53 protein-coding genes and 1 pseudogene (2 of these 54 cut by a window edge) are annotated in these 55908 nt (G+C 59.5%); 28 read left to right on the top strand and 26 right to left on the bottom strand.

Features of this window, described 5'->3' with window-relative positions:
• Window positions 1-363, top strand: partial view of a LysR substrate-binding domain-containing protein gene (locus ACZCWR_RS33070; protein ID WP_487306294.1) — the 3' portion only. 525 nt of this gene lie to the left of the window's left edge; the window shows 363 of its 888 coding nt (coding positions 526-888); its start codon lies beyond the left edge, outside the window; it ends in the stop codon at window positions 361-363.
• Window positions 364-1311: 948 nt separating this feature from the next.
• Here ACZCWR_RS33070 and ACZCWR_RS33075 read toward each other — a convergent pair.
• Complete coding sequence (locus ACZCWR_RS33075) at window positions 1312-1536, bottom strand: hypothetical protein (RefSeq protein WP_487306295.1); 225 nt, start codon at window positions 1534-1536, stop codon at window positions 1312-1314.
• A gap of 198 nt (window positions 1537-1734) precedes the next feature.
• Between ACZCWR_RS33075 and ACZCWR_RS33080 the strand changes: the two genes are divergently transcribed.
• The gene (locus ACZCWR_RS33080) at window positions 1735-2295 is read left to right on the top strand and encodes a DUF4337 domain-containing protein (protein WP_487306296.1); all 561 of its coding nucleotides are present in this window, start codon (window positions 1735-1737) and stop codon (window positions 2293-2295) included.
• 11 nt (window positions 2296-2306) lie between these two features.
• Here the strand turns inward: ACZCWR_RS33080 and ACZCWR_RS33085 are convergent, their stop codons facing one another.
• The 3 genes from ACZCWR_RS33085 to ACZCWR_RS33095 all read right to left on the bottom strand — a co-directional run bounded on the left by ACZCWR_RS33085 (window position 2307) and on the right by ACZCWR_RS33095 (window position 6074).
• Window positions 2307-2924: a histidine phosphatase family protein gene (locus ACZCWR_RS33085; RefSeq protein WP_487306297.1), complete on the bottom strand. Its 618-nt coding sequence runs from the start codon at window positions 2922-2924 to the stop codon at window positions 2307-2309.
• 51 nt (window positions 2925-2975) lie between these two features.
• Entirely contained in the window at window positions 2976-4718 is a 1743-nt protein-coding gene (locus ACZCWR_RS33090) for an NPCBM/NEW2 domain-containing protein (RefSeq protein WP_487306298.1), read from the bottom strand.
• Window positions 4719-4874: 156 nt separating this feature from the next.
• Window positions 4875-6074, bottom strand: a complete 1200-nt coding sequence (locus ACZCWR_RS33095; protein WP_487306299.1) for a mechanosensitive ion channel family protein — start codon at window positions 6072-6074, stop codon at window positions 4875-4877.
• A 234-nt stretch (window positions 6075-6308) separates the two neighbouring features.
• On the opposite strand from ACZCWR_RS33095, the gene ACZCWR_RS33100 reads away from it, so the two are divergent.
• Window positions 6309-7115: a transglutaminase-like domain-containing protein gene (locus ACZCWR_RS33100; RefSeq protein WP_487306300.1), complete on the top strand. Its 807-nt coding sequence runs from the start codon at window positions 6309-6311 to the stop codon at window positions 7113-7115.
• A gap of 7 nt (window positions 7116-7122) precedes the next feature.
• Here ACZCWR_RS33100 and ACZCWR_RS33105 read toward each other — a convergent pair whose 3' ends face one another.
• Both ACZCWR_RS33105 and ACZCWR_RS33110 read right to left on the bottom strand, forming a co-directional pair.
• A complete protein-coding gene (locus ACZCWR_RS33105; protein WP_487306301.1) occupies window positions 7123-7395 on the bottom strand; it encodes a DUF3253 domain-containing protein in 273 nt (90 codons plus the stop codon).
• Window positions 7396-7436: 41 nt separating this feature from the next.
• Window positions 7437-7709, bottom strand: a complete 273-nt coding sequence (locus ACZCWR_RS33110; protein WP_487306302.1) for a hypothetical protein — start codon at window positions 7707-7709, stop codon at window positions 7437-7439.
• 1139 nt (window positions 7710-8848) lie between these two features.
• Between ACZCWR_RS33110 and ACZCWR_RS33115 the strand changes: the two genes are divergently transcribed.
• The 3 genes from ACZCWR_RS33115 to corA are packed head-to-tail and all read left to right on the top strand — an operon-like array spanning window position 8849 to window position 12407.
• Entirely contained in the window at window positions 8849-10333 is a 1485-nt protein-coding gene (locus ACZCWR_RS33115) for an MFS transporter (RefSeq protein WP_487306304.1), read from the top strand.
• A gap of 55 nt (window positions 10334-10388) precedes the next feature.
• Window positions 10389-11411: a phosphate ABC transporter substrate-binding protein PstS gene (pstS, locus tag ACZCWR_RS33120; protein WP_487306305.1), complete on the top strand. Its 1023-nt coding sequence runs from the start codon at window positions 10389-10391 to the stop codon at window positions 11409-11411.
• A gap of 18 nt (window positions 11412-11429) precedes the next feature.
• The gene (gene corA / locus ACZCWR_RS33125; RefSeq protein ID WP_487306306.1) at window positions 11430-12407 is read left to right on the top strand and encodes a magnesium/cobalt transporter CorA; all 978 of its coding nucleotides are present in this window, start codon (window positions 11430-11432) and stop codon (window positions 12405-12407) included.
• Window positions 12408-12420: 13 nt separating this feature from the next.
• Here the strand turns inward: corA and ACZCWR_RS33130 are convergent, their stop codons facing one another.
• Window positions 12421-13329 (bottom strand): CHAD domain-containing protein, encoded by a 909-nt coding sequence (locus ACZCWR_RS33130; RefSeq protein ID WP_487306307.1) that lies wholly within the window; start codon window positions 13327-13329, stop codon window positions 12421-12423.
• A gap of 280 nt (window positions 13330-13609) precedes the next feature.
• Between ACZCWR_RS33130 and ACZCWR_RS33135 the strand changes: the two genes are divergently transcribed.
• The gene (locus tag ACZCWR_RS33135; protein ID WP_487306308.1) at window positions 13610-13987 is read left to right on the top strand and encodes an NUDIX hydrolase; all 378 of its coding nucleotides are present in this window, start codon (window positions 13610-13612) and stop codon (window positions 13985-13987) included.
• Window positions 13988-13999: 12 nt separating this feature from the next.
• Here the strand turns inward: ACZCWR_RS33135 and ACZCWR_RS33140 are convergent, their stop codons facing one another.
• A complete protein-coding gene (locus ACZCWR_RS33140; RefSeq protein ID WP_487306309.1) occupies window positions 14000-14275 on the bottom strand; it encodes a hypothetical protein in 276 nt (91 codons plus the stop codon).
• Between the two features lie 161 nt (window positions 14276-14436).
• On the opposite strand from ACZCWR_RS33140, the gene ACZCWR_RS33145 reads away from it, so the two are divergent.
• From ACZCWR_RS33145 to ACZCWR_RS33160, 4 genes are all read left to right on the top strand, one after another.
• A complete protein-coding gene (locus ACZCWR_RS33145) occupies window positions 14437-16218 on the top strand; it encodes a phospholipase D-like domain-containing protein (protein ID WP_487306310.1) in 1782 nt (593 codons plus the stop codon).
• An 84-nt stretch (window positions 16219-16302) separates the two neighbouring features.
• Window positions 16303-16875 (top strand): RNA polymerase sigma factor, encoded by a 573-nt coding sequence (locus ACZCWR_RS33150; RefSeq protein ID WP_487306311.1) that lies wholly within the window; start codon window positions 16303-16305, stop codon window positions 16873-16875.
• A gap of 1 nt (window position 16876) precedes the next feature.
• Window positions 16877-17182, top strand: a complete 306-nt coding sequence (locus ACZCWR_RS33155) for a hypothetical protein (RefSeq protein WP_487306312.1) — start codon at window positions 16877-16879, stop codon at window positions 17180-17182.
• Between the two features lie 16 nt (window positions 17183-17198).
• Complete coding sequence (locus ACZCWR_RS33160) at window positions 17199-17420, top strand: hypothetical protein (protein ID WP_487306313.1); 222 nt, start codon at window positions 17199-17201, stop codon at window positions 17418-17420.
• Here the strand turns inward: ACZCWR_RS33160 and ACZCWR_RS33165 are convergent.
• Window positions 17374-19083 carry a dihydroxyacetone kinase family protein gene (locus ACZCWR_RS33165; protein WP_487306314.1) on the bottom strand — a complete coding sequence of 570 codons (1710 nt, stop codon included), beginning with the start codon at window positions 19081-19083 and terminating at the stop codon, window positions 17374-17376. The genes ACZCWR_RS33160 and ACZCWR_RS33165 overlap by 47 nt on opposite strands.
• 853 nt (window positions 19084-19936) lie before the next feature.
• On the bottom strand, window positions 19937-20887 hold the full coding sequence (locus ACZCWR_RS33170; protein WP_487306315.1) for a LysR family transcriptional regulator: 951 nt from the start codon (window positions 20885-20887) through the stop codon (window positions 19937-19939).
• A gap of 141 nt (window positions 20888-21028) precedes the next feature.
• Between ACZCWR_RS33170 and ACZCWR_RS33175 the strand changes: the two genes are divergently transcribed.
• Window positions 21029-21442 carry a VOC family protein gene (locus ACZCWR_RS33175; protein ID WP_487306316.1) on the top strand — a complete coding sequence of 138 codons (414 nt, stop codon included), beginning with the start codon at window positions 21029-21031 and terminating at the stop codon, window positions 21440-21442.
• A gap of 53 nt (window positions 21443-21495) precedes the next feature.
• Here the strand turns inward: ACZCWR_RS33175 and ACZCWR_RS33180 are convergent, their stop codons facing one another.
• Window positions 21496-21744, bottom strand: coding sequence for a hypothetical protein (locus tag ACZCWR_RS33180; protein WP_487306317.1), 249 nt, complete (start codon window positions 21742-21744; stop codon window positions 21496-21498).
• A 401-nt stretch (window positions 21745-22145) separates the two neighbouring features.
• Here ACZCWR_RS33180 and ACZCWR_RS33185 point away from each other — a divergent pair, with 401 nt between their 5' ends.
• The 3 genes and pseudogenes from ACZCWR_RS33185 to ACZCWR_RS33195 all read left to right on the top strand — a co-directional run.
• Complete coding sequence (locus tag ACZCWR_RS33185; protein ID WP_487306318.1) at window positions 22146-22910, top strand: bestrophin-like domain; 765 nt, start codon at window positions 22146-22148, stop codon at window positions 22908-22910.
• Between the two features lie 8 nt (window positions 22911-22918).
• The gene (locus ACZCWR_RS33190; protein WP_487306319.1) at window positions 22919-23956 is read left to right on the top strand and encodes an HAD family hydrolase; all 1038 of its coding nucleotides are present in this window, start codon (window positions 22919-22921) and stop codon (window positions 23954-23956) included.
• 67 nt (window positions 23957-24023) lie between these two features.
• A pseudogene (locus tag ACZCWR_RS33195) lies at window positions 24024-24167 on the top strand (DUF1254 domain-containing protein); the annotation flags it as partial.
• A 69-nt stretch (window positions 24168-24236) separates the two neighbouring features.
• On the opposite strand, the gene ilvD reads toward ACZCWR_RS33195, so the two are convergent.
• Entirely contained in the window at window positions 24237-26096 is a 1860-nt protein-coding gene (gene ilvD, locus ACZCWR_RS33200; RefSeq protein WP_487306320.1) for a dihydroxy-acid dehydratase, read from the bottom strand.
• Between the two features lie 258 nt (window positions 26097-26354).
• Between ilvD and ACZCWR_RS33205 the strand changes: the two genes are divergently transcribed.
• The gene (locus ACZCWR_RS33205) at window positions 26355-27482 is read left to right on the top strand and encodes an alkene reductase (protein WP_487306321.1); all 1128 of its coding nucleotides are present in this window, start codon (window positions 26355-26357) and stop codon (window positions 27480-27482) included.
• Window positions 27483-27493: 11 nt separating this feature from the next.
• On the opposite strand, the gene ACZCWR_RS33210 is transcribed toward ACZCWR_RS33205, so the two are convergent.
• Both ACZCWR_RS33210 and ACZCWR_RS33215 read right to left on the bottom strand, forming a co-directional pair.
• Complete coding sequence (locus ACZCWR_RS33210) at window positions 27494-28402, bottom strand: LysR family transcriptional regulator (RefSeq protein ID WP_487306322.1); 909 nt, start codon at window positions 28400-28402, stop codon at window positions 27494-27496.
• 36 nt (window positions 28403-28438) lie between these two features.
• Complete coding sequence (locus ACZCWR_RS33215; RefSeq protein ID WP_487306323.1) at window positions 28439-29329, bottom strand: LysR family transcriptional regulator; 891 nt, start codon at window positions 29327-29329, stop codon at window positions 28439-28441.
• Between the two features lie 160 nt (window positions 29330-29489).
• On the opposite strand from ACZCWR_RS33215, the gene ACZCWR_RS33220 reads away from it, so the two are divergent.
• Complete coding sequence (locus ACZCWR_RS33220; protein ID WP_487306324.1) at window positions 29490-30236, top strand: SDR family NAD(P)-dependent oxidoreductase; 747 nt, start codon at window positions 29490-29492, stop codon at window positions 30234-30236.
• 929 nt (window positions 30237-31165) lie between these two features.
• On the top strand, window positions 31166-32233 hold the full coding sequence (locus tag ACZCWR_RS33225; protein ID WP_487306325.1) for an SDR family oxidoreductase: 1068 nt from the start codon (window positions 31166-31168) through the stop codon (window positions 32231-32233).
• An 11-nt stretch (window positions 32234-32244) separates the two neighbouring features.
• Here the strand turns inward: ACZCWR_RS33225 and ACZCWR_RS33230 are convergent, their stop codons facing one another.
• Window positions 32245-32493 carry an adhesin gene (locus tag ACZCWR_RS33230; protein WP_487306326.1) on the bottom strand — a complete coding sequence of 83 codons (249 nt, stop codon included), beginning with the start codon at window positions 32491-32493 and terminating at the stop codon, window positions 32245-32247.
• A gap of 364 nt (window positions 32494-32857) precedes the next feature.
• Between ACZCWR_RS33230 and ACZCWR_RS33235 the strand changes: the two genes are divergently transcribed.
• The gene (locus ACZCWR_RS33235; protein WP_487306327.1) at window positions 32858-34390 is read left to right on the top strand and encodes a complex I subunit 4 family protein; all 1533 of its coding nucleotides are present in this window, start codon (window positions 32858-32860) and stop codon (window positions 34388-34390) included.
• Window positions 34391-34396: 6 nt separating this feature from the next.
• Here ACZCWR_RS33235 and ACZCWR_RS33240 read toward each other — a convergent pair whose 3' ends face one another.
• Window positions 34397-34909 (bottom strand): septal ring lytic transglycosylase RlpA family protein, encoded by a 513-nt coding sequence (locus ACZCWR_RS33240; protein WP_487306328.1) that lies wholly within the window; start codon window positions 34907-34909, stop codon window positions 34397-34399.
• Between the two features lie 215 nt (window positions 34910-35124).
• Between ACZCWR_RS33240 and ACZCWR_RS33245 the strand changes: the two genes are divergently transcribed.
• Together ACZCWR_RS33245 and hpxZ are read left to right on the top strand one after the other, a co-directional pair.
• Window positions 35125-35721: a BPSL1445 family SYLF domain-containing lipoprotein gene (locus tag ACZCWR_RS33245; RefSeq protein WP_487306329.1), complete on the top strand. Its 597-nt coding sequence runs from the start codon at window positions 35125-35127 to the stop codon at window positions 35719-35721.
• An 89-nt stretch (window positions 35722-35810) separates the two neighbouring features.
• Window positions 35811-36191 (top strand): oxalurate catabolism protein HpxZ, encoded by a 381-nt coding sequence (gene hpxZ, locus ACZCWR_RS33250; protein WP_487306330.1) that lies wholly within the window; start codon window positions 35811-35813, stop codon window positions 36189-36191.
• 137 nt (window positions 36192-36328) lie between these two features.
• Here the strand turns inward: hpxZ and ACZCWR_RS33255 are convergent, their stop codons facing one another.
• Complete coding sequence (locus tag ACZCWR_RS33255) at window positions 36329-37459, bottom strand: IS481 family transposase (RefSeq protein ID WP_487300626.1); 1131 nt, start codon at window positions 37457-37459, stop codon at window positions 36329-36331.
• Between the two features lie 1006 nt (window positions 37460-38465).
• On the opposite strand from ACZCWR_RS33255, the gene flhD reads away from it, so the two are divergent.
• The 4 genes from flhD to ACZCWR_RS33275 all read left to right on the top strand — a co-directional run bounded on the left by flhD (window position 38466) and on the right by ACZCWR_RS33275 (window position 41942).
• Window positions 38466-38783: a flagellar transcriptional regulator FlhD gene (gene flhD / locus ACZCWR_RS33260; RefSeq protein ID WP_487306331.1), complete on the top strand. Its 318-nt coding sequence runs from the start codon at window positions 38466-38468 to the stop codon at window positions 38781-38783.
• A 14-nt stretch (window positions 38784-38797) separates the two neighbouring features.
• Complete coding sequence (gene flhC, locus ACZCWR_RS33265) at window positions 38798-39412, top strand: flagellar transcriptional regulator FlhC (RefSeq protein WP_487306332.1); 615 nt, start codon at window positions 38798-38800, stop codon at window positions 39410-39412.
• Between the two features lie 185 nt (window positions 39413-39597).
• Window positions 39598-41001 (top strand): HdeD family acid-resistance protein, encoded by a 1404-nt coding sequence (locus ACZCWR_RS33270; RefSeq protein ID WP_487306333.1) that lies wholly within the window; start codon window positions 39598-39600, stop codon window positions 40999-41001.
• A gap of 2 nt (window positions 41002-41003) precedes the next feature.
• Window positions 41004-41942, top strand: coding sequence for an alpha/beta hydrolase family protein (locus ACZCWR_RS33275; RefSeq protein ID WP_487306334.1), 939 nt, complete (start codon window positions 41004-41006; stop codon window positions 41940-41942).
• A 2-nt stretch (window positions 41943-41944) separates the two neighbouring features.
• Here ACZCWR_RS33275 and ACZCWR_RS33280 read toward each other — a convergent pair whose 3' ends face one another.
• The gene (locus tag ACZCWR_RS33280; RefSeq protein ID WP_487306335.1) at window positions 41945-42334 is read right to left on the bottom strand and encodes an ester cyclase; all 390 of its coding nucleotides are present in this window, start codon (window positions 42332-42334) and stop codon (window positions 41945-41947) included.
• A gap of 108 nt (window positions 42335-42442) precedes the next feature.
• Between ACZCWR_RS33280 and zwf the strand changes: the two genes are divergently transcribed.
• Window positions 42443-43906: a glucose-6-phosphate dehydrogenase gene (gene zwf / locus ACZCWR_RS33285; RefSeq protein ID WP_487306336.1), complete on the top strand. Its 1464-nt coding sequence runs from the start codon at window positions 42443-42445 to the stop codon at window positions 43904-43906.
• Between the two features lie 11 nt (window positions 43907-43917).
• On the opposite strand, the gene ACZCWR_RS33290 is transcribed toward zwf, so the two are convergent.
• Genes ACZCWR_RS33290 through ACZCWR_RS33310 form a run of 5 tightly spaced genes read right to left on the bottom strand, consistent with a single transcriptional unit; the run spans window position 43918 to window position 49394 of the window.
• Window positions 43918-44838, bottom strand: a complete 921-nt coding sequence (locus ACZCWR_RS33290) for a dihydrodipicolinate synthase family protein (protein WP_487306337.1) — start codon at window positions 44836-44838, stop codon at window positions 43918-43920.
• Window positions 44839-44868: 30 nt separating this feature from the next.
• Entirely contained in the window at window positions 44869-45825 is a 957-nt protein-coding gene (locus tag ACZCWR_RS33295) for an amidohydrolase family protein (RefSeq protein WP_487306338.1), read from the bottom strand.
• Between the two features lie 5 nt (window positions 45826-45830).
• Window positions 45831-46832: a 4-hydroxythreonine-4-phosphate dehydrogenase PdxA gene (locus tag ACZCWR_RS33300; RefSeq protein WP_487306339.1), complete on the bottom strand. Its 1002-nt coding sequence runs from the start codon at window positions 46830-46832 to the stop codon at window positions 45831-45833.
• Window positions 46833-46854: 22 nt separating this feature from the next.
• Window positions 46855-48165 carry an MFS transporter gene (locus tag ACZCWR_RS33305; protein ID WP_487306340.1) on the bottom strand — a complete coding sequence of 437 codons (1311 nt, stop codon included), beginning with the start codon at window positions 48163-48165 and terminating at the stop codon, window positions 46855-46857.
• A 53-nt stretch (window positions 48166-48218) separates the two neighbouring features.
• Window positions 48219-49394 carry an L-rhamnonate dehydratase gene (locus ACZCWR_RS33310; protein ID WP_487306341.1) on the bottom strand — a complete coding sequence of 392 codons (1176 nt, stop codon included), beginning with the start codon at window positions 49392-49394 and terminating at the stop codon, window positions 48219-48221.
• A 161-nt stretch (window positions 49395-49555) separates the two neighbouring features.
• Here ACZCWR_RS33310 and ACZCWR_RS33315 point away from each other — a divergent pair, with 161 nt between their 5' ends.
• Window positions 49556-50479, top strand: coding sequence for a LysR family transcriptional regulator (locus tag ACZCWR_RS33315; protein ID WP_487306342.1), 924 nt, complete (start codon window positions 49556-49558; stop codon window positions 50477-50479).
• A gap of 860 nt (window positions 50480-51339) precedes the next feature.
• Here ACZCWR_RS33315 and ACZCWR_RS33320 read toward each other — a convergent pair.
• Window positions 51340-52644, bottom strand: a complete 1305-nt coding sequence (locus tag ACZCWR_RS33320) for an MFS transporter (RefSeq protein ID WP_487306343.1) — start codon at window positions 52642-52644, stop codon at window positions 51340-51342.
• A gap of 272 nt (window positions 52645-52916) precedes the next feature.
• Here ACZCWR_RS33320 and ACZCWR_RS33325 point away from each other — a divergent pair, with 272 nt between their 5' ends.
• The gene (locus ACZCWR_RS33325; protein ID WP_487306344.1) at window positions 52917-54332 is read left to right on the top strand and encodes an MFS transporter; all 1416 of its coding nucleotides are present in this window, start codon (window positions 52917-52919) and stop codon (window positions 54330-54332) included.
• Here ACZCWR_RS33325 and ACZCWR_RS33330 read toward each other — a convergent pair.
• Window positions 54324-55631, bottom strand: coding sequence for an MFS transporter (locus ACZCWR_RS33330; RefSeq protein ID WP_487306345.1), 1308 nt, complete (start codon window positions 55629-55631; stop codon window positions 54324-54326). The two genes, ACZCWR_RS33325 and ACZCWR_RS33330, sit on opposite strands and share 9 nt — an antisense overlap.
• Window positions 55632-55652: 21 nt before the next feature.
• Window positions 55653-55908 carry the 3' portion of a sugar phosphate isomerase/epimerase family protein gene (locus tag ACZCWR_RS33335; RefSeq protein ID WP_487306346.1) on the bottom strand. Its footprint extends 584 nt past the window's final position, so 256 of the gene's 840 nt are visible here — the last part of the coding sequence; the start codon falls outside the window, past its right edge; it ends in the stop codon at window positions 55653-55655.

Genomic DNA, 55908 nt, shown 5'->3' on the forward strand with positions numbered 1-55908 from the left:
AAGAAGCGCCCGTTGCCTTTGTCGATGGTGGACGAGCGTTGCGCGTTCCGCCCGGTCGTGCTCGATGCGCTCGCGGACAAAGGCATCGCGTGGCGCACGGTGTTCGAGAGCGGCAACATCGAGGCGACTGCCGCGACGGTGCGGGCGGGGCTTGCCGTTACCACATGGCTCGTGTCCACCGTGCCGCCGGATCTTGAAACGCTTGTGCCTCAAACGGTTGGGTTGCCTGCGTTGCCGCCGTTTGCTATTTGTCTGCGATTGCCTGCGGCTGTGCAGCCTGCTGCACTGGAATTCGCGCGATGCGTTAGGGAGTTGATGTCGAGTAATGTGGCTGTGATTGGGAAGTTTGAGAAGACTGCTTAGGTTTGTTGGCGGGTTGCTTTTGTTGTTCTTTTGTTGTTCTTTCGTGCAAGGGGCTGCTGTTGGTTGTGTTGTTTATTCAGTAGCCGCCTCCCCGGCGGGGGGGTAACTTTCTTTGCTGCTGCAAAGAAAGTCACCAAAGAAAGCAGCTTTTACCCCCATGCACGATGGCGGGAGAGGGTGGTCTGGATTAACGATGCAGTGGCCGCAATAGGACCTTCCACGTATAGAGCCGCTTAGGCAACCTAGCGATTACGCGCTCTAACTCTCTAGTCTAAGTGGACCGCAGTCATTCTTTCGGCCATGCGCTGCGCGCGCCGAGAGCTTTAGAACGGAATCCCGCAGCCTATAAGCGCCCAGCCACCTCACACTTCCCCGCAAAATTGCTATTTGGCCCTACCTTGGTTAGTGCTCCGACTAAAGATGACTTGCGTTGGTGTGCGCGCTTTGCCCAGAAGCGCTTACCAAGGTAGGGCCCAATGGGAGAGGTGCGATGTGGCGTGATGTGGCTGGGCGCTGATACGCTGCGGGGTTCCGTTCTTACGTTCTCGGCGCGCGTAGCGCATGGCCGAATGAATGAATGCGGACCACTGAGCGTTGATGATTCGAGCGCGCAATCGCAGGTTGCCTAAGCGGCTCGTTATGCGTGGAAAGTCCTATTGCGGCCACTGCACCAGTTAATCCAGACCAACCCTTTCCAGCCATCGTGCATGGTGTAAAAAGCTGCTTTCTTTGGTGACTTTCTTTGCAGCAGCAAAGAAAGTTACCCCCCCCGCCGGGGAGGCGGCTACTGCAAATAAAGCACAAACAAGAGAAGCCCCTTGCACGACATAGAGACAGCAGCACTCCCCCGCCGCCGCATCATTCCCGATCAATGCGATTGCGTGGATTTTCGACTTCGGCCTGCGCGCACTCGAACGCCGGTTCGTGCCGTGGAAGGGCCGTTAGCGTTTAGCGTTTCCGCGACACGTCATCAATCCAAAGCCGCGCCCAGCGCGATGCATACGCAATGGCATGATCGGCCTCGAAGAAGTAATCCAACGCATCGAACGTGAACGACGAGCCAACCGTCGATGCGCGACGTTCGATAGTCAGATTCGCGGCATACAGCCCGCTTGGCAATGCATACGCGGACGGTGCCACGTCGTATCCCTTGTATAGCATGAAGATTTCCATGAAAGCGCCTGCGCACGGAACCGTGCCAGGCCTTTCATGTTATTACGCGTGCGACGTCATCCAAACGAATGCTTTGGGCTTTGCTAATGATCGCGTCATTCAATAAGTCATGACAGCGCTAAAGCTTATTTTCGCTAAGACTCAATATTCAATACAATGTGCGGACTCTATCGCCTAAGCAAAATAAAGACTATTTCAATGTCCCACGAACACGCACCTCACGATCATCTCGTCGAACATGCCGCGCATGCGGGCGATCCGCTTTCTCGCTGGGTGGCAGTCTTCACGGCGATTCTCGCGGCCTTGTCCGGCTTGCTTCACTACGAAGAAGGCGTGCTGCAAACGCAAGCGCTCGTTTATAAGAATGACGCCGTGCTGCTGCAAAGCAAGGCGAGCGACCAATGGAGCTACTATCAGGCACAATCGAGCAAGGGGCATTTGATGGAGCTTGCCGCCGAACTCGCGCCTGCCGCGCGGCAAGGCTTCTATCGCGATGAAATCAAGAAGTACGAGGACCGCAAGAAGCAGATCGCGGACAAGGCCCACGAGCTTGAACATCAGGTGGAAGAAGCGAATGCGCATTCGGAATCGAGAGAGCATCCGCAGCATTTGTTCGGTCAGGCGCTGGCGTGGTTGAGCGTGGCGATATCGCTTGCGGCCATCACGTCGCTGACGAGCAATCGCAAGCTGTTCGTGCTTGCGGGGTTGATGGGCGTGGCGGGCATCGGCGTATCGATCTTCGCGTTCTTGCAGCTCTAGAGAGTGCGGCGTTAGCTTCCCGGACATTTCAAAGGCTGACCGTTAAGCCCTTCCTGTTCGCGCGTAAAGGACGCAACAGACTTTCCGCCACGTTGCGTCATGCGCACGATATAGATGCTGTCGAAGTCCGCGCTTTCCCAGCGCGGCACGGTGGAGGGATCGCCGCCGTGGTCGCCCACCATCTTGCGCGCGACCTCTTCGATGATCGAATGCTCCCACGCCACGAGCACCGTGCTATTTTCATATTGCGGCGCGAGCAGCGCATCGATGAGCTTGTCTTGCTGCTTGAATCCGATGGACGAATCGATTGGCATGCCGAAGTACACGGCTGTCGGTTCGATGGTCGCAAGCGGACGCACATAATCGTATTTCGCGCCACGGTCGCTTTTCTGCTTGGCTGGATCGGGCGCGAAGATCGCATCGGGACGACCGTACTTCGTTTCGATCACACGCGGCAATGCGAGCGCGCGATTGAGTCCCTGGCAATCGAGTTGCCCCAAACCTTGCTCGGGCTTCTCGCCATGACGAACCATGACGATGGTTTCATCGGCCATGAGCGGCGGCGAGACGACACAGCCCGCAAAGGCAAGGATGGCGATAACGCGGACAGGAGCGCAGCGTGTGGTCATGATGAGGCCTGCAAAAAGACAGGCCTCGATTCTAACAACGCGTGAGAGACCTCACGAAGAACACACCAGCGACGGATTCGCCCAGTCGGCGATATCGCCTACTACGCCGTCTGCGGCATCGGTCACGACGAGGCGCAACGTCTGCTTTCCCGCGAGCTTCACGCGTATCGTTTTGGCCGGCGTCGCAGCGGTGACCGCACCGCTGTCGTACAGCATCATGTTGTCGGCCCACACTTGATAATCGACGGAGCCGGTGGCCGGTGCGGTTGCATCGAGTCCAATATCAGACTGGAAGCTCGTGCAATTCCCATTGAGCCGATAGACGAGTTGCGCGGGCGCATTCACGGTGATGCCATCGACATAGAGCTTGCCATGCAGATCGATGGACGCCGCCGACGCCGCGCCCGTCGGAGTCCGTGCCAGCGATGGATTGGGATTGGACTCGACCATGACCGCGCCGGACTGCGTCGTCGCCCAGATCCAGTCCTGCTCGGCGAGCGCGCCGTCCTTCGCCACCGGATCGATGCCGGTGAGCTTGACGAGGACCGCGCCCGTCGCGGGCACCGTCTGCGTGAGGCTGCCGTTGACCGTGCCAAGGCTCGCGCCCGTCATGAGATCGACCGCTTGCGCCGGACCGCTCAGACCCAGCGCGGCAAGATTCACCGTGATCGGCGCCGCCGATGCGCCGCGATTCAACATCGCCACCGCACGCGTGCCATTGGTCGCGAGCGGCTTGGTCCAGACCTGCAGGTTTCCGTTGGTGTCGGCACTGTCGAGCACCGCCTGCAACGCGAGCTTGTCCTGATTCACGGAGATGATGCCCGCGTTCGTCAAGAGCGCGAGCGTGGCCTGACTTTGCGTGCGCACATCGTTGCCAGCGTTCAGGCCGCTCGACATCATCGCCCACATGATGAAGTGCGCCGTGTCCTGATCCTGCGTCATGCCGTTGCCGACTTCGAGCATGTCCATGTCGTTGAAATAGCCGGGCACGGACCACGCGGCATCCGCTGCGCTGATATCGATGATCGACGTGACCGAGGTGAACTTCGCCGAGATGTCCTGCGAGATGCGCGACATATCGGACCACGCCGGCACGTAGAGCGTGCCATCGGAAGCGAAGTTGGTGACGAGCGTTTGATTCGCGCTATACGGGTTGATGCTCAGGAACATCTGCCTTCCGGTAGCGTCGATGCCTGCGCGCATCGCGGGGAAGGCGCTCAGGTTGCCGCCGCAGAAGTCGAACTTCATGTAGTCCACGCCCCAGTTCGCGAAGGTCTGGGCATCGACGGCTTCATGTCCGAGGCTGCCTGCGCCAACACCTTGCGGATAACTCGCGGGACGTGTGCCGTGCGAAAGTCCCGCACAGGTATTCGTTCCCGCCGATGTATAGAGGCCGAACTTGAGGCCCTTGCTGTGCACGTAGGCCGCAAGTGCCTGCATGCCATCGGGGAACGTCGTGGCGTTCGAATAGAGCTGGCCAGTCACCGGATCGCGGCCGCCGACCCAGCAATCGTCGACCGTCACGGTCGTGTAGCCTGCTGCCGCCATGCCGTTCGATGCCATCGCATCCGCGACTGATTTGACGATTGCTTCGGTATCCTTGCAAGCGAACGTGTTCCACGAGTTCCAGCCCATCGGCGGCGTGGCGAAACGAACTTGCTTGACTGGAATGCCGGCATCGGTCAAGCCTTCGGAAACGCCATTCGCGGCGCCGGAACCGCTACTTCCACCACATGCGGCAATCAGCACGCACAGTACAACGGCCAGCGAAAAGGAAAGAGATTGCGGGCGCATGATGGTGTCTCCTCGTGCTCAGGCTTAGCAAGCCTAAGCTTCGCGAAGGGCAACTGCAATCTGCGGAGCAGCGAGTACACATACCGGGATACGGGCTTGCAGGAGGCTTGCATGGTGCGGCGCACGCTTAGCATTCGACGTGCCGCGTCATTGACCTTATTCCGGCTTCAGGCGTTCTCTCTGCCAGCAGCGCAAACCGAATAAGGGCACCACGCCATACGCGTGATCGAGCAAATCGGACAGCATGTTTTCGTATGCTTCCCAGCGTATTTCATCGAGGTAGAGATAGATTTCAAGCGCAACGAGCGGGGTCGCGGACTGCACGTGACGAATCACTACCGGCAAGTCGCTTCGCACCGCGGGATGCGTGCTGAAATACGCGCTCAGATAGCGGCGGTAAAGGCCCAGATTCGTGCGGCGTTCGTCGTCATCGGGCATCACGCGTCCGCTCATCAACGCAGTCACGCGCGCGAGCACGGCATCGTCGGGAAAGGCGATCGTCTCCACGTCGATATGAATCGAATGCTGCAAGCGACGCGCGCCCGATTCCGTCATGCCGCGCCAGTTCTTGACGCTGTTGGTCAGCAGAAGCTGGCTCGGCAGCATCACGATGGTGTTATCGAAATTGCGCACCTTGATCGTGTTGAGCGCGATGTCGATCACGGTGCCATCCGCGACGAAACCCGGCACTTCTATCCAATCGCCCACGCGCAGCATGTCGTACGCCGCGATCTGAATGCTGGCGACGAAGCCGAGCAATGCATCGCGGAATATGAAAATGAGCAACGCCGTGACCGCGCTTAATCCTGTGAGCAGATAAAGCGGTGATCGCTCCATCAGAAGCGAGATGACTGAGATGAGCGTGACGAGGTAAGCGAAGATGGTCGCGATCTGAAGGAAGCTCTTGATCGGTCTTTCATTCGCGGACGGAAAATGGCTATAGCGTTCCTCGATGCTGTCACGCAGCGCCAGCCCCGCGCGCAGCAGCGTGAAGCACATATAGCAGGCCGCGAGCACCGCGAGCGGCTCGCCCAGCGCCGCGATCAATGGAAACGTGAGGCCCGACAAGAGCGGCGCGGATGCATAGACGATGCCCATCGGCACCAGCGGCGCGAGCCGATGAAACACGCGATGCCGCACTGCCGCGCGCAGCCACACACGGTCCGGCTTGCGCGCGAAGCGCTCGACGATCAGGAGCGCGATCGAACGCGTCACGTAGTAGCACACGATGCTCGACAGCAGAATCAACAACAGCAGCGCGACGATGAGAAGCACCGCGACGTACCAGCTATCTGTGTAAATGCGCAGGTTGGGCCAGCCCGGCCCGCCTTCGATGCGCAACAGGTTGTCGAACATGCACGCTCCCAAGGGTCGCAAGTTACGCGAACCGATTCTTCAGGCGATTTAGTTGTGAAGCGCAGGGTCGAATCTATTGTAAGGGCGATGCCGTCATATGCACCGTTCGCGTTCGCTTCCGGGCATGCGCGCACCACTTCGCATCATCTGCACTAAGAATATTGGCTAAAGCCATGTGGCCTGTCTTTTGCATGAGTCCTTCTGTCGACCAAAAACAGCGGGAACACTCAGCTCATGAAGCTACGCGTCGGTTTCAACTTGAAGTACGTCTGCACGCAGCAAACGCCCGCCGTGCTGATGCTGAACACGCATCCTTCGATGGTGGATCACGTGGTCGAACCGGATCGCATTTCATTCGATCCGCCTTTGTATTCGACCCACTACTATGATTCGTTCGGCAATCTGTGCACGCGTGTTGTGACGCCGGGCTATGGCGCGCTGTCCGTCGCCACTCAAGGCGTGCTCGAAGTGCCGAACACACCGGAAACGTATCCTCAGGACGGCTATCAACATGCGGTCGAAGAACTGCCGGTGGAGTGCCTTCAGTTTCTTCTGGGCAGCCGCTATTGCGAAACAGACCTGCTTCTGAACGCCGCGTGGGGCCGCTTCGAAAGAACGATTCCCGGACGCGACCGGGTGCTTGCCATTTGCGATTACGTGCATAACCACATCAAGTTCGATTACAACGCGGCGCGGGCCACGCGAACGGCTGCGGAAGCGCATCAGGAAGGAATCGGCGTGTGTCGGGATTACGCGCATCTGGCGGTCGCGCTCTGTCGGGCGATGAACATTCCTGCTCGTTACTGCACTGGCTATATCAGCGATGTGAACCTTCCGCCGCCCTATGCGCCACAGGACTTTTGCGCGTGGTTCGAAGCCTATATCGGCGGCACATGGCAAACCTTCGATCCGCGCAACAACGCGCCGCGCACGGGGCGCGTGCTCATGGCGCGTGGCCGCGACGCAGCGGATGTGCCGATCAGCATGACGTTCGGAAACGCGCAACTGGTCGGGTTCGAGGTGATCTGCGAGCCTTATTGAACTCGGTCTAAGGCTGGAACTTCGGCCCGCGCCGCAAGCGTATTGGGCCATGATCGATATCGGCGGGGTCCAGTGTCGTGTCGCCCTGCGTGATCGAGATCGTTTCCTGCGATGCGAGCCGCGCCGCCACTTCTCTCACGCGCGGCATGAGCGCGCGCCATTCGTCTTCATCGGGCGCAAGACTGCGCGCCACGTCGGACGGACAAATCGAGGACGTGGCCGCGCGTTGAGCCAGCAAGCTCAATAAGCACTGTTCGATGTCGTTGTTCGTTACGCTCATTCGCCGGTCCGCAAAAGCATCAGGACTTTCATCCTAATCCCTTAGGGCCGAACCTCGCCCGCTTCGACCTTGCCCACTGCCACCACGGGATTCTCCGGTGCGCCGGGCGTTTGAATCGACCAGAGCGCGAATCCGACGAATGCCGCGACGCATGCCGTAGCCGCGCGGGTGCGCCTGCGCGATTTTATCGGCGCGAATTCGACGCTTGTCACTTTCTCGTTTATGGGCGCTTCGAGCGCCGAACCGCATCTCGGGCACTGCGCCACGAGCGTGCGCGCCTCCCCGCCGCATTCACTGCAAATAATGGAAACCATTGCTTGTCTTTCGCCGATGTCGATTGCCATTGCAATAACGGCATTTCGCGTGCGGTCTTTAGTTTTTATTAGCCGATGCTTGGGTTGTGGGTGGTGCTGTCGTTATGTCGTGCAAAGGGCTTGTGTTGTTTGGGCTCTTTATTCAGTAGCCGCCTCCCCGGCGGGGGGGTAACTTTCTTTGCTGCTGCAAAGAAAGTCACCAAAGAAAGCAGCTTTTACCCCCATGCACGATGGCGGGAGAGGGTGGTCTGGATTAACGATGCAGTGGCCGCAATAGGATGTCCCTCGTTCGGTTAAGCGTGTGGGCAACCTGGCGATTTCGCGCTCGAATCCTTTAGCTTTAGTGGACCGCATTCATTCCTTCGGCCATGCGCTGCGCGCGCCGAGAGCTTTAGAACGGAATCCCGCAGCCTATAAGCGCCCAGCCACATCTAACTTCTCCGCAAGATTGCTATCCGGTCCTACCTTGGTTAGTGCTCCGACTAAAAGGTACTTATGTTGGTGTGCACGCTTTGCCCAGAAGCGCTTACCAAGGTAGGGCCGAATGGGAGAGGTGCGATGCGGTGTGATATGACTGGGCGCTCATACGCTGCGGGGTTCCGTTCTAAAGCTCTCGGCGCGCGAAGCGCATGGCCGAATGAATGAATGCGGACCACGAAGGCTTAAGGATTCGAGCGCGAAATCGCTAGGTTGCCTAAACGGCTTGTTATGCGTGGCAAGTCCTATTGCGGCCACTGCATTGTTAATTCAGGCCGCACTTTCCAGCCAGCGTGCATGGGGTAAAAAGCTGCTTTCTTTGGTGACTTTCTTTGCAGCAGCAAAGAAAGTTACCCCCCGCCGGGGAGGCGGCTACTGCAATAAAGACACAAACAACAGCAGCCCCTTGCCCGACAAAACAACAAAACCCTCCCCCTACGCCATCCTAATTAATTAGCAGCCCTCGCACACGCAGAAGATTACAACACCCTTGCGCAAACCCCGACCACGCCCTCCTTCACGCCTGTCACGCCCCCGACACCCACAAGCGTCATCCTATCGTCACGAACGGGGACGCCGTAGCTGACGAAAATCATTCAACATTCCTTACAGTCTCGACGTAAGCCACCCGTCTATCCCCATATCAAACAAGGAGCTTTCGCATGTCCAACAGCGCAGCAACAGAGAACGTGCGAGCAGCGTCGATACGATCGGTTCAGGATTACATCGACGAACAACCGATGTGGCCGGACGGCACACGCATCCCTTCCATTCCGATGACGAAGATGCAGTGGCGCATCTGGTCGCTCGCCGCAGCAGGAAAGTTCTTCGAAGGGTTCGTCGTGTTCATGACGGGCGTGGCCTTGCCGCTTATCTCGCGGGAATTCGGCATCAGCGCGGCGCAGAACGGCTTTATTAGCGCCGCGAGTTTGTGCGGCATTCTGGTCGGCGCAGTGGGACTGGGCGGCATGTCGGATCATTTCGGACGCAAGCGCATGTTCATCGCGGAGATGATTATCTTCGTGGCGTTCCTCGTGCTGCTCGTGCTGTGCACGAACTTCATCTCGCTGGTGATCTGTCTGTTCGGTCTGGGCGTGGCGCTCGGCTGCGATTATCCGACCGCGCACATGATCATCTCCGAAAGTATTCCGAGCACGAGCCGGGGCAAACTCGTGCTCGCGGCGTTCGCGTTTCAGGCGGTCGGCGCATTGGCGGGCACGGGCGTGGGCTTTCTGGTGCTGTCGCTGTACCCGACGCTCGATGCATGGCGCTGGATGTACGGCACCGCGATCTTTCCCGCCTTGCTGGTCACCATCGGGCGCTTCTTCATCACCGAAAGCCCGAACTGGCTGCATGTGCGCGGCGCGACCGAACGCGCCGAACTGGCCGCGCGCCGTCTGCTCGTTCGCTCGCCGCAGTATCCCGCCGAGATCGTCCTCGCGCATGCCATGGCGGCAGCCGAAGGCGCACACGAGAAAGGCAGCTTCCTGGCGTTGTTCAAGCGAAAGAATCTGCGCGCGACGATCTTCGCCTCCGCGCCGTGGTTCCTGCAGGATCTGGGCACGTATGGCATCGGCATCTTCACGCCGACGATTCTCGCCACCGCGTTCGGCGCGAAGTCCGATCACGTGCGCAGTATCGCGGACCTGATTCTCAACGACATTCTCGCGGCCAAGGGCGCGGCGCTCATCACGACGCTGCTCATCATCGGCATTGTCTTCGCGGTCATGCTGGCCGACAAGTTCGGGCGCATCTGGCTGCAGGTCGTTGGCTTCGTGGGATGCGCGGCGGGCCTGCTGGTCGCATCGGTCTCGGACAAGTTCGATGGCACGATGAAAACCACTATGATTTTCGCGGGCTTCATGCTGTTCAACTTCATGACGAATCTCGGTCCGAACGCGCAAACGTATTTGCTGGCGGGCGAGGTCTTTCCCACTTCGATACGCGGCACCGGCGCGGGCTTCGCCGCAGCCGTCGGCAAGATCGGCGCGGTCGCCACGGCCTTTCTCTTTCCGATTTTGCTCAGCAGCATCGGCACCGGTCCGCTGCTCTACATCCTCGTTGGAACGTCGCTGCTGGGCGCGGTTGTCACGTGGATCTTCCGTATTGAAACCAATGGCGTGAACCTCGACCAGATCGGCCGCTAGGCCTTCAACATGCACGACGGAGACTCAGATGGTTCATCACGGAAAAACGCTTTGCATGGCCGCATTGACGATGCTTTTCTGCGCGTCCTGCTTTGCACAGGACACCACGCTCACCGAGACCGGCTCGACCTTGCTGTATCCGCTCTTCACGACATGGGCCGCGCAATATGCCAGGTCGCATCCCGGCGCGCATATCGAAATCGCCGCGACGGGTTCCGAAGCGGGCATTCAGCAAGTGATCGCAAGCAAGGTGAATATCGGTGCTTCGGATGCCTATATGTCTGACGCGGACATCAGAACGCATGCCGATATCATCAATGTGCCGCTTGCGATTGCGGCGCAATCGGTCAACTACAACATTCCCGGCCTGAACGCGATGCATCTGAAACTGGATGGCCCGACGCTCGCCGCCATTTATTCGGGCGTCGTGCGTTCATGGAATGCGCCGGAGATCGCCGCGCTCAATCCGGGCGTCACGTTGCCCCGTCATGCGATCGTGCCGATCCGCCGTGCTGAAGGTTCCGGCGACACGTTCGTGTTCACGCAATTCCTGACCTTCTCGACGCCTTCGTGGGAAAGCGACCACGGATTCGGCACGACCATCGCATGGCCCAACTCGCCGGGCAGCATGACCGCCGAAGGCAACGCGGGCATGGTCAAGGCGATTGCATCGACGGAGTATTCGATCGGTTATGTCGGCGTGAGTTACAGCGACAGCATCGCGCAGGCGAAGCTCGGCACGGCGGCGCTCAAGAACGGCGCGGATGAGTTCGTGTTGCCGACGCGGGACAGCATCATGGCGGGCGCGGCATCGCTCGGTGCGCGCACGCCGCCCGATGAAAGGCTCACACTCGTATTCGCGCCAGCGAGTGGCGCGTATCCGCTCGTGAACTATGAATACGCGGTTGTCTCGACCCGGCAATCCGACCCGGCCACCGCCGACGCCATTCGCCGTTTCCTGCTCTGGACCATCGTGCCATCGGAGGAAAACGAAGCTTGGCTGAACGCGGCGCACTTCATTCCCTTGCCGCCGCACACGTGGGAATTGAGTCAGGCGCAAATTCGTTCAATCAAATAACAATCAGGCTAACGAACTATGTTGATCGCATGCGTGGCGTATCAGGACGGCAAGAAACTCGGCGACATCAGCGCCGAACAGATCAGCGAATTCGTCAGGAAACCGGAATGTTTCGTCTGGGTCGCACTCAAGGACCCGGAGCCCGACGAACTCGACACCATGAAAAAAGAGTTCGGGCTGCACGAACTCGCCGTGGACGATGTGCGCGCGCATCATCAATGGCCGAAGATCGAGGAGTATGGCGATTCGCTTTTCACGGTCATGCACCCGGTCGAAGTGCTCGCCGATGGCGGCCTGAACTTCGGCGAGGTGAATGTATTCGTCGGCGAGAACTATGTGCTTTCGGTGCGCAAGCACGTCGCGCACGGCTTTCAGAAAGTACGCGAAAGATGCGAAGCCGAACCGCCGCTATTGAAGCAGGGTTCGGCATTCGTTCTCTATGCGTTGATGGACGACATCGTGGACGGCTACTTCCTCGTGCTGGAAACGCTCACCAGCGAACTGGAAGAACTGGAGGACCGCATTTTCAAGCCACAGGAGCACAACGACGCGCGCGAACTGATCGAGGAGTTGTATCGCTTCAAACGGCGGCTCGTGCTGCTGCGGCATCATGTCGGGCCGTTGCTCGAAGGCGTGGGCAAGCTGACCGGCGGACGTGTGCCGAGAATCTGCGAAGGCATGACCGCCTATTTCAAGGACGTTTATGCGCATCTCGAACGCATTGTCAGCGGCATCGAAGGACGGCGCGAAATGGTCATCACGGCGGTGCAGGTCAATCTCGGCATGATCGCGCTGGCCGAAAGCGAAATCACCAAACGCCTCGGCACTTTCGCCGCGCTGTTCGCCGTGCCGACGATGATCGCGGGCATCTACGGCATGAACTTCGAGCACATGCCGGAGCTTCATAGCCAATACGGTTACCCGGTCGTCATCGCCGCGATCATCACGATCGATACCCTGCTGTTCCGCTGGTTCCGGAAACTGAAATGGATCTGAGCGCGCGCCCGATTCAGTCCGCGATTCGCCGCACGCGCCGCGCCGCCGAACGAATCTTGAGGTCCTTCTGCTCTCCCAGCCATTGCAGCGAAGCCTGAACGGCTTCTGGCGGAACGGCTTCGAACGATGTTTCGCGAATGAGATTTTCGCTTGCCGCGATATCGTTGAATTTGCCCAGTTCGTCCTGCGCCGATGCAAGACGCTTGATGGCGCGGCGGTGACCGCCCTTGATGACCGGCTCGAAAAATTCAAGCAGGTATCGTAGCTTCTTGCCCGCCTTGCGAACGTCGTGCAGATCTTCTTCGAGCGACGCTTCACGCCGCGACGCACGCTTGCAGCGCTTTTTCACGGCGCGCCGTGCGAGGCGCACGCGCTCCTCCGCGAATGCCCGGACGGGAAGATCGTCGCAGCGCGAACGAAGCGTGGTTTCCGCATCGAGCAAGGCATGGTTCAGGAAGACTTCGACATCGGCTGTCCTGATGATCGACTGACTCACGGCCACGGCCTGCGCCCGCTTCTCGCGCGCGGCATTCAGCATGAGTTCGATGGAGGCGTCCGATTCCTGCGCGACGCGCATGAGTTGTCCCGCGATGTCCCAGTCGCGAGTGCCACCGGCGACATCGGCCAGCCGCTTGAAACGATCGATGGCCTGCGTGGTGGTTTCCGCGCCCAGATACGGGGAATAGGCCCAATACAGCGCGCGGAGCTTTCTGAACGCCACACGAAGCTGATGAAAACCTTCTTCGTCGCCGTGCGTGCTGAGTTCGCGTGCTCGCTGGACCGCTTCCGCGACCACCGGCTTCGCCATCAACGAGAAAGAATGCGCGATGGAACTCGACCTGGAGAGCGACGGTGTATTCGTGCGGGCGAGCTTGAAAAGCGCGTTTGGCCTTGGCAAGGGCCAGTCACCATCCATATCCATTTATTCCTCTTGGTCGGACAAGAATCAATTTTTGTCCAGACCTTAGCATAGTGAACTCATTCGTCACGCATTCTGGCGTGTCATAGCTCCATGAATTTTTTATGTCACACTGCAAAAGAACCGAAAGAGATTGAATTTTATTTAAAACGAGGTTGACGCAAAGCAGTTTTGTAATAGCATTACGGGATACTTTGCGTCTCGGACCGTCAAGCTGTGATGGCCGCACGTCGCCAAAGACAGTCAGGCAACGACACACGAAAGAACAACGCGGAGTTCAGGCTTGAAGAAACGTGCCACTGTCATCTGTCGAAAAGGCAAACGAATCCTACTCGTTGCGCGACAGTCAAAATGGGCCTTGCCGGGCGGTCTGCTCAAGCGCGGCGAACATCTCTCCGACGCAGCGCTTAGAGAACTCAAAGAAGAAACGCGTCTTGCCGGCAAGTCGGCGAAATATCTTTTCGACTTCAAGAGCAAGCAAAAGCACCATCACGTTTTCTATTGCGACATTCCGGAGCGCGCCAAGCCGCGCCCGAGCAATGAGATTTCCAAATGCCGCTGGGTGCAGCCCGAAGACATTCCCCGGCTCATGACCAGCGCGCCCACGGGCAACATCGTGAAGCTCGCGGGGCAGAAGCGCAAGAATAGCCGGGGAAAGTAAGGCGCCTATTGCTTAGACGTCGGCGAGAATCACGCGCTTGCTCGGCGTGGCGTTGCCCGCTTCCGTCACCGCTTCGGCAATGCGTTCGTGATTCAAATGAAATGCAAGCCGCAGTGAATCTTCAGAGGTATCGACCGCGCCCAGGCGATCGATGACGAGACTCGTCGAAAGAGAATAAGAGCCAAAGCCCCAACCCAATTCGAAAGCGGAGAAAAGGATCTGGTGATCGGCCAGAACCGGCTGTGAGAGATTTAAACCGGTGCGGGCGGGCGAAGTAGAGTCGGGCATCATCATTCCTTTCAGGGGCGTCAATGATCGCAGATTCGCGGAGCAAACGCATCCGGCGATTCGTATGCTACAGAACATTCGGGCGGCATGCGTTCGCGCTGTCCGCCGCGATCTCTGTCACACAAGACTCATAGGATGGCCGTCACTCATGCGAGGTGACGATGGCCATTCAGACGCGGGCGTATCTTTCTCCTACTCTCGTTCTGCTCGCGCTCGATTGGGCCGAAGGCAAAACGCGCACGGACTTTCTGGGTTTCGCCATTCAGCGAACGCCCGGTTTCTGGTCTGCGGATGGCAAGCATCGCGCAGCGTCCAGCTGGTTGCCCAACCGCCTGACATTCGATGGCCCCGTCGATGCGAAGCACCCCGACGCGCCTTCGAACGAAGCGCCCGTGCAGAAGTTCATGTGGTGGGATGCGCGGATCGACGAGCCGGATCGCGAGACGAAGTTCGTCTACACGGTGTGGCCGGTTGCCGGACAGCCGGGCAAGCTGACGCTGCTCGATGACGAGAAGACGCACCTGACCATTACCCTGCCCGCTCATGTCGAAGATGGCATCGGCACATGGTTCAATCGCGCCGTGGTGAGTTCGCAGGCGTTCACACGCAAGGTCGCCGCGATGGGCCTTGATCCTTCTAAAACGCCGCCCGCCGGCCAAGCACTCATTCTGCGCCGCTGGCTCGCCAACGATCTCGAAACGAGCTTCGACGCGGCGTTCGACGGGGCCACGCGCGCGGCGAGCGCCATCTACCACCTCACCGATTCCTTATGGGTCATTCCGGCGTTCAAAAAGTTCGCGCAAGCGCACGCCGCGCATTCGACCACCATCGTCTATGACTCGCATTTGGGTGAAGCGCCGAAGGGGCAGCCGAAGCCGCCTTCGCCGAATCAGCCCGCGGTCGATGAACTCGGCGAGATCATCGACTTTCATCCGCGCCGTGCGACGAACATCATGCACGACAAGTTCATCGTCACCGATGCATCCGATAGCGGTGGCAAACCCGCTCGCGTGCTCACCGGCTCGGCGAACTTCACGACCGAAGGGCTGACCGAGCAGGCAAATTTGCTTCATCTGCTGGATTCGGCGGCGCTCGCGCAGCTATACAGCGATCGCGCGGCCGCCATTGCAAGCGACCCATCGCTCGCGCAGACAAAAAAGCTCAGGCAAGGCTGGAGCCCTTCGTTTCAGATCGGCAGTGCATCCGTGCGGGCTTCGTTCTCGCCCGAACCGGACGATCGGCGCGTCGAGATCGACACGATCGTCGCCGCGATCGAGGCCGCCCGCCATTCGGTGCTTTTCTGCCTTTTCTCGCCCACGGACGCGGCTTTGCGCGAGGCTTGCTTTGCCGCCGGCGACAAGGGATTGATGATGTTCGGCCTCGTCAACGCGATCTCGCAGCGCGCAGCCGAGTCGGACCAGCAAAAGCAGGACAGCGGCGAAACGTTGAATGCGACCGAGCTTGCAAGCATCGAGTTGTATCACCGCAGCCAACATCAACGCGATGTCGTCGATGGAAAGTACTTTTCGAGCGCCACGGTGCCCGAAGGCTTCGATGTCGAGATGCAGCTTTTTCCCGGCGAGAAGCGGCCTTCGTTTCCGCCGGTCATCATCCATCACAAGTTTCTTGTGATCGATGCCGAAGGCACGGACCCGGTCGTCTACACCGGCTCGGCGAACATGAGCAACAACTCCGAGCACAAGAACGATGAGAATCTGCTTGAAATAAAGGACCGGCGAATTGCGGCGATTTATTTGGCCGAGTTCTTGCGGCTGTACGAGCATTACCGCGCGCGTGCGCTCGCCATCAAGGCTCAAACAAAACACAAAGCCGCGCACAAGCTCGCGCTTGCGCCAGATCGTCACTGGGCCGACAAGTATTACGTCGATGGCAGTCCCGAGTCGAAAGCGCGCATTGCGCTCGCAGGCACGCCGAAAGACTGACGCGTCCGTTCATTGCCCTATGCGTCCACAAAACTTTTTGTGGAACGCGCCACAATATTTCCATTCCCCAATCGTCAACAGGGTATGGAACCGCTGCACACCCCGAGCCCGCTGCCCGAGAAAGACCGTGAAATCACGGCTGCCGTTGCGCGCGAGCGTCCACGGCTGCGCAATTTCATTCGCAGGCGGGTGATCGATCAGGACGAAGCCGAAGACATTTTGCAGGACGTTTTCGAGGAACTCGTCGAGGCTTACCGGCTGACCGATCCGATCGAACAAGTAGGCGCGTGGCTGTTTCGCGTGGCTAAGAACAGGATCGTCGATCGCTTTCGCAAAAAGAAGGAAGCACCCTTGCCCGATGTGGACGACTCCGAGGACGCGTACCGGCTCGATCTCGCATTGCCTTCGCCGGATGCCGGACCCGAGGCGGCGTATGCACGCGCGGCGCTTCTCGCCACCTTGCAAAGCGCGCTCGATGAGTTGCCCGCGAATCAGCGCGATGTGTTCATCGCGCATGAACTCGATGGACACAGCTTCAAGGAAATTTCAGCGGAGACGGGTGTTGGCGTGAACACGCTACTGGCGCGCAAGCGTTACGCGGTGCTGCATTTGCGAGCGCGATTGCAGGCGTCGGATGATGGATATTCAGGAGAATGAAATGAGATTCAGACGGAAGATATTCGCCAAGGCGTTATTGATGTTGATCGTGATCGCGCTGCTCGGCCTGATCGTCATGCGGCTGTGGAACTGGGTCGTGCCGGGCGTCTTTGCCGATGCACAACTGATCGACTATCCGCACGCCCTTGGGCTGCTCGTGCTGTGCCGCATTCTGTTCGGCGGTTTTCGCGGAGTCGGAGCCGGCGGTTGCCATCGACGCGGCCAATGGCAACGCTGGCAGCGCATGACGCCGGAAGAACGCGAACAGCTTCGCAGTGGAATGAGTTCCGCCGCGCGCGAACCCTGAATTGGAGATCACGGCCATGCTGAGCCCACATGAATTCGCCACACTCATGCTGATACGTAGTACCCCCGAACAAGTCGATGCCACACGCGCCGAACTCGTCCCCCTTCTCGATGCGCGTCTCGTATCACGCGAAGGCGTGTGGGGGCGTCTCACGCTGACGCCCGCGGGCACGCGGCTGCTCAACGCCGTGCTCAACGCGTGCCGATATGCGGCTTCAGCGCATCCAGCCACAGCGTGACCGCGACGGCGCCGCCATCGGGCACGCCGACCGCGCGTTCGCCGAGATAGCTGGCGCGGCCCGCGCGTGGCGTCATGGCGGCGGTGTCGTCGGCACCTTGTCGAGCCGCATCGACAGCCGCGTTCCATGCTTCGTGCGCGGGTTTTCCATCGTTGAGCGCTTGTTTGAAGGTGTGCGCGGCGGGCAGCAAGGCATCGAGCATGGTGCGGTCGCCCGCCTTCGCGCCGCCCAGATCGCCGATGGCCTGCACGGCTTCTTCGAAGGCCATCGCCCAGTCAAGCGGAGCCGGTTCGTCGCTTGCACTTAGTTGACGCGATGCGCGCATCAACGCTGTCGCGTAGAACGGGCCTGAGCTGCCCGCTATCGCGCGGCGCAACGCGGCGCTTAAAGCGGCGAGTGCACGATCGGGCGCGCCGAGTGAATCGACGGGAACATCGAGGATGGCTTGCCCTGCGCGCTTCATGCTCGCGCCGAGATCGCCATCGCCCGCGAGCGAATCGAGTTCCGTGAGTTTGGGCTCATTCAACATCAACGCGTGCGCGACGGATTCCAGCGCGGGACGGATACGCTCACGCCATTGCGCGGAAGACGCGCTATCCACGTTCGCTTCTGCAATCGAAGAAGCAACGGGAACATCGATCAGGATTGCTTGATTGATCGCGCCGCCACGCGGCCATGCGTGCGCCTGTGTCGGTGCGTCGAGCAGATCGAGCGTTGCATCATCCACACGCATGAGCGAGATGGAACAGCCCGGCATGTTCAGCGCCGACAGCAACGTACCGGCCCATGCGCGTTCGATGCTCAACTCGCGACGAGTGAGATTTTCATAAGCTGCGCGCAGCACGATATCCAGTTCCATCTGCGGCGTCGCGCCGAGCCCGTTGACGAGCAACGCGATGCGTTCGCCGCGCTGCAGTGCAAGGTCATCGACGATGTTGGAGATGAGCGTATCGGCGAGTTCATCGACGGGCATCGGCTTCGTGCGCTCGACGCCTTTCTCGCCGTGAATGCCCAAGCCGAGTTCGATTTCATCGTCGGCGAGTGTGAAGCCGGAATGCGCCACGCCCGGCAGCGTGCAGCCATCGAGCGCCACGCCCATTGTGCCGAGCCGCGCGGCAGCTTCGCGCGCGACGGTGGCCACTTCCGCGAGCGGCAGTCCGCGCGCCGCCGCTGCGCCCGAGACCTTGTGGATCAGCACCGTCCCCGCGATACCGCGACGCTGATCGCGCCCGGCGTGCTTGCGCAGCGACACGTCATCCGCGACGATGGCGACTTCCACCGGAATGCCCTCCGCACGCGCGATTTCCGCTGCCAGCCCGAAGTTGAGCCGGTCGCCCGTGTAGTTCTTCACAATGAGCAACGCGCCGCGCGCACCCGCTGTCGCGCGGATGGCGGCGAGCACGGCATCGGTCGAGGGTGAGGTGAACACTTGTCCGCAGACAGCGGCGCTTAGCATGCCGGTGCCGACATAGCCTCCATGTGCGGGTTCGTGGCCGCTTCCACCGCCTGAGATGATCGCGACATCGCGATTCGTGCTGGCGTTTTGGCTGCGGCGCAGGAGTACGTTTTCATCGGCGAGGATGGCTATGTCCGGTTGTTGCCGGGCAATGCCTTCGAGCATTTCGCGCACGACGTCGGCCGGATCGTTGATGAGCTTTTTCATGGCGGTTTTTCCGTATTTTGGGGTGTTCTATATGTCGTGCAAGGGGCTTCTCTTGGTTGTGCTTTTTATTCAGTAGCCGCCTCCCCGGCGGGGGGGGGGTAACTTTCTTTGCTGCTGCAAAGAAAGTCACCAAAGAAAGCAGCTTTTTACCCCATGCTCGCTGGCTGGAATGTGTGGCCTGAATTAACGATACAGTGGCCGCAATAGGGCTTTCCACGCATAACTTGCCGCTTAGGCAACCTGGCGTTTGCGCGCTCAAATCTTTCGGTGTTAGTGGACCGCATTCATTCTTTCGGCCATGCGCTGCGCGCGCCGAGAGCGTAAGAACGGAATCCCGCAGCCTATTAGCGCCCAGCCACATCATACTTCCCCGCAATATTCCTATTCGGCCCTACCTAGGTCAGTGCTCCGACTAAAGGTGACTTGCGCTGGTGTGAGAGCGTTGCCCGGAAGCGCTTACCAAGGTACGGCCCAATGGGAGAGGTGCGATGCGGTGTGATGTGACTGGGCGCTGATACGCTGCGGGGTTCCGTTCTAAAGCTCTCGGCGCGCGAAGCGCATGGCCGAAAGCATGAGCACGGTCCACAGAACCAATAAGATTCGAGCGCGCAATCGCCAGGTTGCCTAAGCGACAAGTTATGCGTGGCAAGTCCTATTGCGGCCACTGCATCGTTAATTCAGGCCACCCTTTCCAGCCAGCGTGCGGAGGGGTAAAAGCGGCTTTCTTTGGTGACTTTCTTTGCAGCAGCAAAGAAAGTTACCCCCCCGCCGGGGAGGCGGCTACTGCAATAAAGACACAACCAAGAGAAGCCCTTTCCACGTAAAGAACAATAAAAACGACAACAAACCCAGATCAAGCGCCGCGGCCAACAACACACCCGCGCCCCAGCGCATCAATCAAAACTCGCACCCGCGCCGCACGCACCCGCGACCCCGGCGTAACAAGATTCACCAAAAGCGGCGCCGGCCGACACCCCGGCAACACTTCCACAAGCGTCCCATCCGCAATATAAGCACGCGCGAAAAACTCCGGCATTTGCGCAAGCCCAATCCCAAGCACCGCAGCATCCGCGAGCGCCTCTCCATGACTGATGCGAAACGGCGGCGTCTCCGGCACCATGCTCACCGTCTTACCGTTTTCGATAAATTCAAGCGGACGATCACGCCCCGTCGTCGGCAGACGAAACACAATGAACGTATGCCGCGCGAGATCCGTAATCGCGCAAATCACCGCATGTTGCGCAAGATAACGCGGGCTTGCACAGAGCACCAGCGCCTGCTCGTCGATCTTCTGCGCAATTAGCGAGGAATCCTCCAGATCGCCGAAACGAATGGCGGCATCGAGCCCTTCGTCGGTGAGGCTCACGCGTGCATCGGAGAGGCGAAGATCGAACTTCAGCAGCGGATGACTTTCATGAAGACGCGCGAGTATCGGCAAGATCACACCGACACCGTAACCGATCGGCGCGCCGATGCGCAGCACACCCGAGGGCGTGTCGTCGTCCGCGACGGTGCTCAGATCGAGCGCTTCGATCTCTTTGAGCAAGCGCTCGCTTCTGACATAAAGCGTGCGGCCTTCTTCGGTCAGCGTCACGGCCCGCGTCGTGCGATTGAAAAGACGCGCGCCCAGTTCTTTCTCCAGCCGCGCGACGCTTTTCGCCACGGAAGACGGCGCGAGCCCGAGTTCGCGCGCAGCCTGCGCAAAACTGCCATGCCGCGCCACCGCCGCGAAATGAACGAACTGGCCGATATTTTTCATGTCGTCAGAGAAATCATGTCCGGCGATGATACCGGCGGCGCGCAACGCACGCTCGTCCGGGATACTTGAGACGTTCGAGCCGATACTTGAGCCGAATGCACATTCACGCGCATGATGAAGCTCGCTATTCTTGAAGAATTTCAGTGCGCCACGGCGCGACCTTCAATGCTTCAGAGGAATATCACCATGACGACGGCAACGCTTACGGCTGGCATCGATCACCTCGGTCTTACTGTCAAGGATCTTGCGCTGACGAGCAGTTTCTTTATCGATTGTCTGGGCTGGACGAAGGCGGGCGAGAAGCCCGATTACCCCGCCATCTTCGTCACGGACGGCAGTACGCTCGTGACCTTGTGGCAGTTGAAGAACACGGACGCCGCAGTGGAATTCGATCGTAAAGCCAATGTCGGGCTGCATCATGTCGCGTTGCGTGCGCGGGACGAAGCGGCCTTCGATGAGCTTTACAAACGCGTGTCGGACTGGCCCGGTGCGAAGATCGAGTTTGCGCCAGAGCTGCTTGGCAAGGGACCTAAGCGGCACATGATGGTGTATGAGCCGGGCGGCATCCGCATCGAGTTCGATCTGAATCCGCCTGCCTGAAAATGAAAATGAAAGTGTGCGGATGGCGTGATCGCCACGACCATTCGGATGGACTACAGATTATCAGCAGGTTCGAGCGCCGCCAAAAGCGCCTCGGACCGCGCAATGCCGGAGGCGACCACGCGCACCGGAAGATCCGGACGCATTCTGCGCACCAGCCAAAGCGCCTCTGCCTGATCTCTGACAAAGGAAATGAATACGGCGTCCGGGCGTTCGCCGTGTGGCAATTCAATCTGCCAGCAAGTGCCATCGGTTTGACGCACGATGGCCTCGAGCCCTTGGGGGCAAAGGTCGTTATTCACGATTGCGCCTTTTATGCACCGCTAATGTGATTAGCGGTTTCTCTCAGAAAACGATTATTCGTAACGAATGGATTAGCGTCATTCTGGCTGATTTCGAGACAAGAAAACAGTGGTTTATCAACACATTACGAGGTTTTTTTAATTCAGTCGGTAAGCATTACCCGAGTTTGGATTCTATGCACGTTTCGAGTGCGCGGGTGATTTCGCAATCAAATGAAGAATGCTGCGGATTGAGTTGATTCAAACGCATGGGATTTGAAACGGGTGATATCGGTAACCACTGTCTGACGCTTTATAGACCCTCCCCTTTACACCGCATTGGCGAAAAGGTATTGAAGGAAGAATCAGGCCGGAGAAACAATCGACGACTCGAATTTCTTAAGCTTTCGACGGAGGTCTGAGTGGCCGCGTTCGTGGATCATCCCGAGCTCCTCTTCGTCGTGCTGATCGCGCTTTTCATCGGCGCGGTGGCATTCGGCGTGTTCGTCCTTCGGCGCACCATCGCGCTGCCCGACGCGGAGCGGGAGGACTTCAATCTCGTTCAGACATCGACGCTCACGCTCCTCGCGCTGTTGATCGGCTTTACTTTGTCGATGGCCGTCAGTCGCTTCGATCAACGAAAGAATCTCGAAGAAGAGGAAGCCAACGCAATCGGCACCGAGTTCGCGCGGGCCGATCTGGTGTCGCCTCAGTTGGGCGGCCCGATGAAGGCTGCGCTGCTCCGTTACACCAAACTCAGGCTTGCCGACTTTCAGACGCGCGATCCTCAGGCGCTTGCGCGCATCAACCGTGATACGAGTCAGATTCAGGCGGAACTCTGGCGTCTCGCCACTCAGGTGAGCATGGAAAAACCGACGCCGATCGGCGCGCTGGTCGTCGCAGGCATGAACGACGTGCTCAATTCGCAGGACTATTCGGAAGCGGCGCGCATCAACCACATACCCGTTGGCATCTGGATTCTGATGATCCTGATCGCGCTGTTCGGATGCGTCGTTCAGGGGTACGGAGCAAAGGGCAAGGTCCGTCGAGGATTGCTCATCACGATCCTGCCGTTCACGGTGTCGCTGTCGCTTGCGTTGATCGCCGATGTCGATAGTCCGCGCGGCGGCATCATCCGCGTGCAACCGCAGAACCTGACGCGGCTGCTTCATTCGCTCGAAGGGTGAGAGGCCAGATGTCATTCCTCAAGGGACTTTTTTGTTTCGTTGTGTGTGCGTGCCTCGCGCTGAGCGGATGCGCCAGCCACGAACCGGCGACGCCTTCACCGCCCGCCAGCGAGCCCGTGGAAGCCGCGTTGCCTTCCTGGCAGAACGGCGCGGCCCGCACCGCCATCCTCAACTTCATCGCCGATATCACGCAGCCCGCCAGCCCGCGCTATGTTCCGCCGCAAGCCCGCATCGCCGTGTTCGATAACGACGGCACGCTCTGGAGCGAACAGCCGATGCCGTTTCAGGTGCTCTTCATGATCGACCGTCTCAAGGCGGCCGCGCCGAGTCATCCGGAATGGAAGCGCAACCCGGCGTTTCAGGCGCTCATGGCGCACGACACCGCCGCGCTCGCAAAGAACGAAAAAGGTCTGCTGGAGTTGCTGGCGGTGGCCAACAGCGGCATGACGACCGAGGAATACGACGAGTCGATCCGTTCGTGGCTTTCGAATGCAAGGCATCCGACACTCGGCCAGCCCTACACCGCGCTCGTCTATCAACCGCAACTGGAACTGCTTCGCCTGCTGCGCGAAAACGGCTTCACGGTGTGGATCGTCTCGGGCGGCACGGCGGAATTCATGCGCGTTTTCGCGAGCGATGCCTATGGCGTGCCGCCTGAAAACATCATCGGGAGCGAGGAAAAACTCGGCTTCGAGATGCGCGAGGGCCATGCACTGCTGATTCGCAAGCCCGGTTTCGATTTCTGGGACGATGCCGCCAACAAGCCCGTAGGCATCTTTCGCGCGATCGGGCGGCGTCCGATCCTCGCGTTCGGCAACTCCGATGGCGACCGTCAGATGCTGGAATACGTCACCAGCGGTTCGGGCTATACGCTCGGGCTGCTGCTTCATCACGACGACGGCGCGCGCGAGTTCGCATATGACCGGCACGCCGGATCGGCGAGTCTGGACCAAGCGTGGGACGAGGCGGCTTCGCGCGGCTGGATCGTCGTTAGTATGAAAAACGACTGGAAGGTCGTGTTTCCGGTGAAAGGGACATCGCAATAGCCAAACTTTCGAGAGGTATCGGGAGATGATGAACTCGACCATGTGGATTCTTGCGACGGCGACAATACCTCGCGCACCGAAGGGGTTCGAGTCGAACTGGATTCCCACGGCGGGTCGACGTCCCGCTCCGACCATGCGGTTCTATGGCCCGACCGACGCGTTGATGGATAAATCGTTCGAGCTTCCGGATTTCGAAGTCGTTGGGAAATAGCGCTTGCTGCATTGACGAGCGCAAAAAAAAGCCGCTCAAGAGAGCGGCTTTCTTCTTGAACCAACGCCCTCAGTCGTCGAGCAAGGACACATCCCGCACCGCGCCCTTATCCGCCGACATCACCAGCTTCGCATAAGCCTTCAGCGCCGACGACACTTTGCGCGGACGCGCCTTCGCAGGCTTCCAACCCTTCGCGTTCTGCTCCTCGCGACGACGCGCGAGTTCCTCATCCGACAGCAGCACATCGATCCGTCGATTCGGAATGTCGATGCGAATGCGATCGCCATCGCGCACCAGACCGATCGCGCCGCCCGCCGCCGCTTCCGGCGAGCAATGCCCGATCGACAAGCCCGACGTGCCGCCCGAGAAGCGCCCGTCCGTCAGCAGCGCGCACGCCTTGCCCAAGCCTTTCGACTTGATATAGCTCGTCGGATAAAGCATTTCCTGCATGCCAGGACCGCCCTTCGGACCTTCGTATCGCACGATGACGACATCGCCCGCCTTGACCTTCTCGCTGAGAATATTCTCCACCGCTTCGTCCTGCGATTCGGTGACATGCGCCGAGCCTTCGAACACGAGAATGCTTTCATCGACGCCCGCGGTCTTCACCACGCAGCCATCCAGCGCGATATTGCCGGTCAGCACCGCCAGCCCGCCTTCCTTCGAGAACGCGTGTTCATACGAGCGGATGCAACCCTCCGCGCGGTCCGAATCCAGACTCGGCCAGCGCGTGTTCTGGCTGAACGCGGTCTGCGTCGGAATGCCTGCGGGACCGGCCATGTAGAACGTCTTCACGGCCTGATCGTCGGTGAGCGTGATGTCCCACTGCGAGAGCGCATCCTTGAGCGTGGGCGCGTGCACGGTCGGCACATCCGTGTGCAGCTTGCCCGCGCGATCCAGTTCGCCCAAGATCGCGAAGATGCCGCCCGCGCGATGCACATCCTCGATGTGATACTTGTTCGTGTTGGGCGCGACCTTGCACAACTGCGGCACCGTGCGCGACAAACGATCGATGTCCTTCATCGTGAATTCGATCTCGGCCTCGCGCGCAATCGCCAGCAAATGCAGGATGGTGTTGGTCGAACCGCCCATCGCGATATCGAGCGTCATCGCGTTTTCGAAGGCCTTGAAGCCGACCGAACGCGGCAGCACGCGCGCGTCTTCCTGCTCGTAGTAACTGCGCGCCAGTTCGACAATGCGCCGCCCCGCGCGCTTGAAAAGCAGCTCGCGGTCCGCGTGCGTCGCGACGACCGTGCCGTTGCCCGGCAGCGAAAGGCCGAGCGCTTCGGTCAGGCAGTTCATGGAATTGGCGGTGAACATGCCGGAGCACGAACCGCAGGTCGGGCACGCGGAGCGTTCCACTTCGGCCACGTCGGCATCCGAATAACGTTCGTCGGCGGCGATCACCATGGCATCGACGAGATCGAGCTTCTTCATCTCGATGGTCTTCGTCACCGGATTCGCCAGGCGCGTCTTGCCCGCTTCCATCGGTCCGCCCGACACGAAAATCACGGGGATATTCAGGCGCATCGCGGCCATCAACATGCCGGGCGTGATCTTGTCGCAATTGGAAATGCAGACCATGGCATCGGCGCAATGCGCGTTCACCATGTACTCCACCGAATCCGCGATGATGTCGCGGCTCGGCAGCGAATACAGCATGCCGTCGTGACCCATCGCGATGCCGTCATCGACCGCGATGGTGTTGAATTCCTTGGCGACGCCGCCCGCGGCTTCGATCTCGCGCGCGACGAGCTGGCCCAGATCCTTCAGGTGAACGTGGCCCGGCACAAATTGGGTGAACGAATTGACCACCGCGATGATGGGCTTGGCGAAGTCTTCGTCCTTCATGCCGGTGGCGCGCCACAGCGAGCGCGCCCCCGCCATGTTGCGGCCGGCGGTGGAAGTTTTGGAACGGTAAGTGGGCATGGTCGTGACTGGTTTTTTTGCGGAAAAAAGGAGCACAGCCGCAAGATCGAAGGTCCGTGCGCGCCCGTCTTGACGGCCTCGTGAGTCGTGGTCCGGGCAAAGCTCGGAATTATCCCACAGGCGCGAAAGCGGGACAGCGGGCGGCGGGACTCATCCCGGAATGGAATGAGCGTCATCCGTTTTTGCTCGTTCCCGCGCGGGCTCGCAGTGGGTAACTTACGCATCAAGGCAGTCCACCACCCAATCGAAGGAAACATCATGTCCAAACTTTTTACGCCCATCCAAGTTGGTGCATATGCACTTTCACACCGCGTCACGCTCGCGCCGATGACGCGTCTGCGCACGCTTCAACCCGGCGACCTTCCGAGTCCGATGATGGCGGACTTCTACGGACAGCGCGCATCGAAAGGCGGGTTGGAAATCGTGGAAGCGGCCAGCGTCTCGCAGATGGCGCGTTCGTATCTCGGCGCGGCGAGCCTTTATACCGATGCGCAGACCGCAGGCTTTCGTCAGATCACGGACGCGGTGCATGCGAAAGGCGGCATCGTGTTCCTGCAACTGATTCACGGCGGCCGCCAGAGCCATGTCGAGATGACGGGTGGTGTCGCGCCGGTCGCGCCATCGGTCGTGCCGTTCGATGGCGTGGCCGTGACGAAGGACGGTTTCGTGCCGGCGTCGCCGCATCGGGCGCTGGAGATCGGGGAGATTGCGGGCATCGTCGAAGATTTTCGCGCCGCCGCGCAGCGCGCCAAGGATGCCGGATTCGATGGCGTCGAACTGCATGCCGCGAACGGTTATCTCGTCGATCAGTTCATTCAGGACGGCACCAACCAGCGCACCGATGCCTACGGCGGCCCGCTCGAAAACCGCGTGCGTTTCCTGCGCGAAACGCTCGAAGCGCTGATTTCCGTGTGGGGCGCGGATCGCGTGGGCGTGCGTATTTCGCCATCGGGCGAATGGGGCGGCATCTCCGACAGCGATCCGGAAGCGACCTTCAGTTACGTGGCGCGCGTGCTGAATTCGTACGGCATCGCGTATATGCATGTGATCGAACCGCGCGTGAAAGGCGATGACACCTTGCACGAAGGCCATGCGCCGGTGGCGACGACCTATCTTCGTCCGCACTTCGACGGCCCGATCATCGCGGCGGGCGGCTTCGATCGCGAGAGCGCGCATGCGATCGTCGAATCCGGCATCGCCGATCTGGTCGCGTTCGGACGGCATTTTTCGTCGAACCCGGATTTGCCGTATCGCCTGAAACATGGCCTGCCGCTCACGCCGTATGTGCGCGCGGCGTTCTGGGGCGGCACGCAGGCGGATTATTCGGACTTCCTCACGTACTGCGAGGCGCAATTACAGTCCGCGATGGAAGCCGATAACGCGTGAACGCCGCTTCATCACCCACGCGATGGCGCGAAGTCAGGCGCGAGACATTCCTTGACGAACGCGGTGAACCGGCGCGCCTTGCTGCTGGCAAGCCGCCCGGTCGGATAAACGGCGGACAGCGGAATGGGCGGCAAGGTCCATTCATCCATGACCGATACGACCGCGCCCGACTTCAGTTCCGGCCAGAACGCCCATTCGGATGCCACGGCCAATCCCATATCGGCGAACACGGCGGCGCGCAGGCCTTCCGTCGCGGAAATGCGCACACGGCCTTGCAGACGGATGTCGTGTTCATCGGCGTCCTTACGAAACGTCCAGTCCTCGCCGCCGCCGAGATCGCGCGTATAGACCAGCGCGCGATGATCGAGCAGATCGGCAGGCGTGCGCGGCATGCCGTGCCGCTCGAAATACGCGGGCGTCGCCAATACGCGCCGACGCGCCATCGCGATGCGCCGCGCCGTCATGTTCGAATCCGCGAGATCGCCCATGCGCAGCGCGAGATCGATGCCCTCTTCCACGAGGTCGATGTTGCGGTCATCGAGCACGAGATCGAGATCGAGTCCCGGGTGCGCTTCGAGGAACTCAGGCAGACGCGGCACGATATGCAGCCGCGCGAAACACACCGCCGCCGACACGCGCAGCTTGCCCGCGAGACTCGCCGCCGAGCCACGCGCGGCCAGCACCGCTTCGTCGGCTTCCTCCACGGCACGGCGCGCGCGCTGATAGAAGTTCTGCCCGGCTTCGGTCGGCGTGAGCGCGCGCGTGGAGCGCAGCAACAGCTTCACGCCGAGCCATTCCTCCAGTTGCGCGATGGCTTTCGACACCGCCGGCTGGCCGATATCCATGTGACGCGCCGTCGCCGAAAACGAACCGGTCTCGACCACGCGAATAAAAACTTCGATCGCCGCGAGGCGGTCCATCGTGATTCTCCTGTCGATTCGAACGAAGCGTTGGGCTTAGGGAATGTCGATGGTAGTCAATTCATCGAAGCGCGACAGAAACAGCTTCAGTACCGGCGATGCATTCGCGCCGCTGTAACCGATCGCCAGATCGATGGTTGGTGCATCGCCTGCGAGCGGACGGCTGACGACGGAGGCAGGGAGCAGGTTCACCGCGTATGCAGGCATCAATGCGACGCCGCGCGTGGACGCGACGAAGGACATCGCCATCGCGAGATTATCGACGCCGTGCGCGGCTTTGGGCGCGAGGCCGTGTTCGCGCAGATAACGCGCGACTACATCGTGCAGCACGCGCGCCTTGTCGGACGCCATGATGAAGGTCTCGCCTTCGAGATCCGACGCACGCACGGTTTTCTTGCGCGCAAGCCGATGATCCACCGGCATCAACACGATCAACTTCTCCCGCTCGACGACGCGATATTCGAGCCCCAGCCCCGGCTCCTGCCGCACGAACGCGAGATCGAGCTTGCCGCGCGCGACGGCATCGGCGAGATCGGGGGAATAGCCGCTCGATACGGTGACATCGGTGTGCAGGAGTTCATCGCGCAGGAGTTGCATGGCGCGCGGGAGCCACGTCATTTCCTGACCGGTGAGAAAGCCCAGCGCGAAGACCTTGCGGCTAGGGAGCGCGGCGCGGCGTGCGGCTTCGATGGCGGCATCGACTTGTGCCAGCGCCAGACGCGCGTGATCCAGAAATACTTTTCCCGATGCCGTGAGTTCCACGCCCCGCGCGCTGCGGCTGAACAGTTCGGTGCGCACTTCGTCTTCGAGATCGCGAATTTGCCGGCTCAACGACGGTTGCGATGTGTGCAGACGCTTTTCAGCGGCGATGGTCAGGCTGCCTGTTTCCGCGACCGCCACGAAGTAGCGCAGATGACGCAGTTCCACGATTTCTCCTCGATGCCTTCACTTGAAAGCCATGCCTACGAGGCATGACCGCCAGCCTACAAAGTCTTTTTCAATTGCGCAAGCGGAGCCTACATTAAGTGTCAACGGCGCGCGGCATTCAATGAAGCGCGTTTCCTCGATATACCAAATGGAGCATGACATGAACAACCTCAACGGCAAGACGGCGCTTGTTACGGGCGCCTCACGCGGAATTGGCCGCGCCATTGCGCTCGCGCTTTCTCGTGCTGGCGCACGCGTGTTGATCCACTACGGCAGCGCGGCGCAGGCGGCGGATACCGTCGTCGATGAGATTCGCGCGGCGGGCGGCAAGGCGGATAAGGTCGCGGCGGATCTGAGCGCGGCGGACGGGGCGCATCGGCTGGCGGCGCAAGTGCGTGAGATGACGGGCGATGCGTTGGATATCGTGATCGCGAATGCAGGGATTTCAAAGGCCGCGCCGATTGAAGAAACCACTGTGGAAGACTTCGACAATCTGTTCGCTGTGAATGTGCGCGCGCCGTTCTTTCTCGTGCAGCAGTTGTTGCCCGCGTTGCGTGAAGGCAGCAGCGTGGTGTTGTTGTCGTCGCTGGCGGCGCGTGCTTCCGTGAATAATCTTTCGGCGTATGCGGCAACGAAAGGCGCGGTCGATACGCTCGTGCGGCATTTTGCGTCTGCGCTTGGTGAACGTGGCATCCGCGTGAATGCGATTGCGCCGGGCGTCGTGGAGACGGATATGTCAAGCTTTGCGAAGACCGATGCGGGGCGGGATTTTACGCTCGGTATGCAGGCGATCAAGCGTGTGGCGCAGCCGGGGGATATTGCGGGGGCGGCGGTGTTTTTGGCTTCCGATGATGCGCGGTGGGTTACGGGGGATACGTTGCGGGTGGATGGGGGGTCGAAGCTTTGATGTGTGTTTGCCTGTAGTCGATCTATCAGACAGCGTTGGGTGACGTGCTGCCTTGTCATGCAAGGGGCTGCTTCTGTTTGTGCTTTTATTGCAGTAGCCGCCTCCCCGGCGGGGGGGTAACTTTCTTTGCTGCTGCAAAGAAAGTCACCAAAGAAAGCAGCTTTTACCCCTCCGCACGCTGGCTGGAAAGGGTGGTCTGAATTAACGATTCAGTGGCCGCAATAGGACTTTCCTCGGTTGGTTTAGCGCGTGGGCAACCTGACGATTTCGCGCTCGAGTTTCTTGGTGTTAGTGGACCGCAGTCATTCAATCGGCCATGCGCTGCGCGCGCCGAAAGCTTCAGAACGGAATCCCGCAGCGTATCAGCGCCCAGCCACCTCACGCTTCCCCGCTATATTGCTATTCGGCCCTACCTTGGTTAGTGCTCCGACTAAAAGGTGATTTGCGTTGGTGTACACGCTTCGACCAGAAGCGCTTACCAAGGTAGGGCCGAATGGGAGAGGTGCGATACGGTGTGATATGACTGGGCGCTCATACGCTGCGGGGTTCCGTTCTAAAGCTCTCGGCGCGCGCAGCGCATGGCCGAAAAAATAATTGCGGTCCATTTAGCCTTGAATGTTCGAGCATGTGATCGCTAGGTTGCCTAAGCGGCTCGTTATGCGTGGAAATTCCTATTGCGGCCACTGCATTGTTAATTCAGGCCACACTTTCCAGCCATCGTGCATGGGGTAAAAAGCTGCTTTCTTTGGTGACTTTCTTTGCAGCAGCAAAGAAAGTTACCCCCCCGCCGGGGAGGCGGCTACTGCAATAAAAGCACAACCAGAAGAAGCCCCTTGCACGACATAAACACACGCAGCACCCAATCCCTGCACGATTCGCTCAGTAAGCGTACCCTTTCCCGTTCACCAGACTGAACCGGACCGCAACTCATGGACAAACGAGCACTCATCATCGGCGCGACGGGCATCGTCGGCGGCAATCTCGCGGAGCAATTGCTAGATAGTGGCGGCTGGAGCGTGACGGGTCTTTCGCGTGGCCGTTCGAAAGTGCTGGAAGGCGTGCAGTCCATCGTCGCTGATCTGACTTCCGCCGAATCCGTCGCAAGTGCCTTGAAAGACCAACCGTTCACGCACGTGTTCTTCACCGCCTGGGCACGTCAGGCCACCGAGAAAGAGAATATCCGCGTGAACGGCGCGATGGTCAGCAACGTGCTCGATGCCCTCGGTCCCACCGGCACACTCAAACATGCCGCCTTGGTGACAGGCCTCAAACACTACCTCGGCCCGTTCGAGGCCTATGGCAAAGGCAAGGTCCCACTCACGCCGTTCCGCGAAGAACAAGGTCGGCAGGACGTCGACAACTTCTACTACGAGCAGGAAGACCGCCTGTTCGAAGCCGCGCGCCGCTATGGCTTCGGATGGAGCGTGCATCGGCCGCATACGATCATCGGCTTCGCGCTCGGCAACGCGATGAACATGGGCGTGACGCTCGCGGTCTATGCGACGCTATGCCGTGCAACCGACGCGCCTTTCGTCTTCCCCGGCTCGGCGGCGCAATGGAACAGCCTGACCGACATGACCGATGCGCGCCTGCTCGCGCGTCATCTGGAATGGGCAGCGACATCGCCGAATGCGCGCGACGAAGCGTTCAATGTCGTTAATGGCGATGTCTTTCGCTGGAGCTGGATGTGGACGCAGCTCGCGGATTACTTCGGCGTTCAGCCCGCACCGTTCGATGGCGTGACGAAGCCGCTCGAAACGCGCATGCAGGACGCGGCGGCGCAATGGAAGGAGATTGCGGAGAAACACGGACTGGTCGAGCCGGACATCGATAAGCTCGTGTCATGGTGGCATACGGACGCCGACCTCGGCCGCCCCATGGAAGTGCTCACCGATATGACGAAAAGCCGCAAAGCAGGCTTTCTGGATTATCAGAGCACGCCCGACGCATTTTTTGCATTGTTCGAGCGGTTGAGGGCGGCGCGGGTGATTCCTTGATCCACTGAGCGTTACCGCATCGCCATCGCTTCCCCGCCGCGCGTATGCCCCATCACCAGACATTGCGAGCGATACGCATCGCTCTGACTACTCGCGGCGGCATGACTAAAGCCCTTGCTCAACGCATCGAACTCGACCTGCGATGCCGCCTGTCCGCACGCACCCGGACCGGCGTCGCGCCCTTGCGCATGCAGCATCGCCCGATCGGCAACCAGATAGGCGACAAGCGCGAACACAACGGCATGGAATACCTTTTTCATGTGCGTCTCCTTACCGTCTACGTTAAGCGCCCGCACACCGCCGGAGAATCAGGGCAAGCCCGAAGCAAAAGCCTTACTCTTCGGCGTCTACCGGCCCGATCCGGTAAAAAAATCAACCTTATAAGAAACAAGAAATTTGATCCGCAACAAATCCCCAAAAAAAATTGCTTTGAGTTATGCTCGTTAACCCTTAAAGCAGGGTTGCTGTATAGTCGGCTCGCGTCTCAGGTTACAAACTGGTTTCAACGGTTTCGTTCCATCGCGCTTTCCGTCCCGCCCGTAATCCGCTTGTCATCCCGCGCACTTTGAGCCCACACGCCATCTGGCGTGTGGGCCGCCTTTGCGCCCGAAAATCACCAAGCCTATGCATCTGCCGTCAGTTCTCAGCTTTCTCATCTGGATTCCAGTGGTGTCGGGAATTTTCGTGTTCACGTTCAGCCCGTCGGCCACGCTCGCGCGCGCCGTCGCGATGTTCGGCGCGCTCATCGGCCTCTTGCCGGTGGTCCAGTTGCTTCAGCAGTTCGATTCGACCTCGGGCGGCATGCAGTTCGTCGAACGCGTGGACTGGCTGCCGCAGTTCGGCAGTTCCTACCATCTCGGCGTCGATGGCATCTCGCTGTGGTTCACGGTGCTCACGGCTGTGACCACGCTGATCGTTTTCATCGCGTCGTGGGAGTCGGTGACGAAGCAGGTCGCGCAGTACTACGGCGCGTTTCTCGTGCTCTCGGGCTGCATGCAGGGCGTGTTCGTCTCGCTCGACGGCATGTTGTTCTTCGTGTTCTTCGAAGCCACGCTCATTCCGCTGTATTTGCTGATCGGCACCTGGGGCGGCGACAAGCGCGTCTACGCGGCGCTGCGTTTCTTCTTCATCTCGCTGTTCGGTTCGCTCGCCATGCTGGCCGCGCTCATCTATCTGTGGACGCAGGCGCATACCTTCGACATCGACGCATGGCGCAACCTGAAGCTCGGCTTCGTGCCGCAGCTCGTGGTGTTCGCGTGCTTCATCGCGGCATTCTCGGTGAAGGTGCCGATGTTCCCGCTCCACACGTGGCTGCCCGATGTCAACGCCGAAGGTCCCACCGGCGCGGCCGTGCTGCTCGGCATGCTGAAGATCGGCGGCTACGGCATGTTGCGCTACGTGCTGCCCATCGTGCCGGACGCGTCGCACTTCTTCGCCCCGGCGATGATCGCGCTGTCGCTCGTCGCGGTCATCTACGGCAGTCTGGTGGCACTCGCGCAGACCGACATGCGCAAGCTGCTCGCATACTCCGCGCTCGCGCACATGGGTCTGGTCACGCTCGGTCTCTTCACGTTCGACCGCCTCGGCACGGAAGGCGCGGTCATGCAAATGCTGTCCTATGGCGTGGTTTCCGGCGCCATGCTGCTATGTACCGGCGTGCTGTTCGACCGCACCAAAAGCGGTGAAATCGATGCCTTCGGTGGCGTCGCCAACACCATGCCGCGCTTCGCCACCTACGCCATGATCTTCTCCATGGCGAACGTCGGCCTGCCGGGCACCTCGGGTTTCGTCGGCGAATTTCTCGTGCTGATGGGCGCGATCCGCTTCAACTTCTGGATCGGAGCACTCGCCTCGCTCTCGCTCATCCTAAGCGCTGCATACACGTTATGGATGTACAAGCGCGTGATGTTCGGACGCGTGAAGAACGAACGCGTCGCGCGCCTGCGCGATCTCGGCCGTCGCGAGTTCGTGCTGTTCGGCGCGCTCGCCGTGCTGGTGCTCGCCATCGGCGTGCATCCCAAGACATTCACGGATGCCATCGGCCCGTCGGTCGTGGATGTGCTCTCGGCCACGCAACGCTCCTCGCTGCCGGACGATGCCAACTCGCCTTCGTTCGACGCGCATCGCGAAGCGACATCCGAGCGCAAGCCCGGCTAAGCGCGCTTATTCAGCGCCCGCGCCCGGCTTCACACTGCCATCTGCCTGCGGCACCGCGATCGGTTTCACTTCGACCGGCGCGGTGCCGTCTTTCTTGAGTCCGAGCTTGTCCGCCGTCTGCGGCGTGACATCGACGATCCGGCCATCGACATAAGGCCCGCGATCGCGGATCTCCACGACCTGACTGCTGCCGTTTTCCAGATTCGTCACGCGCGCCTTGGTGCCGATAGGAAGCGTCTTGCTCGCGGCGACGTTGGATTGCGGATTCATCTTCGTGCCATCGGCCATTTTCTTTTTATAGAAGTCTTTGCCGTAATAAGATGCTTTGCCCTTACGCGGCTTGCCGGAGCGATCGAGGTTATGTCCTTGCGCGGCTTTGTGGTCCGCATGGCTCGTATTTGTCGATGCCGCCTCGTCCGCCGCGAACGCTGTGCTCAACCAGCCCGATAGAACAAGCGCCGCACATGTCATGATCCGCCGACGATGGCGCGCATCAACCGAGAAGACTTTTGGCGTCATGCCACACCTCCTCAACCCGTCGATGATGACGGGCGGAATGATTGTGAATCCGAAAGTTCAGATCGTTTTGTATGTCATGCGAGTCCCTGCATGGCGACAAGCGAAGTAGCACGTTTCGAACCGTTTCCGTCTGCACATTATGGAAGTTCTTTGATCTCGCGCGATGACAGCCTGTATAGTTCATGAGCCTAATAACAAGTCATCATGAGAAACGTATGAGCCAAAAGAACAAGAGACGTCTCTTTCTCGCAGGCGGTGTTGCACTGACCGCGCTCGCACTGAACGCATGCACGACAACCGGCCCTTCCGCCGACGACAATGCAGCCGGCACCGCCGATCGTTTCAAAGCCATCGACGCCGCGGCGGATGCCACCATGCAACGCCTGTATGCATCGGTGCCGGGATCGCGCGAACTCGTCGGCAAGGCGCGCGGCGTGCTCGTTTTTCCGCGTGTATTGGCAGCGGGTTTCTGGGTAGGCGCGCAATACGGCGAAGGCGCGTTGCGCGTGGATGGACAGACGCAGGGTTACTACAACCTCGTGGGCGGTTCGTTCGGCTTGCAGATCGGCGCGCAATCGAAGGCGCTGATCTTCGTGTTCCTGACCGACGATGCCCTCGCGCAATTCCGCGATCGCAACGGCTGGTCAGCCGGCACGGATGCCACCGTCGCCGTGCTCAAGATCGGCGCGAACGGTCAACTCGATACGACCACCGCGACCGGTCCCGTGGAAGTCTTCGTGCTGACGAATGCGGGTCTCATGGCCGGCGTCACGCTCGACGGCACGAAGATCACGCGGCTGATGAGTCCTTGACGCTTCAAGCGGTGGCTTCGATCATGCGTTCGGTATTGCCCGTTGCCGCCTTCGTTTAACGACATCACACGAATTCATGGAATGACTGCATGAACGCTATCAACAAGCCCGATGTGCTCGCCGAAGTGAATGCCGCGTTCGATGCTTATGAGCATGCGCTCGTGACTAACGATGTCGAGACGCTCGACAGGCTGTTTTTTGATTCGCCGCTGACTTTGCGGTATGGGGCGACGGAGAATCTCTATGGCTATGAGGCGATCAAGGGGTTTCGCGCGGCGCGGCCGGGGAAGGGGCTTGCGCGTTCTGTCACGTCGCGGGTCGTGACAAGTTATGGCGATGATTTTGCTGTTGCGAATATCGAGTTTCGACGCGAAGGAGAGGCTCGGGTTGGGAGGCAGAGTCAGACTTGGGTTCGGGTTTCGGATGGGTGGAGGGTTGTTTGTGCTCATGTTAGTTGGATGCAGGGGTGAGGGTGAAGGGGCTGCTGGTTTTTGGGCTTTTTATGCAGTAGCCGCCTCCCCGGCGGGGGGGTAACTTTCTTTGCTGCTGTGTATAGACCGGAGACATGGTTGACAGATGTACGAGGACATCGTTGACAGTTTTATGGTCAGGCTTTTTCGCTCCTCAGGTCAAGTGTCATGATCCGATGATGGGCAAACCAGACGTCAAATACCCCGTCTTCACCCGGCTTTGCACGAGCCGCAACCGGCAGCCCATAAAGCGCGTTGGATAGCTTGATGCGTCGTCCTTCGAAGTCCACGCGCCCACCCGATCTGACCTTCATCACCACGTCGTCCGGGCTGTACTCGATCTCCGGCAGGACGGAGGGATACGCGCGCGAGCTTGCCCGATAACGGCTCTCGGGGGTGGCCATGCCGATTGCCTCGTGCGGCCGCTCGCAGTTATAGACGATGCGCCAGCGCTCAAACACCGTCTGCACGCGCTCCAGGTTCTCATAGCATCGCCCGTTCAGGACTTCGGCCTTCAGGGTGCGGTGAAACCGTTCCTCCTTGCCATTGGTCTGCGGGTGATAGGGCCGGCTGTAGCTGATGCCGATGTCCAGCCGGATCAGCCACACCGCCAGTTCGGTGAGTTGCCCCGGACTGCTGGGCGAGCCCCACGGCGCACCATTGTCGGTGTTGATGCGCGCAGGCAAGCCATACCGTGCGAACGCCTCGCACAGCCCCGCCTGCACGGCTGCGGTGTCGGTCGGGCCACAGGCACGCAGCAGGATATTGAAGCGCGAATGGTCATCGAGCACGGTCAGCGGACTGCAGCGCTGCTTGTCCAGCGTCTCGAAGTGTCCCTTGAAATCCATCTGCCAGAGCGCGTTGGGCTGCGCGTGCTCAAAGCGCTTCCAGGGCTCGCTCCGCGCCGACTCGGCCGGCAGGATGAGTTGGTGCCGATGCAGGATCGAAGTCACGGTGCTGGGGTGCGGCACCCCTTCAAAGCCCAGATCCTGAAGGCGTCGGCTGATTTTGCGTCCGCCCCAGCACGGATGGGCCAGACGCAGTCGAACCACTTCCTGCTCGATAGCCTCAGAACTCTTCGAAGGACTGCTGGCGGGACGGCGCGAGCGATCGGCCAGCGCCTGTTCGCCCCGCTTGAGCCATTTGTAGCCGGTCTGCCGGCTGATGTTGAAGCGCTCGCACAACTCCGTCATCGTGAGGGTGTGTTGAGTGGCCAAATGAACGAATTCTTGTCGCAGGCTCATCGTGTCTTTTATGTTCCAAGTCATGGTCGGCACCGGGGTTTCAGTACCCGAAAGTGTCAACCATGTCCTCGTACGTTTGTCAGCGATGTCTCCCGTCTATACACTGCTGCAAAGAAAGTCACCAAAGAAAGCAGCTTTTACCCCCAAGCACGCTGGCTGGAAAGTGTGGCCTGAATTAACGATGCAGTGGCCGCAATAGGACTTCCCTCGCATAACAAGTCGCTTGGGCAACCTGGCGATCACGCGCTCGAATCACCAACGCTTAGTGGACCGCATTCATTCTTTCGGCCATGCGCTGCGCGCGCCGAGAACTTTAGAACGGAATCCCGCAGTCTATAAGCGCCCAGCCACATCACGCTTCTCCGCTCTTTTGCTATTCGGCCCTACCTTAGTCAGCACTTTGAGCAAAGCCTAACGCTTTGGGTCTTCTCTTTATGGAAGTGCTAACCAAGGTAATGCCCAATGGGAGAGGTGCGATGTGGCTTGATGTGGCTGGGCGCTAATACGCTGCGGGGTTCCGCTCTTACTCTCTCGGCGCGCGTAGCGCATGGCCGAAAGCATGAGCGCGGTCCACTTAGGCTAGAAAATTCGAGCGCGCAATCGCGAGGTTGCCTATGCGGCAAGTTATGCGTGAACAGTCCTATTGCGGCCACTGCATCAGTTAATCCAGACCAACCCTTTCCAGCCATCGAGCATGGGGTAAAAAGCTGCTTTCTTTGGTGACTTTCTTTGCAGCAGCAAAGAAAGTTACCCCCCGCCGGGGAGGCGGCTACTGAATAAACAGCACAACCAAGAGAAGCCCAAGCCCAAACAAAATCGGAAAATCCCCACCACCACCGCAAAACATAAAGAAAAATTTACGCATACCAAAGCCTAAACCATCATCCCTAATCCATAAATAAAAATATTCCTCAGAGCATTGATCTAACCGACTCATCTGCCTAAACTGAAATCACTGGTTTTAAAAAACAATCCAAAAGCAAATCCTGAGAGCACTAAGAAGGAAAGCCTAAAATCCGGGGCCAAAGCCATGAACAGTCTCGACATCCAAGAAAGCATCCGCGAAATCAACCTCTCCTATCTCATCCTCGCCCAACGCATCCTGCGCGAAGACCGCGCGACCGGCATGTTCCGCCTGGGCCTGTCCGCCGAAGTCGCCGATCTGGTCATCAGCCTGTCGCTGCCTCAGGTCGTCAAGCTTGCCTCCTCCGATCAAATGCTGTGCGCATTCCGCTTCAATGACCACATGCTGTTATCCGCGCTCACGCAGCCACCGAAACATGCGGATATCGCCTCCACGCACGCGGCCATCCTGATGGCAGGACAGCCCGCGAAATCGCTGATCTGAAGCGGGCTCTGCTCATGAATACGATCAACAAGAAAAGCCTCGCCGAGGACGCGCAAGAAGTGTTTCGCGCCATCGCACTCATCGAACTCGGGGCGCGCATGCAAGTGCTCGAAAGCGAACTGAAACTCTCGCGCGAGCGGCTGATTCGCCTTTACCGCGAAGTGCGAGGCGCATCGCCGCCCAAGGGCATGCTGCCCTTCTCCGCCGACTGGTACATGCCGTGGCTGCCGAACATCCACGCATCGCTGTTCTTCAATACGTATTTGTTCCTGAAGAAGGAAGCGAGTTGTTCGCATCTCGACGCACTCACGAAGGGATACCGCCTCTATCTCGAACATTGCGAGCGCAGTGAAGCGGAACCGGTCCTCGACCTGACACGCGCATGGACGCTCGTGCGCTTCTTCGAAGCGGAAATGCTTCAGCTGACGCCCTGTTGCCGCTGCACGGGAAAGTTCGTCGCGCACAAGCATGATCTGCAGCACGGTGTGGTGTGCGGCGCCTGTCAGCCGCCATCGCGCGCGGGCAAGACAAGGAAGGCCGCGGCACGCGCAGCCATGCAGGCGTTCGCAGCGGTCAACGACGAAGAACTCATCGAGACGCCGCTCGAAATGTCAGTAGAAGCCGCCTGAGCTTAAAAGCATCGTCACCAGGATGTTTCGTAATACGTAACGCCGACGAAGCGTCCTGAACGATGACGCACTCAACGCTTGCCCGTTGACCTCGCATGCCTTATATAGTCACTAGCCGCGACGTGGCCTTGAGCGCGGCGTGTGACTGTCACAAGGCATCGAGCGGTCGTTCTCAAGGGGAAGCGATGGTTCGCCTCGTCATGATCCTGCTTGGCGTGGACTATCTGCGCACGCGCTGGCGCGAAGTGATGGTGCTCGGCGCGCTGAGCATTGCACTCGGCGCAGTCATCTTCACGGATGCGCTCGACGGCTCGCTCTACTTCCCTATCGTTCCCTTCGCCCTGATCCTGCTGCTCGAAGGACTCGCCACGCTTGCCATTGCATGGACAGGCATGGGCGGGCAACGCACGCTGCGCTATGTGAAGGGCGCGACGTTTTGTGTGTCGGCCTTGCTGGTGCTGGTCGGCGGCGACCATGGCAATTTCGTGTTGTCACTCATCTTCGGCACGCTGTTTCTGGTCGATGGCACATTGCAGATCATCTCCGCGCGCATAGTGCGCTTTCGTCGATGGAAGCTCGCGGCAGCAAGCGGCGTGCTGGAAATACTGATCGCCATTTTCTTTTATCAGCCTTATCCCGACTGGTATGCGGGCACGGTCGCGTATTGCGTGGCCTTCGGGCTTTTCTTCGGCGGATGGAACATGCTGCTGCTCGCCATGCGCGTGAGCCGGCTTGCGCGCAATCCGGCGGTCGATAGTAAGGACATCGATATTGATGCGAACACGAGCACCGCACCCGCACCGGCCGCGCGCCCCGACTTCGCAGGCCGCGTCTGGGACGGCCCGCCCGGCCCCGATGAAGCCGCGCTTACCGTGCATGTATGGACGCCCGTTGGCAGTTCGAAGGAACAGCCGCGCAGGCAGTTGATCATCGATCGCTATATCGCGGCGGTGGATCGCAACGGCACGATCTCGACCGGCCATGCCGCGCTCGAAACGCCCGAGGGCATCTATATCAGCCTGTATCCATCGGTGGAAATAGACCGCTCGCCAGACGAGTTTTCGCGCATCCTGCGGGCCACACGCGAGAACGACGTGCCCGGCATGTATCAACCGGACTACGAAACAGAATCGAAAGCATGGTGTCCCTCCACGATGCAGGTACGCATACGCAATTACGATCCCGAAAGGCTTGCGCGTTTCTGGCGCGAGTATCGGCGCGATACGACCTATAACCTTACCTATCGCAATTGTTCAAGCACGGTGGCGCGCGCACTGGAAGCGGCAATCGAAGGCGCATCGGCGCGCGTATGGAGTCAGGGCGGCGGATGGCGTCCGCTCTGGCGCATCATGACGACGCCCGAATTATGGGTCGCTGCGCAAGTGCGCAAACGTGCGGCCACGATGGCATGGACGCCCGGTCTCACACTCGACTATGCACGCGCCTTGAGCATGCTGGCAGACCCGCGACGTTCGGGTTGGGTCAAGATGGCGCGCATGGCGCTCGGCACGATGTATCGGTCGAGAAAGAAGTGGAAAGAGGAAGAAGAGGAAGCCACGCGCGAAGGTGTGGATGCAGGTTTCGGTTAAGCATGAGGCGCATGCTCGTGAAACGATTGCTTGCTTTAGTGATTATCGTCTTTGCCACACGATGCCTTGCCGCCGATGTCGCATTCGAAAAAGTCGCTATTGCCAATGGCACTGAACCGCCTTTGATCGCGGGAATTTGGTATCCGTCCGATGCACTCACTGCCAGCCACACGCGGCCGCTCATTGTCATCTCTCACGGCGGCGGTGGCTCATACGATGCTCATCGCGACACGGCCATCGCACTCGCTCATGCGGGCTTCGTGGCGGCTGCAGTGAGTCATGCAGGCGACACGTTCGACGATCAATCGCATGTGCTCGAATTGTGGCGTCGTCCGGCACAGCTTCATCGGCTAGTGGATTTCATGCTCGCGGAATGGTCCGGCCATGAGCATGTGGATAGCACGCGCATTGGCGTGTTCGGCTTTTCCAACGGCGGATTCACGGTGCTCGTGGCTGCGGGCGGTAAGCCGAACCTATTCGCTATCGCGCCATATTGTCATGCTCATCCGCAGCATGATCTATGCGAAACACTCGCGCATGCGGGCGTCGATCCCGATCATGTCGCGAATATTCCCGCTAACGCGTGGGTATCGGATTCACGCATAGACGCGGCGGTGATTGCCGCTCCCGCGTTCGGCTTCACGTTCGGCAAGGAAAGCCTTGAGCATGTGCACATTCCCATTCAGCTCTGGCGCGCGGCCGACGATCGTCATCAACCGAATCCATTCTATGAGGAAGCGATACGCGCCAATCTTCCGCGCCCGCCCGAATATCATGTCGTCGCCGATGCAGGCCATTACGATTTCCTGCCGCCTTGCAATGCGCGCCTCAAGCAGATGAAGCCGGATATCTGCATGAGTCATCCGGGCTTCGATCGCGAAGCATTCCATGAACAATTCAATGCAGAGATCGTGCAATTCTTCAAAAGCGCCCTGCACTGAATTTAACGCAATTGCGCTTCTATCGCGCTCTTGTCGAGCACCGACCACACTTGAACGATCTTTCCATCACGGAACTCATAGAATACGTTCTCGGTAAAGACGATCCGCTTGCCATCCACATTCAAGCCTAAAAAAACATGCGCCGGCGCGCAGTCGAATCTTAGCCGGCACGCAATGAAGGGAGGATCGGCCATCACGAATTCCGCATGAAATTGCAGGTCCGGTATCTCGCGGACATCGCGTTCGAGCATGGCGCGATAGCCTTCGACGCCAAGCACGTTTTCGTTATGCACCGCGTTGGCTTCGACGTAACGATGCAGCGAATCCCAGTCACGACGGTTGAGACAGTCCAGATAGGCCCGATAGATTTCGATCAACTCATCTTTCGTCATGATCTTCTCCGCAATGAATTTTCGATGAAACCATTTTTGCACAGCCTGACATACCGCCTTTAATTCAGCGATACTCACGGGAAGCCGCACAACCGAAGGACTCCCACGATGGCCAAGATATCCGCTGGCGTAGGTCCCAAAATGCCGCAAGTCGTCGTGTTGTTCGGCGCAACGGGCGACCTTTCACGACGTAAGTTATTGCCCGGTCTGTTTCATCTGTCCAATGCGGGATTCATTCCCGGTTGCAAGATCATCGCGGTCGCGTTGGACGATATCGATATCGAAGGCTTTCGCAAGATCGCGAAAGGCGCGCTCGATGAATTCTCCACGCGCAAGGTCACGCAAGACGAGTGGGAAACCTTCGCGGCCAATCTGAGTTATGTGCCGCTGACAGCGGGCGCTGAAGCGCTCAAGGCGGAAATGGAGAACGCAGAGCGAAGCTTCGATGGCGAATGCCAGCGTCTGCATTACCTCAGCGTGCCGCCCAATGCGGCGCTGTCGGCGGTGGCCTTGCTCAAGGACGCGGGACTCGTCGAACGCTCGCGCATCATCATGGAAAAGCCGTTCGGCACCAATCTGGCCACGGCGAAATCACTCAATGCGCGGCTGCATGAGGTATTCGAAGAACAGCAGATTTTTCGCATCGATCACTTTCTCGGCAAAGAGCCTGCGCAGAACATTCTCGCGTTTCGCTTTGCGAATGGGTTATTCGAGCCGATCTGGAATCGCAATTTCATCGATCATATTCAGATCGATGTGCCTGAGACACTCGGTCTTGGCAAACGCGCCGGCTTCTATGAACAGACCGGTGCGTTTCGTGACATGGTCGTGACGCATCTCTTTCAGATTCTCGCGTTCGTGGCGATGGAACCGCCGACATCGCTCGAACCATCGCCCATCAGCGAGGAGAAGAACAAAGTCTTTCGCTGCATGCAGCCGATCGAACCCGCGCATGTGGTGCGTGGACAGTACACCGGCTATCGCGCGGAGGAAGGCGTGAGTCCCGAGTCGGAAACGGAGACGTTCATTGCGCTCAAATGTTCGATCGATAACTGGAGATGGGCAGGCGTGCCCTTCTATCTGCGTACCGGAAAGCGTTTGGCCGAAGGACAACGCATCATTTCGATTGCGTTTCGCGAACCGCCCAAGAGCATGTTTCCCGCAGGCTCGGGCGTAGGTTCGCAAGGCCCCGATCATCTGACCTTCGATCTCGCGGATGCATCGAAGATGTCGCTTTCTTTTTACGGCAAGCGTCCCGGTCCCGGCATGCGGTTGGACAAACTAAGCCTGCAATTCGCCATGCGCGATACCGGCCTGATCGGCGATGTGCTCGAAGCCTACGAACGGCTGATCCTCGATGCCATGCGCGGCGACCGCACGCTTTTTACTACGGCGGAAGGCATCGAACGCTTGTGGGAAGTGTCGACTGCGCTGATCGATTCGCCCCCGCCCGTGCGGCTTTATTCGCCGGGTTCGTGGGGGCCGAATGCGATTCATCAACTTGTCGCGCCGCATGCGTGGCGTTTGCCGTTCGAGCGGGTGTGGAGAGATCCGAATGCGTTGGGGAGTTGAAGCAACCCTGATCAATTGCCCCAGCGCAGCACCAGCGGATCGAGCCGCTTCGCCACTTTGAACAACCCTTCCCGCACCTTGGGATGCATTGGCGCAAACGGATGACGCACCGCATCCGAGCGAATCACGCCGCCTTCTTTCATCAAGGTTTTGCACGCGGCAAGCCCGCATTGCCGGTTCTCATAATTGATGAGAGGAAGCCATTCCTGATAGAGCGCAGCGGCCTTCTCTGTGTCGCCGGACGCATAGGCATCCACGATCTTGCGAATGCCATCGGGATAGCCGCCGCCGGTCATTGCGCCGGTCGCGCCTGCATCGAAATCGGGAATCAGCGTGATCGCTTCCTCGCCGTCCCACGGACCGACAATTGCATCGCCGCCGAGTTCGATCAACTCGCGCAGCTTTGAAGCAGCCTGCGCCGTTTCGATCTTGAAGTACGACACATGTTCCACTTCACGCGCGATCTTCGCGAGAAACGGCGCGGACAACGGCGTGCCCGCCACGGGCGCATCCTGAATCATGATGGGAATGTCGATGGCATCCGACACACGCTGGTAGAACTCCTGAATACCGCGCTCGCTCACGCGGATAGTCGCGCCATGATACGGCGGCATGACCATCACCATCGCCGCGCCCGCGTCTTGCGCTGTGCGGCTGCGTTCGGCGCAGACATGCGAACTAAAGTGCGTGGTCGTCACGATCACCGGAATGCGGCCCGCGACGTGTTCGAGCACGGTACGCTGCACCGTGTTGCGCTCGGCATCGGATAGCGCGAATTGCTCGGAGAAGTTCGCGAGTATGCAGATGCCGTGCGACCCTGCATCGATCATGAAATCGATGGCGCGCTTCTGGCCTTCGAGATCGAGCTTGCCCGTGTCGTCGAAAATGGTAGGCGCGACGGGGAACACGCCACGATAAACGGGTGCAGCCATGTGAGAACGTCTCCTCTTTTATGGATGAATCTAGATGCGATAAAGCGCGCACGCGTTGTCGTGAAAGAGCGCAAGACGTTCCTCACGCGTGCGGTCTTCGACCATTGCCTTGAAGCCGTTGAAGAGATCATCGAGCGTCACGACAAGGCTATCGACAGGAAAATTGCTGGCGAACATGCACCGTTGCACACCGAAGCTTTTTATTGCATCGCACACGACGGAGCGGTTGCGCTCAATGCTCCACGGCACATTCTGTTCGCCGATACCCGAAATCTTGAGCCATACGTTTGGATGACGCGCGAGTGCATCGACCGATTTACGCCATGCAGCAAGCGCTTCTTCGCTTCGGTCCGCAGGCAAACCGGTGTGATTGACGATGATCGTCGTCGCCGGAAAATCACGCGCGAGTTCAGCAGCCTCTTCGAAATGCCACCACGGCGCCTGCAATTCGAACATCAGACCGCTTCGTTCGAGCAATGCATAACCGCGCCGCCAATGGTCGCATCGCATGGAACCGGGCGCGTGATAATCATCGCGATACGCTTCGCGCGCGACCGTCTTCGGTTTCTGCCGCACGCTGCGCACCAGCGGCAGATCACGATAGGCCGCGAGCACATCCGCCACATCATCGCGGTCGAGCCATATCTGCGCGGCCATTGCATTCGGCAACCCGGTGCGCTGATGCAACGCCGTCGCCCAGCGCGCTTCGCCCACCGGATCGTGCGCGTCCCATTCGCCTTCCATCATAACCGTCTTGACGATGCGATGATTCCCCGCCTGCGCGAAGTAATGATCCGGCAGAAAGTCGCGGCAAATGGATTCGTAATCCCCGTAACGAAACGCGATGCGCGGCAAGTCGCGCAGCCACGGATGATAGTTGCGCTCCAGATCCCAGAAGTGATGATGCGCATCCACGATGGGCAGATCGTCGTCGTTCCCGCTTTGCAGGAAGCCCTCGCGCAAGGCCTCGATATGCTCTTGCATCATGATGCTCAGCCCAGCCGGTCCTGCGCCATGCTCACGCCGATATCGAACGCCTTTTGCGTGGCGCCGACATCCGCGCGGCCCTTGCCGTGAATGTCGAATGCGGTGCCGTGTGCAGGCGTGGAGATCGGCACGGGAAGGCCGCCATGCACCGTCACGCCGCGCCAGAAGCCCATGAGCTTCATCGCAATCTGGCCTTGATCGTGGTACATGGTCACCACGCCGTCGAACGCTTTCTGATCGCGTGCGCGCACGAAGATGGTGTCCGCGGGAAACGGGCCTTGCGCGTCATAACCGAGCGATCGCGCCTTTTCGACGGCAGGCGCGATCACGTCGATCTCTTCGCGGCCGAACGCGCCGTTGTCGCCGTTATGCGGATTGAAGCCGCACACCGCAATACGTGGCGATGCAATGCCCGCGCGCTTCAGTCCATCATGAATAAGTTGCACCGCGCCGATGATACGTTGTTCTGATAATTTATCGCTCACGTCTTTCAAAGCGATATGCGAGGTCACCCGCGAAGTCCACAATTCATCGAGTACGTTGAACTCGCAAAACGCGCCGCTGTAATCGAGTTGACGCGCGAACCATTCCATCTCGTCGTTCGTTTCCATGCCCGCCATGTGCAGCGAGGTCTTGTTGACAGGCGCGAACAACATGGCTTGAGTGCGATTCGCGCTCGTCATTGCGAGGGCCTTTTTAAAGGCTTCCAGGCTGTAACGGCCGCCGCGTTCGGTGGAGACGGCGCGCTCGTAGGGCACATCGTCGGCGAGACGGAAGTCGATCAGCGAAGGCACGTCGGTATCGCGTTTCGCGTGGGCTTCGTCATCGACCACGGTGTACTCGAAGCGTTGTTGCGCGATCTCCATGCCGAGATCGAGTTCACGCTTATCGCCGATGATGACGAAGTCGGCGCGCGCGCGATTCTCGGGCCGCGCGATCAGACGCGCAATGAGTTCGGGACCGATGCCGGCGGGGTCGCCGAGCAGCACTGCAATGAGTGGTTTCATCGTATTTGCCTTTGTTTAAGTTTCAGCGCGTGTGCCGCAGATCGATTGCCAACGATCCGAAGATATAGACGAGCGCGCACACGCTGTAGAAGTGCAGCACCGCATCGAACGAGCCGGTGCGCTGAAGAATAAAGCCTGTGATGAGCGGAATGGAAATGCCGCCGACGCTGCCCGCGCAATTCATGCATGCGCCGAGCAGGCCCACGCGCCCCGGACTTGCGAGCAACGAAGGCAAGCTCCAGTAGAGACTGCCCCACAACAGCACGAACGCCGCCGCGCACAGCACCGCGACCGCTGTCACCGGCGACGAAATGCCCGGCAGCGCGGCGAACACGGCGAGCGTCGCCAGGCCCGATACGCCGATCATGCTCTTCACCACCTTGCCGCGCGAGAAGCCCCATGAGCACAGCGCATCGCAGAGAAAACCGCCTGTGAGCGAACCGCACGCGCCCGCCAGAAAGATGAGAAACGTCGCCGCGCCAATCTGCGACAGACTCAGGCCGCGTGCCTTCGTGAGATACGTCGGACCCCATGTCAGGAGACCGAAGAAAATCATCGCCCACGCCATGCGGCCCACGCACATCGCAACCGTGGAGCGCAGCGGCAAGGGCGATTCCTGCACGTGCGTGCTCGCCTGCACCGCAGCGCTTGCCAGCGCGGGCGCGCCATCGCGGATATGATCCAGTTCCGCGCCATTCACGCCGGGATGCTTCGCGGGATCGTCGCGCAGATAGCGCCATGCGAGCCAGCCGCACGCAATGGTCGCGATACCCGCAACGACGAACGCCGTGCGCCACGAACCGAACATGAGGATAAGGTTCGAGATCGCGAGCCCGCCGATGGCCGCGCCCAGTGGCGAGCCTGCGTCCATCAGCACCGCGCCGCGTGCGCGTTCCTTCTTCGAGAGCCACAGCGCGTTGAGCTTGCTGCCTGCGGGAAACAGCGGCGCTTCGGCGGCGCCAAGTCCAACGCGCATGACGAGCATGGAAAGTCCACCGGTTGCCGCGCCCATCAACGTCTGAAACAAGCCCCATAAAACAGTAGCGCCCGCAACGACCCGGCGCGCACCGAAGCGGTCAATCAGCCATCCGCCGGGAATCTGCAACAGCGCGTAGGACCAGAAGAAGCTGGAGAGGATGAGGCCCTGCATCGCCGGGGATAGTTCGAACTCCTTGGCGATGGTCGGCATGGCGATCGACAGTGAAATGCGATCGACCAGATTGATGAGCGTGATGAGAAATACCACGCCGAAGATGCGCCACCGCACGCCCGTCGCCCGTTCTGCGATTGCTGCATCGCGCGTGGCGGCGCGGGCCTCCATCCTGCTTTCCATGTCGCCTCCTTATGCCTTGTCGCGGGCTGCTTTGGCCCGCGTATCAAGCGCTTTTATTCGATGATATTGAAGTCGCTCAGATGTTTGTCCGAGAGCGTGAGACCGAGGCCCGGCGTTTCATCGGAGAGTTGCAGGAAGCCGTTTTCCGGCTGCGGCTCGCCATCGAAAATGTAGTAGAACAGTTCGTTGCCCACTTCCACGTCGAAGACAGGGAAGAACTCGGACATGGGGCTTGCGGTGGACGCCATCGTGAGATGGTAGTTATGCATCTGGCCTGCATGTGGAATCACCGGCACCGACCACGCTTCGGCCATTGCATTGATTTTGCGCGCAGCAGTGATGCCACCCACGCGGTTCGTATCGTATTGAATGACATCGACCGCACGGCGTTCGAGCAAGTCCTTGAAGCCATAGACCGTGAACTCGTGCTCACCGCCGGAGATCGGCACGATGTTCATCTTCTTCAACTCCTGATAGCCCTCGATGTCATCGCCGATCACAGGCTCTTCCAGCCAGCGCGGATTGAATTCGGCCAGACGCGGCAGCATGCGGCGCGCGTATTCGAGCGTCCATCCCATGTAGCATTCGACCATGACGTCCACTTCATCGCCCACGAGTTCGCGCAGCAGACGCACTTGTTCGAGGTTCTTCGCCATGCCCTTCGGGCCGTCCTTCGGACCGTAGCCGAAGCGCATTTTCATGGCCGTGAAGCCCTGGTCGAGATAGCCTTGCGCTTCGGCGAGAAAGGCATCGCGGTTATCGTTGTTATAGAGCTTCGATGCATAGCACCAGATCTTTTCTTTCGTGCGGCCGCCGAGCAATTTGAACACCGGCTTCTTCACGGCCTTGCCCATGATGTCCCAAATGGCGATATCCATCGCCGAAATCGCCGCCATGCCGATGCCCTTGCGGCCCCATGCAAGCGTGCGCCGATACATCTTCTGCCAGATGTATTCGTGATCGAACGGATCTTCGCCGATGGCGATGGGCGCGAGGTATTCATCGACGATCTGCTTGGCCACGCGCGGCGCAAGCGCGCAATTGCCGATGCCGATGGTGCCGTCGTCGCATTCGATTTCAACTACCAGCCAGCCGTGAAAGCGGAACGAACCCATTGCATCGCCACGTTCGAAAAGAATGTCGGTTGCATTCGTGCAGAAGTGCGATTGCGGCGGCACCACCTTGCCTTTCCATTCGAATACACGTGCGCGGACATGCTTGATCTTCATGTTGCCTGTCTCCGTCGATTTGAGTTGCGCCGCACCATGCGAGGGTTTGCGCGGCTGTTTTCGGGTAGCGCTAGTGTGCGAAACTCCGCGATAACTGACTATTGAATTATTTGCATCGGCTTATTGCCGGTGGTTATCGCTCTAAGGGTTATTGCCTAAACATGATCGCGCCTGCATCGACTATTAGAAAAAGACTTCGCCTGCGCCATTTGCAATTGATGACGGCGCTCTCCGAAACCGAATCGCTGCGCAGCGCCGCCGACGATCTCGCGATGACGCAGCCCGCCGCGACCAAGGCATTGAAAGAGCTTGAGGACACCATCGGCGTATCACTGTTTGTGCGGCATGCGCGCGGCATGGAGCCGACCATTTATGGCAAAGCGGTGATGCGTTATGCGCGCGTGGTGTTCGAGGATCTCGATGAGTTGCGCGAGGAACTCGCGGCTATCGAGGCTGGTGATATAGGCAAGGTACGCATCGGTGCGGTAATGGCGCCTGCGCCGGATTTGCTCACGCGCGTGATCGTGCAACTGAAGACCGCTCATCCGCGTTTGCAGATCGGCGTGCAGATCGATACGAGCGATGTGCTCGTGCAGGCCTTGCAGCAGGATCAGCTCGATATCGTCGTGGGGCGCATTCCGTATGGGTATCCCGCGCAGGATTTGAGTTTCGAGACTTTGGCGGAAGAAGCGCTTGCCATTGTCGCGCGGCCGGATCATCCCGCGCTTTCGATGGTTGGCAAACCGAAGCTCATGGAACTGGCGAAGTTCGGGTGGATCGTGCAGCCGCATCCCAGCCCGATGCGCGAGATCATCGATCAGACGTTTCGCGAATCGCGTGTGAGTCCGCCGGTGAGTACTGTGGAGACTTCATCGATTCTTACCACGCTTTCGTTGCTGCGGGACTCGGACATGCTCGCGGTCTTGCCCGCTTCGGTGGCGGATTATTATGCGTCGCTCAAGACGATTGCTTCGTTGTCCACGGGGTTGCGTGGGAGGCTCGCGCCTTATGGGCTTGTGTTGCGGAAGAATCGGAGGATTAGTCCGGCGACGCAGTTGGTTATTGAGGCGATTCGGGGGGCTTGAGGGCTTAGTTGTTGATAGTGGCACTTGAATTTTCTTTTGTGCAAAGGGCTGCTGTTGGTTGGGCGTTTATTGCAGTAGCCGCCTCCCCGGCGGGGGGGTAACTTTCTTTGCTGCTGCAAAGAAAGTCACCAAAGAAAGCAGCTTTTACCCCCATGCCCGCTGGCTGGAAAGTGTGGCCTGAATTAACGATACAGTGGCCGCAATAGGACTTGCCACGCATAACAAGCCGGTTAGGCAACCTGGCGATTGCGGGCTCGAATTCTCTTAGTTCTGTGGTTCGCGCTCGTTCTTTCGGCCATGCGCTTCGCGCGCCGAGAGCTTTAGAACGGAACCCCGCAGCCTATAGGCGCCCAGCCACCTCACGCTTCCCCGCAAGATTGCTATTCGGCCCTACCTTGGTTAGTGCTCCGACTAAAAGGTGACTTGCGTTGGTATGCACGCTTTGCCCAGCAGCGCTTACCAAGGTAGGGCCGAATGACGACATAGCGGCGAGGTATGAGGTGGCTGGGCGCTGATACGCTGCGGGATTCCGTTCTAAAATTCTCGGCGCGCGAAGCGCATGGCCGAATGAATGACTGCGGACCACTAAGCCCTAAGGATTCGAGCGCGAAATCGCGAGGTTGCCCACGCGCTAAACCAGCCGAGGAAAGTCCTATTGCGGCCACTGCATCGTTAATCCAGGCCACCCTTTCCAGCCAGCGTGCGGAGGGGTAAAAGCTGCTTTCTTTGGTGACTTTCTTTGCAGCAGCAAAGAAAGTTACCCCCCCGCCGGGGAGGCGGCTACTGCAATAAAAACACAAACAGAAGCAGCCCCTTCCACGACATAAACACAACAACATCCGAGCATCACCAAACACCCCTTAATGGCGCGACTCCGCCAGCCTCAACCCATTTCCGCTCGAATCGTCCTCGACCGAATCCAACCGAATATCCGGCCGCATAAAAAAAGTCATCACAATCCCCACCGCCAGCAGCCCTAACGATCCCACGAACGGCAACGTCCAGTTCCCCGTACGATCCACAATAAACCCAAACGCAATAGGCGAAAAAATCCCCGCAATCGCCGAACCCGCATTCACCAACCCACTCGCGATACCCACGTGCTTCGGCGTGATATCCATCGGCACGGCCCAGATCGGCCCGATGGTCATCTCGAGGAAGAAGAACGACAGACTGAGCGATGCCGCCATCACCGGCAACGAATGCACGATCATCACCGGCGCGAGAAACACCAGCGCCCCAAGAAACGCCACGATAATCATGTTGCGCCGCGCCGCCACCACGTTGCCGGTGCGCTTGAGAATGCGATCCGACAGCACGCCGCCCGCCGTATTGCCGACCACGCCCGACAAAAACACGCCCGCAGAAAACAGCGCCGAACTCTTGAGATCGAGGCCGCGCCCGTGCATGAAGAACGTTGGCAGCCACGTGAAGAACAGCCATCCGGTCCAGCCGTAGCAGAAATACACCATCATGGTCGGCCCAATGCGCTTGATAAGCCGTTTCCACGGCGTCGGCTCACGCGTTTTCTTCGCGGATGCCACCGTCTCCGGCGGCAATGCAGCCACCTCTTCCGCCGTGATATGCCGATGCTTGCGCGGATCGTCCTTGAAGTACCACGCATAAACCACGACCCACACCGCCGTCAACGCGCCGACCAGCAGAAACGAAGCACGCCACGAAGCGAACGCGACAAGCATCGCAATCAATGGCGGCGTAAGCGCATTGCCGAGCCGCGAGAACGAATGCGTCAAGCCCTGCACGAAGCCGCGCTTGCTCGCCGGATACCAGTTGACGAGCGCGCGCGCCTGCGCAGGCAATGCCGCGCCTTCGCCCACGCCCAGCAACATGCGCGCGCAGAACAGCGACACCACGCCGCCCGCGAAGCCCGTTGCAATCGTCGCGATGATCCAGATCGTCGCGCAAATAACGAGCGTGGTCTTCGCGCCCATGCGGTCGCTGAACCATCCGCCGATGACCTGGCAGATCGCATACGTATAGGCGAACGCGCCGAACACGAAGCCGACATCGGTATTGGAGAGATGCAGATCATCGCGAATCAAACCCGCCGCAGCGGACAGATTCACGCGATCCAGATACATGATGAAGGACATCGCGCACATCAGCGCGAGGACCGACCGGGTGACTTTGGGGCGATGCAGCATGGCTTTGTCTCCTCCTGACCATTGCGCTTGAACGCGCTTTTTTCGAGGGCGGACCGCATCTATGCACGGTCCGACGCCACGAAGTCTGGAGAAAAGCGTGATAGCCGTCTATTGAAATTGGCTTATGGGACGATTCCCTGTGGTTATCGCTGCGAGGTTTTTCGTTGTAGCATTCATTTAGATGCGCGCCAATGTATTTACTTCACGCATGAAAAAAACGGATAACTGATAGCATCCGTCTTCACGGCATCGACACCGCTCACAACCAGAACATGAAAGACCGGACCACTCAAAATGTCTCGCTCGGCCCGCTGCCCTACGTCGTGGCCGCGACGTTTTTCATGGAGTATCTCGACACCACCATCATTGCGACGGCGTTGCCGCAAATGGCGCATTCGTTCAATACCAGCCCGAACGCGCTGAGTCTCGGCATGAGCGCGTACATGATCGCGCTGGCTATCTTTATTCCTGCAAGCGGATGGGTGGCGGACCGCTTCGGCTCGCGCAGTGTGTTCTTCACGGCCATCGTGACGTTCACGCTGGCGTCGCTTCTGTGCGGCATTTCGCAGGACACAGTGCAGTTCACGGCGGCGCGCGTGCTGCAAGGCATCGGCGGGGCGCTGATGGTGCCGGTGGGCCGACTGACCGTGGTGCGCAGCATCGAGAAGAAGCATTTGATGCAGGCGATCTCGACCATCACATGGCCCGGCATTGTCGCGCCGGTGGTCGGGCCGCCGATTGGCGGATTCATCACCACGTATGCTTCGTGGCGCTGGATCTTTCTGCTGAATCTGCCGGTGTGTCTGGTCGTGCTGTTCGCCGTGCTCAAGTGGGTGCCGAATCTGCGCAGCGAAGAAAGGCGTCCGTTCGATGTGGGCGGCCTCATTCTCAGCGGTCTTGCGCTCACGGCCATTCTGTATGGCGCGGATACGGCGAGCCAGCCGGATACGAATCCTTGGCTCGGTCTCGGCGTGATCGTGGTCGGATTGGTCATCGGCGCGATTGCGTATCGGCATGCGCTGGGACGGCAACATCCGCTCATCGATGTCACAACGCTGCGGATTCCTACGTTTTCGGTGACGGTGATTACGGGGACGTTCACGCGCATCGGCATCGGCGCGGTGCCGTATCTCATGCCGCTGCTGTTTCAGATCGGCTTCGGTCTATCGGCGTTTCAATCGGGGATGCTGTTGCTCGCGAGCGCAGTCGGCAATCTCGGCATGAAGGCATTGACGAGCGCCATCCTCAGAAAACACGGCTTCAGGAATGTGGCGATCATCAATTGCATCGTGTGCGGGCTGTTCACGATTGCGTGCGGCATGCTCACGCCCGCGTCGCCGCTTGCGCTCACGTTGCTCGTCATCTTCGTCTATGGCGTGACGCGTTCCATGCAGTTTTCATCGCTGGCAACGCTCGCTTACGCCGATGTCCCGCCGCAGCAAATGAGCGGCGCGAACACCATGTGGAATGCGGCCGCGCAAATGAGCATCGGCCTGGGTATCGCGTTTGGCGCGCTGGCGTTGCGCGCGGCATCGTCGTTTCATGGCAAGGTCGGTACGCACGCGTTCACGCTGGATGATTTCCGCTTCGCGTTCCTGTGCGCAGGCGTGCTCACGCTCGTGTCGATCTACGGCTATGTGAAGCTGTCGCACGATGCGGGACACAAATTGAGCGGCGCGTCACGTTGATTCCGCAAGCGCTTCGGTCGCCGCTTCGCGATGCGGCCGCGCGCACAGTATCAACACACCGCCGACCGCGCCAAAGCACGCGAGCACCGAAAACGGAAACTGAAAATCCGTGCCCTTGCCCGCGAGCATGCCGACCAGCGTCGGCCCGACGAAGCCGCCCACGAGATTGCCGAACGCACCGATCACGGCGGTCGCAACGATGGCATCGGCGGCGGACAGCAACTCGGTCACGTAGACGAAGATGAGCGGGAGGAACATCTCGAGGAAGAAGCCCATCGCGGTGAACAGCGCCATGCGCAACCCGAACGATGACGACGGCACGTTGGCCGCGATCATCAACAACACGCTGGCGATGACGATCGGCACGCCCGCATGCAGGCGCCGCTCCTGATAGCGGTCCGAACTGCGCGTCGCCAGCAAAATGCCGACGATGCACGCCGCCCACGGAAACGCGGAGAAGATGCCGACTTCGACCGGCCCGAGATGCTGGCCTGACGATGCAATCGATGTCGGCAGCCACAGCATGAAGCCATAAACAACGAGGTTGATCATCGAAAAGCCCGCGCCGAGAAACCACGTGGCCTTGAGCGAGAGCACGCGGCGAAGGGTCGAGCGCGACTTGACCTCGGTGAACTCGGCCTGTTCCTGCGCGAGCACACGCAGCAGCCCCGACTTCTGATCGTCCGACAACCAGCGCGCGGACGCAATGTTCTTCGGAATGCTGGACCACCACACGACGGCCCAGAGCCATGCAGGAAGGCCTTCGATAATCATCATCGCGCGCCAGTCGTGATGCGCGAGCAGATAGCCCGAGATCGGCCCGGCCAGCAACGCGCCAAGCGGCGAACTGACGGTCCAAAAGCCGAACGCCTTGCCGCGCTCGCGACGTGTGAACCACGCAGCCGTCAAACTCGATGCCGACGCCCACACCGGCCCTTCCGCAACACCGAGCACGAGTCTGACCGCGAACAATTCGTTCACGGTCCTAACGAGTCCGGTGGCCATCGCGGCTGCGCCCCAGCAGATCAGACACACGAGCACGACACGTCTTGCACCAAAGCGCGACACGAGCCATCCGCCCGCAAGAAACGTGATGACATAACCCCAGAAGAAGATGCCGCCGACCAAACCGGCATGCGTCGCATCCATGCCGAGTTCGCGCCGGATCGATGGCAACGCAAGCCCAATATTGGTCCGGTCGAAGTACGAGATCGTGTACATGAGAAAGATCACCAGTGTGATCCTGATCCAGCGGGCCGAACCCGAAGAATCGGCTCTCTCGATGGCTGCATCGTTCATCGGTTGTCTCCTTTGATTATCTCAATCTTCTTTTTCGATCCTTGCCCAAAGGTCTTTTACAAGGCTCTTGAGCATCAGCGCTTCTTCCCATCGGTCCGAAAGTTCGTGGCCGTTGCGGTCGGTCATCGCGTATTCCTTGGGCCCGAGTTCGCAGAGAAACGTGAACACGGCATCGGGCGGCGCGCGACGCCGCCAGCTTCGCAGCCCGTATTCCCACCAGCCCATGAAAAGATCGAGCCATTCCTTGTGTTGCTCGAAGCTGATTTGCACTTGAATC

Source organism: Caballeronia sp. A2-2 (assembly GCF_057612605.2).

What these genes read in the sequence shown, in the direction of transcription:
- ACZCWR_RS33075 (WP_487306295.1), bottom strand. Translation starts at nt 1,536, where the DNA reads ATGGAAATCTTCATGCTATACAAGGGATACGACGTGGCACCGTCCGCG.
- ACZCWR_RS33080 (WP_487306296.1), top strand. Translation starts at nt 1,735, where the DNA reads ATGTCCCACGAACACGCACCTCACGATCATCTCGTCGAACATGCCGCG.
- ACZCWR_RS33085 (WP_487306297.1), bottom strand. Translation starts at nt 2,924, where the DNA reads ATGACCACACGCTGCGCTCCTGTCCGCGTTATCGCCATCCTTGCCTTT.
- ACZCWR_RS33090 (WP_487306298.1), bottom strand. Translation starts at nt 4,718, where the DNA reads ATGCGCCCGCAATCTCTTTCCTTTTCGCTGGCCGTTGTACTGTGCGTG.
- ACZCWR_RS33095 (WP_487306299.1), bottom strand. Translation starts at nt 6,074, where the DNA reads ATGTTCGACAACCTGTTGCGCATCGAAGGCGGGCCGGGCTGGCCCAAC.
- ACZCWR_RS33100 (WP_487306300.1), top strand. Translation starts at nt 6,309, where the DNA reads ATGAAGCTACGCGTCGGTTTCAACTTGAAGTACGTCTGCACGCAGCAA.
- ACZCWR_RS33105 (WP_487306301.1), bottom strand. Translation starts at nt 7,395, where the DNA reads ATGAGCGTAACGAACAACGACATCGAACAGTGCTTATTGAGCTTGCTG.
- ACZCWR_RS33110 (WP_487306302.1), bottom strand. Translation starts at nt 7,709, where the DNA reads ATGGTTTCCATTATTTGCAGTGAATGCGGCGGGGAGGCGCGCACGCTC.
- ACZCWR_RS33115 (WP_487306304.1), top strand. Translation starts at nt 8,849, where the DNA reads ATGTCCAACAGCGCAGCAACAGAGAACGTGCGAGCAGCGTCGATACGA.
- pstS (WP_487306305.1), top strand. Translation starts at nt 10,389, where the DNA reads ATGGCCGCATTGACGATGCTTTTCTGCGCGTCCTGCTTTGCACAGGAC.
- corA (WP_487306306.1), top strand. Translation starts at nt 11,430, where the DNA reads ATGTTGATCGCATGCGTGGCGTATCAGGACGGCAAGAAACTCGGCGAC.
- ACZCWR_RS33130 (WP_487306307.1), bottom strand. Translation starts at nt 13,329, where the DNA reads ATGGATATGGATGGTGACTGGCCCTTGCCAAGGCCAAACGCGCTTTTC.
- ACZCWR_RS33140 (WP_487306309.1), bottom strand. Translation starts at nt 14,275, where the DNA reads ATGCCCGACTCTACTTCGCCCGCCCGCACCGGTTTAAATCTCTCACAG.
- ACZCWR_RS33145 (WP_487306310.1), top strand. Translation starts at nt 14,437, where the DNA reads ATGGCCATTCAGACGCGGGCGTATCTTTCTCCTACTCTCGTTCTGCTC.
- ACZCWR_RS33150 (WP_487306311.1), top strand. Translation starts at nt 16,303, where the DNA reads ATGGAACCGCTGCACACCCCGAGCCCGCTGCCCGAGAAAGACCGTGAA.
- ACZCWR_RS33155 (WP_487306312.1), top strand. Translation starts at nt 16,877, where the DNA reads ATGAGATTCAGACGGAAGATATTCGCCAAGGCGTTATTGATGTTGATC.
- ACZCWR_RS33160 (WP_487306313.1), top strand. Translation starts at nt 17,199, where the DNA reads ATGCTGAGCCCACATGAATTCGCCACACTCATGCTGATACGTAGTACC.
- ACZCWR_RS33165 (WP_487306314.1), bottom strand. Translation starts at nt 19,083, where the DNA reads ATGAAAAAGCTCATCAACGATCCGGCCGACGTCGTGCGCGAAATGCTC.
- ACZCWR_RS33175 (WP_487306316.1), top strand. Translation starts at nt 21,029, where the DNA reads ATGACGACGGCAACGCTTACGGCTGGCATCGATCACCTCGGTCTTACT.
- ACZCWR_RS33190 (WP_487306319.1), top strand. Translation starts at nt 22,919, where the DNA reads ATGTCATTCCTCAAGGGACTTTTTTGTTTCGTTGTGTGTGCGTGCCTC.
- ilvD (WP_487306320.1), bottom strand. Translation starts at nt 26,096, where the DNA reads ATGCCCACTTACCGTTCCAAAACTTCCACCGCCGGCCGCAACATGGCG.
- ACZCWR_RS33205 (WP_487306321.1), top strand. Translation starts at nt 26,355, where the DNA reads ATGTCCAAACTTTTTACGCCCATCCAAGTTGGTGCATATGCACTTTCA.
- ACZCWR_RS33210 (WP_487306322.1), bottom strand. Translation starts at nt 28,402, where the DNA reads ATGGACCGCCTCGCGGCGATCGAAGTTTTTATTCGCGTGGTCGAGACC.
- ACZCWR_RS33220 (WP_487306324.1), top strand. Translation starts at nt 29,490, where the DNA reads ATGAACAACCTCAACGGCAAGACGGCGCTTGTTACGGGCGCCTCACGC.
- ACZCWR_RS33225 (WP_487306325.1), top strand. Translation starts at nt 31,166, where the DNA reads ATGGACAAACGAGCACTCATCATCGGCGCGACGGGCATCGTCGGCGGC.
- ACZCWR_RS33230 (WP_487306326.1), bottom strand. Translation starts at nt 32,493, where the DNA reads ATGAAAAAGGTATTCCATGCCGTTGTGTTCGCGCTTGTCGCCTATCTG.
- ACZCWR_RS33235 (WP_487306327.1), top strand. Translation starts at nt 32,858, where the DNA reads ATGCATCTGCCGTCAGTTCTCAGCTTTCTCATCTGGATTCCAGTGGTG.
- ACZCWR_RS33240 (WP_487306328.1), bottom strand. Translation starts at nt 34,909, where the DNA reads ATGACGCCAAAAGTCTTCTCGGTTGATGCGCGCCATCGTCGGCGGATC.
- ACZCWR_RS33245 (WP_487306329.1), top strand. Translation starts at nt 35,125, where the DNA reads ATGAGCCAAAAGAACAAGAGACGTCTCTTTCTCGCAGGCGGTGTTGCA.
- hpxZ (WP_487306330.1), top strand. Translation starts at nt 35,811, where the DNA reads ATGAACGCTATCAACAAGCCCGATGTGCTCGCCGAAGTGAATGCCGCG.
- ACZCWR_RS33255 (WP_487300626.1), bottom strand. Translation starts at nt 37,459, where the DNA reads ATGACTTGGAACATAAAAGACACGATGAGCCTGCGACAAGAATTCGTT.
- flhD (WP_487306331.1), top strand. Translation starts at nt 38,466, where the DNA reads ATGAACAGTCTCGACATCCAAGAAAGCATCCGCGAAATCAACCTCTCC.
- flhC (WP_487306332.1), top strand. Translation starts at nt 38,798, where the DNA reads ATGAATACGATCAACAAGAAAAGCCTCGCCGAGGACGCGCAAGAAGTG.
- ACZCWR_RS33270 (WP_487306333.1), top strand. Translation starts at nt 39,598, where the DNA reads ATGGTTCGCCTCGTCATGATCCTGCTTGGCGTGGACTATCTGCGCACG.
- ACZCWR_RS33275 (WP_487306334.1), top strand. Translation starts at nt 41,004, where the DNA reads ATGAGGCGCATGCTCGTGAAACGATTGCTTGCTTTAGTGATTATCGTC.
- ACZCWR_RS33280 (WP_487306335.1), bottom strand. Translation starts at nt 42,334, where the DNA reads ATGACGAAAGATGAGTTGATCGAAATCTATCGGGCCTATCTGGACTGT.
- zwf (WP_487306336.1), top strand. Translation starts at nt 42,443, where the DNA reads ATGGCCAAGATATCCGCTGGCGTAGGTCCCAAAATGCCGCAAGTCGTC.
- ACZCWR_RS33290 (WP_487306337.1), bottom strand. Translation starts at nt 44,838, where the DNA reads ATGGCTGCACCCGTTTATCGTGGCGTGTTCCCCGTCGCGCCTACCATT.
- ACZCWR_RS33295 (WP_487306338.1), bottom strand. Translation starts at nt 45,825, where the DNA reads ATGATGCAAGAGCATATCGAGGCCTTGCGCGAGGGCTTCCTGCAAAGC.
- ACZCWR_RS33300 (WP_487306339.1), bottom strand. Translation starts at nt 46,832, where the DNA reads ATGAAACCACTCATTGCAGTGCTGCTCGGCGACCCCGCCGGCATCGGT.
- ACZCWR_RS33305 (WP_487306340.1), bottom strand. Translation starts at nt 48,165, where the DNA reads ATGGAAAGCAGGATGGAGGCCCGCGCCGCCACGCGCGATGCAGCAATC.
- ACZCWR_RS33310 (WP_487306341.1), bottom strand. Translation starts at nt 49,394, where the DNA reads ATGAAGATCAAGCATGTCCGCGCACGTGTATTCGAATGGAAAGGCAAG.
- ACZCWR_RS33315 (WP_487306342.1), top strand. Translation starts at nt 49,556, where the DNA reads ATGATCGCGCCTGCATCGACTATTAGAAAAAGACTTCGCCTGCGCCAT.
- ACZCWR_RS33320 (WP_487306343.1), bottom strand. Translation starts at nt 52,644, where the DNA reads ATGCTGCATCGCCCCAAAGTCACCCGGTCGGTCCTCGCGCTGATGTGC.
- ACZCWR_RS33325 (WP_487306344.1), top strand. Translation starts at nt 52,917, where the DNA reads ATGAAAGACCGGACCACTCAAAATGTCTCGCTCGGCCCGCTGCCCTAC.
- ACZCWR_RS33330 (WP_487306345.1), bottom strand. Translation starts at nt 55,631, where the DNA reads ATGAACGATGCAGCCATCGAGAGAGCCGATTCTTCGGGTTCGGCCCGC.